General features: G+C 66.0%; 49 protein-coding genes, 1 tRNA gene, 1 other RNA gene, 1 pseudogene and 1 riboswitch (1 of these 53 only partly in view). Of the genes and pseudogenes, 29 read left to right on the top strand and 23 right to left on the bottom strand.

Annotated features, from left to right (window positions below; translation table 11 throughout):
• From DIE13_RS15215 to pepN, 4 genes are all read right to left on the bottom strand, one after another.
• A protein-coding gene (locus DIE13_RS15215) for a helix-turn-helix transcriptional regulator (RefSeq protein ID WP_124827957.1) crosses the window boundary here: on the bottom strand, positions 1-17 show its start. 793 nt of this gene lie to the left of the window's left edge; the window shows 17 of its 810 coding nt (coding positions 1-17); its start codon is at positions 15-17; its stop codon lies beyond the left edge, outside the window.
• A 191-nt stretch (positions 18-208) separates the two neighbouring features.
• Positions 209-284, bottom strand: a tRNA-Thr gene (locus tag DIE13_RS15210).
• Between the two features lie 208 nt (positions 285-492).
• Complete coding sequence (locus tag DIE13_RS15205) at positions 493-1506, bottom strand: class 1 fructose-bisphosphatase (RefSeq protein ID WP_124827956.1); 1014 nt, start codon at positions 1504-1506, stop codon at positions 493-495.
• Between the two features lie 292 nt (positions 1507-1798).
• The gene (gene pepN, locus DIE13_RS15200; RefSeq protein WP_124827955.1) at positions 1799-4492 is read right to left on the bottom strand and encodes an aminopeptidase N; all 2694 of its coding nucleotides are present in this window, start codon (positions 4490-4492) and stop codon (positions 1799-1801) included.
• Positions 4493-4678: 186 nt separating this feature from the next.
• Here pepN and DIE13_RS15190 point away from each other — a divergent pair, with 186 nt between their 5' ends.
• Entirely contained in the window at positions 4679-5383 is a 705-nt protein-coding gene (locus tag DIE13_RS15190) for a DUF4136 domain-containing protein (protein ID WP_124827953.1), read from the top strand.
• A 58-nt stretch (positions 5384-5441) separates the two neighbouring features.
• Here DIE13_RS15190 and DIE13_RS15185 read toward each other — a convergent pair whose 3' ends face one another.
• The 8 genes from DIE13_RS15185 to DIE13_RS15145 all read right to left on the bottom strand — a co-directional run bounded on the left by DIE13_RS15185 (position 5442) and on the right by DIE13_RS15145 (position 13441).
• A complete protein-coding gene (locus tag DIE13_RS15185) occupies positions 5442-6014 on the bottom strand; it encodes a TMEM165/GDT1 family protein (RefSeq protein ID WP_098549432.1) in 573 nt (190 codons plus the stop codon).
• A gap of 78 nt (positions 6015-6092) precedes the next feature.
• Positions 6093-6230: riboswitch (yybP-ykoY riboswitch) on the bottom strand.
• A gap of 89 nt (positions 6231-6319) precedes the next feature.
• Positions 6320-7636, bottom strand: a complete 1317-nt coding sequence (gene guaD / locus DIE13_RS15175) for a guanine deaminase (protein WP_124827952.1) — start codon at positions 7634-7636, stop codon at positions 6320-6322.
• The gene (locus tag DIE13_RS15170; RefSeq protein WP_124827951.1) at positions 7633-8025 is read right to left on the bottom strand and encodes a hypothetical protein; all 393 of its coding nucleotides are present in this window, start codon (positions 8023-8025) and stop codon (positions 7633-7635) included. Before DIE13_RS15170 ends, guaD begins: the two co-directional genes overlap by 4 nt.
• Positions 8026-8053: 28 nt before the next feature.
• Positions 8054-9079 carry an adenosine deaminase gene (locus tag DIE13_RS15165; RefSeq protein ID WP_124827950.1) on the bottom strand — a complete coding sequence of 342 codons (1026 nt, stop codon included), beginning with the start codon at positions 9077-9079 and terminating at the stop codon, positions 8054-8056.
• Between the two features lie 18 nt (positions 9080-9097).
• Positions 9098-10102, bottom strand: a complete 1005-nt coding sequence (xdhC, locus tag DIE13_RS15160) for a xanthine dehydrogenase accessory protein XdhC (protein WP_124827949.1) — start codon at positions 10100-10102, stop codon at positions 9098-9100.
• 612 nt (positions 10103-10714) lie between these two features.
• Positions 10715-11227 carry a disulfide bond formation protein B gene (locus tag DIE13_RS15155; protein WP_124827948.1) on the bottom strand — a complete coding sequence of 171 codons (513 nt, stop codon included), beginning with the start codon at positions 11225-11227 and terminating at the stop codon, positions 10715-10717.
• 149 nt (positions 11228-11376) lie between these two features.
• The gene (locus DIE13_RS15150) at positions 11377-12753 is read right to left on the bottom strand and encodes an amidase (protein WP_124827947.1); all 1377 of its coding nucleotides are present in this window, start codon (positions 12751-12753) and stop codon (positions 11377-11379) included.
• A 7-nt stretch (positions 12754-12760) separates the two neighbouring features.
• Positions 12761-13441 (bottom strand): GntR family transcriptional regulator, encoded by a 681-nt coding sequence (locus DIE13_RS15145; RefSeq protein ID WP_124827946.1) that lies wholly within the window; start codon positions 13439-13441, stop codon positions 12761-12763.
• A 279-nt stretch (positions 13442-13720) separates the two neighbouring features.
• Between DIE13_RS15145 and DIE13_RS15140 the strand changes: the two genes are divergently transcribed.
• The 3 genes from DIE13_RS15140 to DIE13_RS15130 all read left to right on the top strand — a co-directional run bounded on the left by DIE13_RS15140 (position 13721) and on the right by DIE13_RS15130 (position 17366).
• Positions 13721-14899 carry a gamma-glutamyl-gamma-aminobutyrate hydrolase family protein gene (locus DIE13_RS15140; protein ID WP_124827945.1) on the top strand — a complete coding sequence of 393 codons (1179 nt, stop codon included), beginning with the start codon at positions 13721-13723 and terminating at the stop codon, positions 14897-14899.
• A gap of 164 nt (positions 14900-15063) precedes the next feature.
• On the top strand, positions 15064-15708 hold the full coding sequence (locus tag DIE13_RS15135; protein WP_124827944.1) for a DUF2968 domain-containing protein: 645 nt from the start codon (positions 15064-15066) through the stop codon (positions 15706-15708).
• A 362-nt stretch (positions 15709-16070) separates the two neighbouring features.
• On the top strand, positions 16071-17366 hold the full coding sequence (locus DIE13_RS15130) for an MFS transporter (protein ID WP_124827943.1): 1296 nt from the start codon (positions 16071-16073) through the stop codon (positions 17364-17366).
• A gap of 98 nt (positions 17367-17464) precedes the next feature.
• Here the strand turns inward: DIE13_RS15130 and DIE13_RS15125 are convergent, their stop codons facing one another.
• Positions 17465-19303, bottom strand: a complete 1839-nt coding sequence (locus tag DIE13_RS15125) for a tetratricopeptide repeat protein (protein WP_175796307.1) — start codon at positions 19301-19303, stop codon at positions 17465-17467.
• 130 nt (positions 19304-19433) lie between these two features.
• On the opposite strand from DIE13_RS15125, the gene DIE13_RS15120 reads away from it, so the two are divergent.
• Positions 19434-21089 (top strand): FAD-dependent monooxygenase, encoded by a 1656-nt coding sequence (locus DIE13_RS15120; RefSeq protein WP_124827941.1) that lies wholly within the window; start codon positions 19434-19436, stop codon positions 21087-21089.
• 10 nt (positions 21090-21099) lie between these two features.
• Here DIE13_RS15120 and DIE13_RS15115 read toward each other — a convergent pair whose 3' ends face one another.
• From DIE13_RS15115 to DIE13_RS15100, 4 genes are read right to left on the bottom strand one after another with little or no spacing between them, the layout of a single operon-like run.
• Positions 21100-21351, bottom strand: a complete 252-nt coding sequence (locus DIE13_RS15115) for a formate dehydrogenase subunit delta (RefSeq protein WP_124827940.1) — start codon at positions 21349-21351, stop codon at positions 21100-21102.
• Between the two features lie 7 nt (positions 21352-21358).
• Positions 21359-24310 (bottom strand): formate dehydrogenase subunit alpha, encoded by a 2952-nt coding sequence (fdhF, locus tag DIE13_RS15110; RefSeq protein ID WP_124827939.1) that lies wholly within the window; start codon positions 24308-24310, stop codon positions 21359-21361.
• 17 nt (positions 24311-24327) lie between these two features.
• The gene (locus DIE13_RS15105; RefSeq protein WP_124827938.1) at positions 24328-25905 is read right to left on the bottom strand and encodes a formate dehydrogenase beta subunit; all 1578 of its coding nucleotides are present in this window, start codon (positions 25903-25905) and stop codon (positions 24328-24330) included.
• A complete protein-coding gene (locus tag DIE13_RS15100; RefSeq protein ID WP_124827937.1) occupies positions 25902-26402 on the bottom strand; it encodes an NAD(P)H-dependent oxidoreductase subunit E in 501 nt (166 codons plus the stop codon). The genes DIE13_RS15105 and DIE13_RS15100 overlap by 4 nt, the downstream gene beginning before the upstream one ends.
• A 131-nt stretch (positions 26403-26533) precedes the next feature.
• Between DIE13_RS15100 and DIE13_RS15095 the strand changes: the two genes are divergently transcribed.
• The 3 genes from DIE13_RS15095 to DIE13_RS15085 all read left to right on the top strand — a co-directional run bounded on the left by DIE13_RS15095 (position 26534) and on the right by DIE13_RS15085 (position 28659).
• Positions 26534-27640 (top strand): substrate-binding domain-containing protein, encoded by a 1107-nt coding sequence (locus tag DIE13_RS15095; protein ID WP_124827936.1) that lies wholly within the window; start codon positions 26534-26536, stop codon positions 27638-27640.
• A 101-nt stretch (positions 27641-27741) separates the two neighbouring features.
• The gene (locus DIE13_RS15090) at positions 27742-28011 is read left to right on the top strand and encodes a hypothetical protein (protein ID WP_124828086.1); all 270 of its coding nucleotides are present in this window, start codon (positions 27742-27744) and stop codon (positions 28009-28011) included.
• Between the two features lie 300 nt (positions 28012-28311).
• Positions 28312-28659, top strand: coding sequence for a DUF4148 domain-containing protein (locus DIE13_RS15085; RefSeq protein ID WP_124827935.1), 348 nt, complete (start codon positions 28312-28314; stop codon positions 28657-28659).
• Positions 28660-28928: 269 nt separating this feature from the next.
• Here DIE13_RS15085 and ssrA read toward each other — a convergent pair.
• From ssrA to ompA, 4 genes are all read right to left on the bottom strand, one after another.
• Positions 28929-29298, bottom strand: a transfer-messenger RNA (tmRNA) gene (ssrA, locus tag DIE13_RS15080).
• Between the two features lie 17 nt (positions 29299-29315).
• On the bottom strand, positions 29316-30032 hold the full coding sequence (gene gph, locus DIE13_RS15075; RefSeq protein WP_124827934.1) for a phosphoglycolate phosphatase: 717 nt from the start codon (positions 30030-30032) through the stop codon (positions 29316-29318).
• Between the two features lie 13 nt (positions 30033-30045).
• Entirely contained in the window at positions 30046-30744 is a 699-nt protein-coding gene (gene ubiG / locus DIE13_RS15070; RefSeq protein WP_096503730.1) for a bifunctional 2-polyprenyl-6-hydroxyphenol methylase/3-demethylubiquinol 3-O-methyltransferase UbiG, read from the bottom strand.
• Between the two features lie 152 nt (positions 30745-30896).
• Positions 30897-31565, bottom strand: a complete 669-nt coding sequence (gene ompA, locus DIE13_RS15065) for an outer membrane protein OmpA (RefSeq protein WP_096503732.1) — start codon at positions 31563-31565, stop codon at positions 30897-30899.
• Positions 31566-32104: 539 nt separating this feature from the next.
• Between ompA and gyrA the strand changes: the two genes are divergently transcribed.
• The 16 genes from gyrA to cysM all read left to right on the top strand — a co-directional run bounded on the left by gyrA (position 32105) and on the right by cysM (position 49856).
• The gene (gyrA, locus tag DIE13_RS15055; RefSeq protein WP_124827933.1) at positions 32105-34708 is read left to right on the top strand and encodes a DNA gyrase subunit A; all 2604 of its coding nucleotides are present in this window, start codon (positions 32105-32107) and stop codon (positions 34706-34708) included.
• Positions 34709-34790: 82 nt separating this feature from the next.
• A complete protein-coding gene (locus tag DIE13_RS15050) occupies positions 34791-35390 on the top strand; it encodes a DUF2059 domain-containing protein (RefSeq protein WP_040144902.1) in 600 nt (199 codons plus the stop codon).
• A gap of 172 nt (positions 35391-35562) precedes the next feature.
• On the top strand, positions 35563-36645 hold the full coding sequence (serC, locus tag DIE13_RS15045; protein WP_124827932.1) for a 3-phosphoserine/phosphohydroxythreonine transaminase: 1083 nt from the start codon (positions 35563-35565) through the stop codon (positions 36643-36645).
• Between the two features lie 34 nt (positions 36646-36679).
• Positions 36680-37762 (top strand): prephenate dehydratase, encoded by a 1083-nt coding sequence (gene pheA, locus DIE13_RS15040; RefSeq protein ID WP_124827931.1) that lies wholly within the window; start codon positions 36680-36682, stop codon positions 37760-37762.
• Positions 37763-37949: 187 nt separating this feature from the next.
• Positions 37950-38876 carry a prephenate dehydrogenase/arogenate dehydrogenase family protein gene (locus DIE13_RS15035; RefSeq protein ID WP_124827930.1) on the top strand — a complete coding sequence of 309 codons (927 nt, stop codon included), beginning with the start codon at positions 37950-37952 and terminating at the stop codon, positions 38874-38876.
• A 13-nt stretch (positions 38877-38889) separates the two neighbouring features.
• Entirely contained in the window at positions 38890-40194 is a 1305-nt protein-coding gene (aroA, locus tag DIE13_RS15030) for a 3-phosphoshikimate 1-carboxyvinyltransferase (RefSeq protein WP_124827929.1), read from the top strand.
• Positions 40195-40207: 13 nt separating this feature from the next.
• Positions 40208-40894, top strand: a complete 687-nt coding sequence (gene cmk / locus DIE13_RS15025; RefSeq protein ID WP_124827928.1) for a (d)CMP kinase — start codon at positions 40208-40210, stop codon at positions 40892-40894.
• A gap of 141 nt (positions 40895-41035) precedes the next feature.
• Positions 41036-42748: a 30S ribosomal protein S1 gene (gene rpsA / locus DIE13_RS15020; protein ID WP_096503780.1), complete on the top strand. Its 1713-nt coding sequence runs from the start codon at positions 41036-41038 to the stop codon at positions 42746-42748.
• A 22-nt stretch (positions 42749-42770) separates the two neighbouring features.
• Positions 42771-43094: an integration host factor subunit beta gene (locus DIE13_RS15015; RefSeq protein ID WP_124827927.1), complete on the top strand. Its 324-nt coding sequence runs from the start codon at positions 42771-42773 to the stop codon at positions 43092-43094.
• A gap of 210 nt (positions 43095-43304) precedes the next feature.
• Complete coding sequence (locus DIE13_RS15010) at positions 43305-43598, top strand: lipopolysaccharide assembly protein LapA domain-containing protein (RefSeq protein ID WP_124827926.1); 294 nt, start codon at positions 43305-43307, stop codon at positions 43596-43598.
• A 53-nt stretch (positions 43599-43651) separates the two neighbouring features.
• Positions 43652-44824 (top strand): lipopolysaccharide assembly protein LapB, encoded by a 1173-nt coding sequence (lapB, locus tag DIE13_RS15005; RefSeq protein ID WP_124827925.1) that lies wholly within the window; start codon positions 43652-43654, stop codon positions 44822-44824.
• 90 nt (positions 44825-44914) lie between these two features.
• Complete coding sequence (locus DIE13_RS15000; RefSeq protein WP_124827924.1) at positions 44915-46315, top strand: UDP-glucose/GDP-mannose dehydrogenase family protein; 1401 nt, start codon at positions 44915-44917, stop codon at positions 46313-46315.
• A 7-nt stretch (positions 46316-46322) separates the two neighbouring features.
• On the top strand, positions 46323-47273 hold the full coding sequence (gene rfaE1 / locus DIE13_RS14995) for a D-glycero-beta-D-manno-heptose-7-phosphate kinase (protein WP_175787005.1): 951 nt from the start codon (positions 46323-46325) through the stop codon (positions 47271-47273).
• A gap of 63 nt (positions 47274-47336) precedes the next feature.
• The gene (rfaD, locus tag DIE13_RS14990) at positions 47337-48329 is read left to right on the top strand and encodes an ADP-glyceromanno-heptose 6-epimerase (protein WP_124827922.1); all 993 of its coding nucleotides are present in this window, start codon (positions 47337-47339) and stop codon (positions 48327-48329) included.
• Positions 48330-48402: 73 nt separating this feature from the next.
• A complete protein-coding gene (locus DIE13_RS14985) occupies positions 48403-48747 on the top strand; it encodes a helix-hairpin-helix domain-containing protein (RefSeq protein ID WP_124827921.1) in 345 nt (114 codons plus the stop codon).
• A gap of 206 nt (positions 48748-48953) precedes the next feature.
• Entirely contained in the window at positions 48954-49856 is a 903-nt protein-coding gene (cysM, locus tag DIE13_RS14980) for a cysteine synthase CysM (RefSeq protein WP_124827920.1), read from the top strand.
• A gap of 77 nt (positions 49857-49933) precedes the next feature.
• On the opposite strand, the gene mltB is transcribed toward cysM, so the two are convergent.
• Positions 49934-51277: a lytic murein transglycosylase B gene (mltB, locus tag DIE13_RS14975; RefSeq protein ID WP_124827919.1), complete on the bottom strand. Its 1344-nt coding sequence runs from the start codon at positions 51275-51277 to the stop codon at positions 49934-49936.
• 43 nt (positions 51278-51320) lie between these two features.
• Here mltB and DIE13_RS14970 point away from each other — a divergent pair, with 43 nt between their 5' ends.
• Complete coding sequence (locus DIE13_RS14970; protein WP_096503758.1) at positions 51321-52244, top strand: histone deacetylase family protein; 924 nt, start codon at positions 51321-51323, stop codon at positions 52242-52244.
• Between the two features lie 22 nt (positions 52245-52266).
• On the opposite strand, the gene DIE13_RS14965 is transcribed toward DIE13_RS14970, so the two are convergent.
• Positions 52267-53187, bottom strand: a complete 921-nt coding sequence (locus DIE13_RS14965; protein WP_124827918.1) for an alpha/beta hydrolase — start codon at positions 53185-53187, stop codon at positions 52267-52269.
• A gap of 220 nt (positions 53188-53407) precedes the next feature.
• On the opposite strand from DIE13_RS14965, the gene DIE13_RS14960 reads away from it, so the two are divergent.
• From DIE13_RS14960 to DIE13_RS14945, 4 genes and pseudogenes are all read left to right on the top strand, one after another.
• A complete protein-coding gene (locus DIE13_RS14960; RefSeq protein ID WP_124827917.1) occupies positions 53408-54442 on the top strand; it encodes a methionine ABC transporter ATP-binding protein in 1035 nt (344 codons plus the stop codon).
• Positions 54432-55085 carry a methionine ABC transporter permease gene (locus DIE13_RS14955; protein ID WP_014897715.1) on the top strand — a complete coding sequence of 218 codons (654 nt, stop codon included), beginning with the start codon at positions 54432-54434 and terminating at the stop codon, positions 55083-55085. The genes DIE13_RS14960 and DIE13_RS14955 overlap by 11 nt, the downstream gene beginning before the upstream one ends.
• Before the next feature lie 28 nt (positions 55086-55113).
• Positions 55114-55908 carry a MetQ/NlpA family ABC transporter substrate-binding protein gene (locus DIE13_RS14950; RefSeq protein WP_124827916.1) on the top strand — a complete coding sequence of 265 codons (795 nt, stop codon included), beginning with the start codon at positions 55114-55116 and terminating at the stop codon, positions 55906-55908.
• A gap of 229 nt (positions 55909-56137) precedes the next feature.
• A pseudogene (locus DIE13_RS14945) lies at positions 56138-56253 on the top strand (electron transfer flavoprotein subunit beta/FixA family protein); the annotation flags it as partial.

Raw genomic sequence — 56253 nt, 5'->3', positions numbered from 1 at the left:
AGGCGCCAGATGCGCATGATGTACGGGAAGGGCGGGTGATCCGGCGATTGTAATCGGCGGTGCGCGGCGCGTGAGTCGGGAGATGCCCGCAAGCGGTGTCGGCGGGGAGAGGTCGGGCGCGTGATTTCGGGTGACGGAAATCGCAGCCGGAAACGTGATCGGAAAGAGAAAAGGCCTGACAAGCATCACTTGTCAGGCCTTTATATCTTGGTGCCGGAGATAGGAGTCGAACCTACGACCTTCGCATTACGAATGCGCTGCTCTACCAACTGAGCTACACCGGCAGCAGAGAAATGAAATTATATGGTCAAATCCGAGATCTAGGCAATAGGTTTTGCGAAATTTTTTCAGCTTGCTGCCACTGCTTCGCGAAACCATCGATCCGGCAGACTTCCCGCTTTCACTTCACTGCGATGCAACCGGTCAGGGCCACATCGCGAAGGCGCGATTCTACTGATGTCTCGCACCTTCGTCTAGTGCTGCAGTGCAAATTTATTTGCTGTCGGTGTGATAGCCGGTCACACGCTCGACTTCGTTCTTCGAACCGAGGAATACCGGCACGCGCTGATGCAGGCCGGTCGGCTGCACTTCCATGATCCGCTGCGAGCCCGTTGTCGCGGCGCCGCCAGCCTGTTCGACGATGAACGACATCGGATTCGCTTCGTACATCAGGCGCAGCTTGCCCGGACGATCGGGCGTGCGCTTGTCGGCCGGGTACATGAAGATGCCGCCGCGGTTCAGGATCCGGTGCACGTCGGCAACCATCGATGCGATCCAACGCATGTTGAAGTTGTCGCCGCGCGGACCGTCCTTGCCGGCATTCAGTTCGTCGACGTAGCGCTGGACCGGCTCGTACCAGTGGCGTGCGTTCGAGGCGTTGATCGCGTATTCGCGCGTATCGGCCGGGATCTGCATGTTGCTCTGGGTGAGCACCCACGAGCCGACTTCGCGGTCGAGCGTGAAGCAGTTCACGCCGTTGCCGGTCGTCAGCACGAACACGGTTTGCGGGCCGTACACCGCGTAGCCGGCCGCGACCTGCTCCGTGCCGGGCTGCAGGAACGATTCCTCGGTAGCCTGCTTGCCGTCCGGGCAGCGCAGCACCGAGAAGATCGTGCCGATCGACACGTTCACGTCGATGTTCGACGAGCCGTCGAGCGGATCGAACACGAGCAGGTATTCGCCGCGCGGGTAGTTCGCCGGGATTGGGAAGAACGTTTCCATTTCCTCCGAGGCCATCGCGGCGAGGTTGCCGCCCCATTCGTTCGCGTCGAGCAGGATCTCGTTTGACAGGATGTCGAGCTTCTTCTGCACTTCGCCCTGGACGTTTTCGCTGCCGGCGGTGCCCAGCGCATCGCCGAGCGCGCCCTTCGACACGTTGTAGCTGATTGCCTTGCACGCGCGGGCGACGACTTCGATCAAGAGGCGCAGGTCGGCGGGGAGGTTGTTGGTCTCACGTTGCTGTTCGATCAGGAACTTGGACAGCGTGGTGCGGCGGGCAATGGACATGACTGACTCCGAAAGGCCAAAAATCCTTGAATTGCCGCAATTTTACCTGTCGTGCTTCCCGACTCGCCGGCTTTTTTCGTCCCGTTACACCGCCGGGCGGCCGAATCTGTCGGGATTCGGCGGGGATGACGCGGCGGATGCGCGCTGCGGCGGCGGGAAATCCGGGGGGCTGAAGCGGTGTACGGCTCCGACCCCGCCCGCGCTCACGCAATCATTCAAGCAATAAAAAAACCGGCGCCGCAACGGGGCGGCGCCGGCTTCGTCGCGCACAAGCGCGATCCGACAGTGCGCGTTACGCGAGTGCTTTCTCGACGATCTCGCGCACGTCGCGCGATTTCGCACCGGCGGCGACCTGCTCGAGCGCTGCGCGCATCCGGTCGCGCAGCGCCGGCGTGAAGCGGCGCCACAGTTCGAGCGAGCGTGCGAGGCGCGCGGCGACCTGCGGGTTGATCGCGTCGAGCGCGAGCACCTGTTCGGCCCAGAATGCGTAACCGGAGCCGTCTGCCGCGTGGAATTGCGCGGGGTTCGCCGCGCAGAAGCTGAAGATCAGCGAGCGTGCGCGGTTCGGGTTCTTCAGGTTGAACGCGGGATGCGCCATCAGCTTGCGGACCTTCGCGAGCGTCGGCCGGGCGGGCGTGCCGCGCTGGGCGGCCTGCATCGCGAACCACTTGTCGATCACGAGCGCTTCCTTCTCGAAGCGGCGGTAGAAGTCGTCCAGCGCACGTTCGGCCGCATCGTTCGCCCCCGAGGCCGCAGCCGACAGCAGCGCGCCGAGCGCGGCTGCGCGATCGGTCATGTTGTTTGCGTCGTCGTACTGAGCGGTCGCGGTGCGCACGGCGTCGGCCGGATCCTCGAGTTCGGCGAGATACGCCAGCGCGAGGTTCTTCAGCCCGCGGCGGCCGGATGCTTCGGGGGTCGGCTCGTAGGCTCCCGGCGTCTGGTGATTCTCGTACGCGGCGAGCCACTCGGCGCGCAGCGCGGTCGCGAGCTGACGGCGCACGAACTGGCGTGCGCGGTGCACGGCGGCCGGATCGGCCTCGGCCATCTGGTCGGCCAGGTAGGTTTCCGACGGCAGCGTCAGCGCGAGTTCGCGGAACGCGGGCGACAGGCTCGCGTCGGTCAGCACGCGGCGGAACGCTGCGACGAAGTTCTCGCCGAGCCTGAGCGGTTCGTTCGCGGCGGCGCGCGCGGCGAGCGTCAGCAGCGCGCGCGTCGCGAGCCGCTGGCCTGCCTCCCAGCGGTTGAACGGGTCGCTGTCGTGCGCGAGCAGGAACGCGAGGTCGTCGTCGCTGTAGTCGTACTCGACGATCACCGGCGCGGAGAAATTGCGCAGCAGCGACGGCAGCGGCTGCTCCGGCACATCGACGAACGTGAATGTCTGCTCGGCATCGGTGAAGTCGAGCACGCGTGTCGTGCCCGTCGCGGCCGCTTCGCCGTCGAGCTGCAACGGCAGGTCGCGGCCGTCGCGACCGATCAGGCCGATCGCGAACGGAATCAGGAGCGGCCCCTGCTGGGTCTCGCGCGCGGCGGCCGACGCATCGCCGTAGCCTTGCGCGAGCGTGACCGTGTAGCGGCGCGCGGCTGCGTCGTACGCGGTGCGTACCGACACGCGCGGCGTGCCGGCCTGGCTGTACCAGCGCTCGAACTGCGCGAGGTCGCGCCCGTTCGCGTCGGCCATCGCGTGGCGGAAGTCGTCGCAGGTCACCGCATGGCCGTCATGGCGCTGGAAGTACAGGTCCATTCCCTTGCGGAACCCGTCGCGGCCGAACAGCGTCTGGTACATCCGCACGACTTCCGAGCCTTTCTCATAGACGGTCATCGTGTAGAAGTTGTTGATCTCGACGTAGCTTTCCGGGCGCACCGGGTGCGCCATCGGGCCCGCGTCCTCGGCGAACTGCAGTTGGCGCAGCACGCGCACGTCCTCGATGCGCTTGACCGCGCGGGCCGCCGATTCGACGGCGTCGCCCGCGGCCATGTCGGCCGAGAATTCCTGGTCGCGGAATACCGTCAGGCCTTCCTTCAGGCTCAGCTGGAACCAGTCGCGGCAGGTCACGCGATTGCCGGTCCAGTTGTGGAAGTACTCGTGGCCGACCACCGATTCGATGTTCGCGAAGTCGGTGTCGGTCGCGGTCTCGGGGTTCGCCAGCACGTATTTCGTGTTGAAGATGTTGAGCCCCTTGTTCTCCATCGCGCCCATGTTGAAGTCGCCGACCGCGACGATCATGAAGCGGTCGAGATCGAGCTCGAGGCCGAAGCGCTTTTCGTCCCAGCGGATCGAGTGGATCAGCGAATCCATCGCGTGACGGGTCTTGTCGAGATCGGCCGGTTCGACCCAGACCTGCAGCAGCTTTTCCTTGCCGGAGCCGGTCGTGATCCTCTCCTCGATCGCGACGAGCTTGCCTGCGACGAGCGCGAACAGGTAGCTCGGCTTCCTGAACGGGTCTTCCCATTTCGCGAAGTGGCGGCCGTCGGGCAGCTCGCCCGAATCGACGAGGTTGCCGTTCGACAGCAGTACCGGATACGCGGTCTTGTCGGCGCGCAGCGTGACGGTGTACGACGCCATCACGTCGGGGCGGTCGAGGAAATAGGTGATGCGGCGAAAGCCCTCGGCCTCGCACTGCGTGAAGAAGTTGCCGCTCGACACGTAGAGACCGGACAGCGTCGTGTTCTGGTCCGGCGCGCATGCGCTGTCGAGCGTCAGCTCGAACGCATCGGGCACGTTTTCGACCGTCAGCCCGTGTTCGTGCGCACGCACCGCGCCGTACGGCGCGCCGTCGAGATGTGCGCCGAGGAATTCGAGCGCTTCTCCCAGCAGTTCCAGATGCGGGGCGGGCGCCGCGTCCGGATTGCGGCGCACGCGCATCGTATTCCTGACGATCGTACGGGCCGGTGCGAGATCGAATTCGAGTGCGACGGAATCGATGAGGAACGCCGGCGGCGTGTAGTCGGCGCGGCGGATCACGGTGGAGGAGGCGTTGTCGGACATGGTCGTCGAGATCGGTGGAGTGGGGATCGGGCCCGCAACGCGGGCCGGGCGAGTCGGCCCATTGTACAAAGGCTTGCGGCCGCGTGCCGGGCGAACTTTTTACCGGTTCCGGCTGTCCGCGTATTATCGGCATCCCGTGCGCTTCGCACGGTGCGACGAACGGGTGACGGATCGACGAGGATCGACATGAAACGCGAATGGATTCAACGCGGTGCGGGCTGGGCGGCGGTGCTGTGCGTGGCGCTGCTGACGGGCTGCACGAGCTACGTGACGACGCAGGTCACGGCCTTCTCCGACTGGAGCGGCAGCGACGCGACACGCACTTATGCCTTCTCGCGTACCGATGCGCAGAAGCACAGCATCGAGCAGGCGACCTACGAGACGATCGTCGCGAACGAGTTGTCCGCGTATGCGTTCCGGCAGGTGCCGACGGCGCAGGCGCGCTATCTGGTCGGGCTCACGTACGGGGTCGGCAGCGATCTCGTGACGGTGCCGCAACCGGTCTACTACGATCCGTGGTTCGTGGGGCCGGGACCGTACTGGCGAGGCGGGCCGTGGGGCCCGTGGGGGCCTTGGGGGCCGATGCCGGCCGGCTACGTCGCGCAGACGTACCAGGTCTTCGACTACACGCTCGGCATCCGGATCACCGAGCGCGCGACCGGCAAGGAGGTCTATAACGTGACCGCGCGCACCACCGGCGACAACGGCGCGCTGATGTATGCGATGCCGTTCCTCGCGCGCAGTGCGCTTGCCGATTTCCCGCTGGCGAACGGCGCGGTCCGCACGGTGCGGCTGCCGGTCGACAAGCGCGGCGGGCCGGCGGTGCCGCCGGCCGCGAACGAGCGTGCGGTGCCGGCCGTGCCGGCATCGGGCGCGGCGGTCGCGAAGTAACGCGCGACCTCGATATCGACATTGGCGCGGCCGCCCGGCCGCGCCGCTCCCGCGTGCGTCAGATCCCGACGCCGAACAAGGCCAGCGCGCCGAGCACGACGAACAGCACGGCCGCGATGCCGTGCACGAGCTTCGTCGGCAGGCGGTGCGCAAAACGGTCGCCCAGCAGGATCGCGGGCACGTTCGCGAGCATCATCCCGAAAGTCGTGCCGGCCACGACGCCGATGTAATCCTGGAAGCGCGCGGCAAGCGCGACGGTCGCGATCTGTGTCTTGTCGCCCATTTCCGCGAGGAAGAACGCCACGAGCGTCGCGCCGAACACGCCGAGCCGCGAGCGTGTCGCATTGGCTTCGTCTGCATCGAGCTTGTCCGGCACGAGGATCCACAACCCCATCGCGATGAACGAGAACGCGAGTGCCCAGCGCATGATCGACGGCGTGACGAGGACGCCGAGCCATTCGCCGAGCGCACCGGCGAAACCGTGGTTGACGAGCGTCGCGACGAGCACGCCGAGAATGATCGGCACGGGCTTGCGATAGCGCGCGGCCAGCACGAGGGACAGTAGTTGGGTCTTGTCGCCGATTTCAGCGAGGGCGACGGCGCCGGTGGAGATCAGGAAGGCTTGGGACACGTATGGGGTTCCACGGGCCGATGTTGTGCGTGCGAGCGACGATCCGCCGCGCGCCGGGCCCTGAAGCGGCGCGCAGTGAACCATCGGTCTCGCCAGGCCTCGGTGGCTGCGTCCGCCATGGCCGAACGGCCAAGTCTGTTGACGGGCGCCTCCGTCACGATGCGCGCCGGGGGCGCGGGACATCGAGCGGAGCGGCTACTCCCCAATGAGCGGCGAATTCTAGCACGGTGCGCGCCGCACCTTGCGAATCCGGCGGCTCCGGCATGCGCGACAGCGTACGCCGGAGCCGGGTGGGCAAACGGACGTTACGCGGAGGCGCCGCGTGCCGCGCCGCGCTCGTGCACGAGCCGGCCGGCCGCGTACGTGCGGTACACGGCGCGGTCGTCGCCGAGCAGCGCGAACGCGAACAGCAGTTCCTCGAGCGAATCCGCGCGCTTGGTGCGGCGCGCGAGCAACGGCGTCGCCTGCGGGTCGAGCACGACGAAGTCGGCTTCCGTGCGCGGTGCGAGCGTGCCGACGGTGTCGGCGAGATCGAGTGCCTGCGCGGCGCCGGCCGTCGCGAGCCAGAACATCCGCGTCGCGGTCAGGTGGTGGCCCGACAGTCGCGCGACCTTGTGCGCTTCGTTCATCGTCTGCAGCATCGAGAACGACGTGCCGCCGCCGACGTCGGTCGCGAGCGTGACCGGCACGTCGTATTCGCCAGCCTTGTCGAAGTCGAACAGCCCGCTGCCGAGGAAGAAGTTCGACGTCGGGCAGTGTGCGACGACGGTGCGCGTCTCGGCCATCCGGCGGCGGTCCTCGTCGTCGAGGTGGATGCAGTGGCCGTACACCGCGCGCGGACGCAGCAGCCCGTAGCGATCGTAGATGTCGAGATAGCTGCGATGGCCCGGGAACAGCTCGGCGACCCATTTCACTTCATCGACGTTTTCCGCGACGTGACTCTGCACGAACACGTCCGGGTGGCGGCGCGCGAGTTCGCTGCACGCCTCGAGCTGCGCTTCGGTGGAAGTCGGCGCGAAGCGCGGCGTAAGCGCGTACATCTGGCGGCCGTTGCCATGCCAGCGGTCGATCAGCTCGGCGCTGTCGTCATAGCCCGATTGCGCGGTGTCGCGCAGGAACTCGGGGCAGTTGCGGTCCATCAGCACCTTGCCCGCGATCATCCGCAGATCGCGCGCGTCGCTCGCGGCGAACAGCGCGTCGGCCGACTGCTTGTGCACGGTGCAATAGACGAGCGCGCTCGTCGTGCCGCACGCGAGCAGTTCGTCGACGAAGAAATCGGCGACTTCGCGCGCATGTTCCGGATCGCCGAACTGGCGCTCGGTCGGGAACGTGTACTTGTCGAGCCACGGCAGCAGGCCGGGCGCCGGCGACGCGATCATGTCCGTCTGCGGATAGTGGATGTGCGTGTCGATGAAGCCGGGCACGATCAGCTTGCCGCGCAGGTCGTGGACGATCGCGTCGCGCGCGAGCGTCGCGGCGAGCTTCGTATACGGGCCGGTCGCGACGACCTTGCCGTCGTCGACGATCAGGAGGCCGTCGGTCTCGTAGTTCGCGGCCTGGCTCGACTGCGCCGGGTCGTCGTTGAAGGTCAGCAACTGGGAACGGAAAGCGGTTTGCGTCATGACGAATGGTCCTGCATCAAGGTAAGGCGAACAGAAGAAAACGGTCGGCGCCGGGCGCGCGACAGGATGGATGGCGCGGCTGGCGCCCGAACACGGCGACGATGCTCGACTGGCACTGGCGCGAAGCCTGACGTGTTGCGAGCCGCGATTGCACCCACGAGCGCAGCGGCCAGGACAGCCGGCACATGACGGCCGGCCGGCTGCGCCGCGATTGCAGTGGCAATCGTGACCGGCGCGGCAACGGACGGCACGACGCGCCGCAACGGCAGGCGTCCGCGAGCGACGGCGGACAGCCCCGTCGCCATGCCCGTCAGCACGCGCGGTGCCCGGGCGGCGCGGCGAAGTGCCGGGCCGGTCGTCGCGAAGCGGATGTCGTTGCGGGGTTTCATCTGTCTGGTGAACCTCGATGCCGGCGCGTTACGCGGCCTGCCAGTACGTATCGAGACGCGCGATCAGCGCGTCGCGCTGCGAGGCGTCGACGAACGACGCCTCGAAGCCGTTGCGGATCACTGCGTGCACTTCGGCGTCCGTCAGTTGCAGCCCGTCGACGGTGGCGAAGTAGTTGTCGTTGACGTAGCCGCCGAAATAGGCCGGATCGTCGGAATTGATCGTCACCGCGACGCCGCGATCGAGCAGTGCCTTCAGCGTGTGCTTCGCCATGTCGTCGAACACGCATAGCTTCAGGTTCGACAGCGGACACACGGTGAGCGCCGTGCGGGTGCGCGCGAGGCGTTCGACGAGTGCCGCGTCCTCGATGCTGCGCACGCCGTGGTCGATCCGGTCGACCTTCAGCACGTCGAGCGCTTCGTAGATGTAGGCGGGCGGGCCTTCCTCGCCCGCATGCGCGACGAGCTTCAAGCCGAGCGCGCGCGCCTTCTCGAACACGCGCGCGAACTTCGACGGCGGATGGCCGAGTTCGGACGAGTCGAGGCCGACGCCGATCAGACGATGGCGATAGCGCTCGAACAGCGGCAATGCGGATTCGAACGTCGCGAGCGCGTCGTCTTCGGACAGGTGGCGCAGGAAACACAGGATCAGCTTGCTCGACAGCCCGCGCTGCTCGGCATCGGCGAGCGCGCGGTCGATGCCCGCGACGACCGTTTCGATCGGCACGCCGCGTTCGGTGTGCGTCTGCGGATCGAAGAACAATTCGGTGTGGACGACGTTGTCGGCGAGCGCGCGTTCGCAGTACGCGGCCGTCATGTCGTAGAAATCCTGCTCGGTCAGCAGCACGCTCGCGCCGGCGTAGTAGATGTCGAGGAACGACTGCAGGTCGGTGAACGCGTACGCGGCGCGCAGCGCGTCGATCGAGTCGTATGCGAGCTTCACGCCGTTGCGCTGCGCGAGCGCGAAAATCAGTTCGGGCTCGAGCGAGCCTTCGATATGGATGTGCAGCTCCGCCTTCGGTGCACGGGCAATCTTGTCCTTGAATGTCGGGGTCATGGCGTTGTTCTTGGTCGGTCAGAATGTAGGGGAAGCTTGCGCGGGCGCATTCGCTTCGACGGCCTGCAGCAATTGCGCGGCCACCGAGATCGCGATCACTTCTGGCGCCTTGTCGATGATGCCTTCGACGCCGATCGGGCAGCGCATTCGCGCGACCTGGGCCGGGTCGATGCCGATCGCGGCGAGACGATGATCGAACTGCACGCGCTTGGCGTGCGAGCCGGTCATCCCGAAGTACGCATAGTCGCCGCGTCGCAGGATGCGCTCGGCCAGCACGAAATCGAGTGCGTGGTCGTGCGTCATCACGACGAAGTACGCGTGCGGCGGCGCTGCGTCGACGGCATCGGCCGGGGCGGCGAGCGCGTCGATCGCGAGATTGCCGATGCCGGCGAGTGCGTCGGCCGGCGGGAACGCCGCATCGGGCCCGTCGATCCAGCGCACGTGGCACGGCAGCGTCGCCAGCACTTTCACGAGCGCGGTGCCGATGTGCCCGGCGCCGAACAGCACGACGGGGAACGCATACGGCGCGATCGTTTCGGTCATCAGCGACACGCCGCCGGTTTCCCACAGCAGGCAGTCGGCACGCGCCGACTGCGATTCGGGTTCGCTCAGCAGCGGCGCGCCCGGCGAGGGGCCGAATGATACGCTACGCACGGTCGCGGCGCCCGCCGTGACACGCTTCGCGAGCGACATGATCCAGCCGAGATCGCCGACGTCGAGCCGCTCGAACGCGAGCACGACCGCGCCGCCGCAGCACTGGCCGAGGCTCGGGCCGAGTGCGAGCCGTTCGAGCCGGCGTGCGTGGGGGACGTGTGCGCCGTCCTTCAGCAGATGCCGCGCGATCTCGATCGCCTTCCATTCCAGATGACCGCCGCCGATCGTATGGCGGGCCGTGTCGCGCGTGACGAGCATCTTGGTGCCGGCCTCGCGTGGCGCGGAGCCGTCGGTGTGCGCGACCGTCACGAGCACGGCCGCTTCGCCGTGCGCGAGCAGTTGCTGCAGATCGCCGAGCCACGCTTCCATCAGCACGCTCCGTTCGGGACGACGCGGCCCGACACGCGGCGCGGGCTGGCGGACGCGGCGGCAACGAGGATGGACGGGAGCGGGCCGGGCCGGCCACACGGTTGATGCGGAGCGGTGGCAATGCGCCGAGGGCGCGCGCGAACGCCGCCGCGGGACGTGCGGACGCCATGAGGGTGACGGATGCGGATGGTTTGCGTTGTCATGATGAATCCAGTCGACATTGCGGATCGGGCGCGCGTTACGCAGGGGGTGAGACCGCCTGGCCTCGCGCACGTAGATCGCCATCCAGCCACCAAGATAGCACCGCAAAGCGACGGGAACATCGCCGGACGGTGATCCGGGCTATCAGACGGCGATCATGTCGATCATAGGCCCGCCGCGCGGGATCGGGGTGCCGATGCGCGTACATCGGGCGGAAACGTACGTGTGGCGGGGCGCGAGCGCGATGTCGTGCGATGCGCGTTCGCCCGGACATCCGGGCGGCGGCGGGGGGAGGTGTTTACGCGCGGCGCGCAGAATGCGCGCCGCCCGGGACGCTGCCGGCACTGCCGGGCGAGCGGGAGCCGGCTGCGCGCCGCCGACCGGTTGGACGGGGCCGCGCATCGCGGACGGTCAGCCTGCGAGCTTGCGGCGATGGCGCCAGAGGCTCGACACGACGGCGATCAGGATCACTGCGAAGCCGATCAGCGCCCAACCGGGCAGCAGGATGCCGAAAATCGGCGGGTAGACCGTCTCGCACAGGCCGGCGACCTTGAACATCCCGGGGAACCAATGTGCGGGCGGCAGGCTGTCGACGATCGGCTGCAGCGTGTCGAAGCCGCAGCTGAAGCCCGGATTCATCTGGATCGACAGATGTCGTGCGGCCGTGCCGACGCCGGCGGCCGCGGCGATCGCGACCAGCAGCTCGAGCACCCAGATGCCGCGCCAGTTGCGCATCCCGGCGGCCAGGAACGCGAAGATCCCGATCGCCGCGAAGAAGTAACGCTGGATGATGCACAGCGGGCACGGGTCTTCGTTCTTCACGTATTGCAGGTACAGCGCACCGGCCAGCAGGGCGATGCACACCCATCCGAGCAGCATCAGCAAGCGGCGTTCACGGCGGAGGGCGAGCGTGTAGTCGTTCATGTCGGCGGGATTCCTGTCGTTGGTCGGTCCGATGATCAATCGCGCGATTTTAGCGCGAACGATCTGGCACGAAACTGACGGCGCACCTGCGGCACCCCGCCGCACGTGTTGCATGCGCCGCCCGGGCCGCCGTCATTGCGCTTGCGAGGTTACCGGATCGTGTTCAGCACGGCCTCGACCGACTGGCCGATCGCGAGCAGTGCGTCGTCGCGATGCGGCGCGGCGGCGAGCATCAGGCCGACCGGCGCCGTATCGCGCGGATGGCATGGCAGCGACAGCGCGCACGCGTCGAGGAAGTTGAATGCGCTCGGGTTGCGCAGTATCAGCGCGTTGGTGCGCGTGAATTCGGTATCGTCGGCTTCGAGATCGGCGATGCGGGGCGGCACGACTGGCACCGTCGGCGTGACGAGCGCGTCGAAACGCGCCCAGACCGTGTGCGCCGCTTCGTCGAGCATGGCCGCGCGCGCGGCGAGCAGGTCGAGATAGTCGGCCGCGCTAGCGGGTTCGCCCTTCAGGATGCGCGACAGTACGCGCGGGTCGTATTGGTCGCGATGCTGCGCGAGCAGCGGACGATGCCACGCGTATGCCTCGATCGGCGAGAAGCCGAAGCGGTTGATTTCCGGCAAGCGGTCGAGCGCCGAAAAGCGCACTTCCGTGACGATCGCGCCGGCGGCTTCGAGGTGCTTGAGCGACGCGTCGAGCGCGGCGGCGACGTCGGCATCGACGCCATCCGTCACATAGTTCGTCAGCACGCCGAGGCGGACGCCTTCGAGCGGCCGCGCGGCCGGCACATGCGGCTCGAGGCCGGCGAGCATCCGGTCGACGAGCGCGCAGCATGCAACGGTCAGGCCGATCGGTCCGAACGAGTCGAGCGTGGTCGACAGCGGCACGCCGCCTTGCGTCGGAATCCGGCTCGCGGTCGGCTTGAAGCCGGTGAGCCCGCATAGCGCGGCCGGAATGCGGATCGAGCCGCCCGTATCGGTGCCGAGCGCGACGGCGGCCATCCCGTCGGCGACCGATGCGGCCGCGCCGGACGACGAGCCGCCCGAAATGCGCGCATCGCCCGGCACGTCGCGATGGTACGGCGAGCGCGGGGTGCCGAAGTGCGGATTCAGCCCGAGCCCCGAGAACGCGAATTCGCTCATGTTGGTGCGGCCGACCAGCACCGCGCCCGCGCGCTTGAGCCGCGCGACGGCGACCGCATCGGCCTTTGCGGGCGGCGCTCCGTCGAGCACGCGCGAACCGGCGCGGGTCACCTGGCCCGCGACGTCGAACAGGTCCTTGACCGACACGGGGATCCCCGCGAGCGGCGACAGCACGGTGCCGGCGGCGCGCAGGCGATCGTGCGCATCGGCGGCCGCGCGTGCGTTGTCGGCGTCGACTTCGGTGAAGACGGCGGCGCCCTGGCCGGACGGGGCGGCGATCCGGTCGAGGGCAACGTCGACGAGCTCGCGGCTCGTGGTCCGGCCGGCGGCGAGGTCGGCGGCGAGCTGGGCGAGCGGAGGGAAGGGCGTGAAAGTGGTCATGAGCGGCTCAGGGGCGAAGATGTTGGACAAGGGCGGCGCGAAACGAAGCGATATGGCGTTCGACGGCCGTACGCGCACCGGCGGCGTCGCGCGCCGACAGCCGCTCGAACAGTTCCCGGTGTTCGCGCTGGACATCGGATAAATGGTGCGGCTCGGACAGCGTGACGAACCAGAAGCGCAGCGAGCGTTCGTGCAGCGCGCGCAGGACTTCCGCGAGGACCGTGTTGCGGGCCGCCGCGGCGATCGCCTGGTGAAACGCGCGGTCGAGCTCCATCATGCCTTCGACGTCGTGCGTGTCGACGCACGCCTGTCCGTCGTCGAGCAGCGCGGCCATGCGCGCGAGATCGTCGGGCGTCGCGTGGCGCGCCGCGAGTTCGACGCAGTGCGCTTCGTTGATGCGCCGCACGTCGATCACCGACACGATGTCGTCGAGCGACAGCGGCTGGACCATCAGTCCCTTGCGCGGCATCACTGACAGCAGTCCTTCGAGCACCAGCCGGTGCACGGCCTGGTGCACGGGCGTGCGTCCGATGCCGGTGCGCGCGACGAGGTCGGCTTCGTTGAGCGCGGCGCCCGGCTTCAGCCGCATTGTGATGATGTCGCGCTGGATCAGCGCGTAGGCGCGATCGGCGAGGCTGGCCGCCGAGGCGGAGGGGCGGTCGCGGAGCGCGTCGGTCAGGGCGTTCATGCGGACGGCGGCGCGGCGGCCGGGCGGGGCGCGATCATGGCGCGGGAATCGGGAGCGTGGACGATCCGTGAATATTATTGTGATATATCACTGGTGTCCAGTGTGTGCCTCGGAGGGATCAGGCCGCCGCCCTATAAGGGCCGGGATGGTTGTGCTGCCGCATGCGACGACTTGCAACAATATCGACAGGATGTTGCAGGTTTGCCGCGCGATCGTGCACTGAAGCATAATGAATCCTCGTCAATCCAATACGCGCGAGCGACGTACCAGACCATCGTCATGAGCGAAAACACGCCTCCCCCGGCCGGTCTGCCCGGCACCTCTTCCGCTTCTTCCGATTCCCCCCGCTCCGATCCGGCGAAAATGCCCGCCGCGCAGGCTGCTGCTGCGCAGAACGTGGCCGAGGACGGCGCATCGCCGGTCACGGCGGCGTCGGAGCCGGGCGCACCCGGTGCGACGGGCGCCACCGCTGAAGGCAATGCGGCAACGCCGAAACCCGGTGCGCCGCCGCCCGGCTTCGGCGCGCCGCCCGATTTCGATACGCCGCGGCCGCCGCCTGCGAGCGCGCAGAATGCGCCGCCGGCCTATCTGAAGCACAGCGACACGCCATGGTCGGTATTCGGCCGGATCGTCGCGGCGCGTGCGCGCCGGCTGTTCGACCGTGCCGGGCAGCGCATCACGCAGCGCACGTTGCGCATCGGCGTGTCGGCGCGGATCTTCCACCCGGAACCCGGCGCGAAGGGGCTGCGCGGCAAGACGCTGCAGTATCTCGAGGAATCGATCGCACACTGGGTGATGTCGCGCGACGTGCTCGTGTTCATGATTCCGACGGTCGGGCATCAGGGCATGCTGCATCCGAGCAACATCCGCCTGCGCGACTACGCGAAACATCTCGACGGCCTGTTGCTGCAAGGCGGCGCGGACGTGTCGCCGCAAACCTATGCGGCGTCGGATGCGCGTCCCGAATGGCCGGGCGACCGTGTCCGCGACATGTACGAGCTCGAGCTGTTTCACGAATTCGTCGAGTCCGGCAAGCCAGTGCTCGGCGTGTGCCGCGGCTGCCAGTTGATCAACGTCGCGTTCGGCGGCTCGCTGTACCAGGACATCGCGACCGACGTGCCGACCGCGAATCCGCACGTGAGCGAGCATTACGACCAGCATCGCCACGCGATCCGCTTCCCCGACACGTCGTCGCTCGCGAGCATGTTCCCCGGGCGCAGCGAGGCGATCGTCAACTCGATCCACCACCAGGCGATCCGCGATCTCGGCCGCGATCTGAACATCGAGGCCGTGTCGGCCGGCGACGGGATCATCGAGGGCATCCGCTACCGGCGCGCGCCGTTCGTGGTCGGCGTGCAATGGCACCCGGAGTTCCATCGCGCGGGCGGCGCCGAACTGCTCGACTGCACGCCGCTGCTCGATGCATTCCTGCGCGCGGCACGCGAAACCCGTCTGTAGCAGGTGCTGGCGTTGCATCGCCGGAAGGCCGGCCGCATCCCGTCATGTTCGGGATGCGCCGTCTGGTTTTGAACGATAATCGCGAGTTCCGATTCGTTCGCCGGAGTCTGACGTTGGCCTTCCGAAATTTCCCTCCCGCACGATGCGCAACGTGGATCGTGGCGATGGCTGCCTGCGCATACGCGAGCGCCGCGTGGTCCGCCGACGCGTCCGCGCCCGCGGCAGGCACGCGCCCTGCGGTCACGAGCCTGAGCGGCGATGCGGCACCGGCTTCGGCGTCGTCCGCGACGGACGCCAGCACGCAAGGCAACGTCGCCGAACTCGCGCAGATGCTGCACGGCGGGCGCCTCGTCGAGATGCGCACCACGTACAACGGCAGCTATGGCGCGAGCCTGATGTTCGATCCAGACGAGATGACGTATTACGTCGCGCTGTTCCAGGACAAGCATCTGTGGCGCGTGATCAAGTCGCAGGAAAGGAATCGCGCGGAGATGGTGTATGCGAACTTCGTCCAGCAGACGGTCCAGCTCGCGGACGTCGAGATCCGGCGCACCGAATTGCAGGCGCAGAAAGCGTTTCTCGAGCGCGTGATTGCGCTGCAGGCGACGCGCGCGCAGCAACTGCAGGCCGATCTGAGCGTCGCGCGCAGCCAGCAGGCCCAGGTCGCGCAGCGGCAGAAGTCGGCGCAGGAACAGACCCAGGCGCTGCAGGTCGAGAAGCGGGCGGCGCAGATCCAGTTGCGCGATCTGCAGGAGCAGGTGCGAAAACTCGAGCGGCAGGCCGAAACGGGATTGCCTGCGAGCAAGTGACGATACGCCGGTCCGACGGAGCGGCGGAGGGGCGAAACCCGGCGATGCATGCTTCGCCGGGTTTTTTAACGGGCGGTTGCCAGCGGTCGGGTGGCAGGGCAGCCGCGATGTCCGGTCGAAATCTGCGGACGGCGTGCCGGCTGTCGGGGCGACGCATACGAGCTGAAGGAAACCACGGCAACTGCAGGCTGGGTACAAGGCAATTGTCGGCTTCGCGTGGCATCATTTGCGAACGATGCCGGCACGCACCGATGCGCGACGTGCTGCCGGCTGACAGCGATGTCCGTGCCCCCGATCGGCGCGACACGCATCGTCGGATCCACGCGGCGCGGAGCTTGCGCCATCCGAGCTGAGAGAAAAACATGACCACCACCTCACACGCCGTCGAGCAGGAATCGAAAGTCCGTACCGTGTTCCGGGTCGTCAGCGGCAACTTCCTGGAAATGTACGACTTCATGGTCTATGGGTATTACGCGTCGGCCATCGCGAAGACATACTTTCCGAGCGGCAATGCGTTCGCGTCGCTGATGCTGTCGCTGTCGGTATTCGGCGCGGGCTTCCTGATGCGGCCGGTCGGCGCGATCGTGCTCGGTGCGTACATCGACCATCACGGCCGCCGCAAGGGGCTGATCCTGACACTCGGGCTGATGGCGCTCGGCACGCTCGCCGTCGCCGCGGTGCCCGGCTATGCGACGATCGGCGTGCTCGCACCGGTGTTCGTGCTGCTCGGCCGGCTGCTGCAGGGCTTTTCGGCGGGTGTCGAGCTCGGCGGCGTGTCGGTTTACCTGTCCGAGATCGCGACGAAGGGCCACAAGGGGTTCTATACGTCGTGGCAATCGGGCAGCCAGCAGGTCGCCGTCGTGTTCGCCGCGTTCGTCGGCGTGCTGCTGAACCGCGCATTGCCGGCCGAGGACATGAGCGCGTGGGGCTGGCGCATTCCGTTCCTGATCGGCTGCCTGATCGTGCCGTTCCTGTTCCTCATCCGGCGTTCGCTGAAGGAGACCGACGAGTTCCTCGCCAAGCGCCACCGTCCGACGATGGGTGAGATCATGCGTTCGATGCTCGAGAACTGGGGCGTCGTGATCGCCGGTATGGGGATGGTGATCATGACGACGGTGTCGTTCTACATGATCACCGCGTACACGCCGACGTTCGGCAAGGAAGTGCTGCACCTGTCGTCGCTCGATGCGCTCGTCGTGACCGTCTGCGTCGGCCTGTCCAATCTCGTCTGGCTGCCGCTGTCCGGCGGACTCTCGGACCGTATCGGTCGCCGCCCGGTGCTGATCACGTTCACGGTGCTCACGCTGCTGTCGGCTTATCCGGCGGTGCAGTGGCTCGTCGCGGATCCGTCGTTCCTGCGGCTGCTCGCGGTCGAGCTGTGGCTGTCGTTCCTGTACGGCTCTTACAACGGCGCGATGGTCGTCGCGCTGACCGAAGTGATGCCGGTCGACGTGCGCACCGCCGGTTTCTCGCTCGCATACAGTCTTGCGACGACGATCGGCGGCTTCACGCCTGCGATCTCGACGCTGCTGATTCACCAGACCGGGAACAAGGCCGCGCCGGGGCTGTGGCTGAGCGTCGCTGCGATTTGCGGGCTGATCGCGACGCTCGTGCTGTATCGCACGCCCGAGTCGCGCAACCAGTACAAGGCGGCCTGACATCGCAGGCGACGCATCGGCGCATCGTGGTGAATGAAAAAGGGAGCGCAGTTCATTGTGCGCTCCCTTTTTTCGTATGCGATCGGGCGCTCGGGCATTCAGCCGTCGCGCAGCGCGGCGGCGACCGCCGTCGCCACGTCGAACCATTGTCCCGGCGCGGGCTGACGGACGAGCGTGGCCTGCGGGTACCACGGGCAGTCGTGGCCAGTGAACCAACGCCAGTCGGCAGCGAACGGCAGCATGATCCACAGCGGCTTGCCGAGCGCGCCTGCGAGGTGCGCGACGGCCGTATCGATCGTGACGACGCCGTCGAGCCGCTCGATCAGCGCGGCCGTGTCGGCGAAATCGTTCAGGCGGCCGTCGAGACGATGCACGCGCGGGTGCGCATCGACGCGTGCCCGTTCGTCGTCGTCGAGCGCCGGCTGCAGCACGACCCAGTCGATGTCGGGCAGCGCGAGCAGCGGCGCGAGTGCGTCGAACGGCATCGAGCGGTTTTCCTGCGCCTGCCGGCGCCCCGACCACGCGAGGCCGAACTTGCGCTTCGACCGCCCGCCAAGCGAGCCGCGAAAGCGCCGGCGTGCGCTGTCCGGCGCGCCGAGGTAGCGCGTGTCCGCGACGATCTCGGCCGGCTGCAGCCCGAGCAGGAACGGCAGGCTCATCAGCGTGCATGCGACGTCTGCGGCCGGCAGTTTCGCGGCGCCCTGTGCGACGAGCGCCACGCGCCAGCGCGCGGCGGCCGGCGCGAGCAGCGCGACGAGTTCCGGTTGCACCTCGAGCACCACGCGGGCGCTACGCGCGCGCGCCAGCGGCACGAAGCGGACGAACTGCAGCGTGTCGCCGAACCCCTGTTCCGCACGGATCAGCAGCGTGTGCGACGCGATCGGCTCGCCTTGCCAGCGCGGCAGCGTGCCGAGCGTCGGTGCGCCTGGCGTGTCGTGACGCGATTCGTAAGCGGGCAGGCCGCGGGTGAAGTCGCCCAGCGTCAGCAGCGTGACTGCGCGGTGCAGTTGCGCGAGCTTCAGGTCGGGCGCGACGCGCAGCGCCTGGTCGAATGCGCGCAGTGCCATTTCGTGCGCACCGAGCGCGTGATGCGCGTTGCCGAGGTTCAGCCACGCGAGACCGAATGACGGATCGAGTCCGACCGCGCGTTCGTAGTAGGGCAGCGCGTCGCGCTGGCGCGCCTGCGCGCTCAGTGCGTTCGCGAGCCCGAAGAGTGCGAGCGGAAACGGCGGATGCAGTGCAAGCGCGGTTTCGAATGCGGCGGCGGCTTCAGCGTGACGGCCGATCGCCTCGAACGTATTGCCGAGATTGAAATGCGCGGCGACGAAACGCGGTTGCGCGGCAATCGCGGCCTGGAAGTGCGCGATCGCGTCGTCGGCCCGGCCCATTGCGTTCAGCGCCATCGCGAGATTGTTGTGCGCGCCGGCGTGTCCTGGCCGCAGCTCGAGTGCGCGGTGGAATGCGGCGAGCGCGTCGTCGTGACGGCCGAGCGCGTTCAGCGCGTTGCCGAGATTGTTGTGGATCGATGCATCGTCGGGCGTAAGCCGAAGCGCGCGGCTGAATGCGTCGACGGCATCCTCGTGGCGTTGCAGCGCCGCATACGCGTTACCGAGGTTGTAGTGCGCGAGCGGAAATTCGGGCGCGAGCGTCAGCGCGTTGCGAAAGCGGTCGATCGCTTCGTCGAGCCGGCCGAGGGCCTTCAGCGCGTTGCCGAGGTTGAGCTGCAGTGCGGCGTCGCCCGGGCGCAGCGCGACCGCGCGCCCGACGAGATCGGCCGCCTCGGCATGTTGCCCCTGCTGATGCCGCAGCACGCCGAACAGATGGAGTGCGTCGGCGTCGGCGGGGTTGGTGGCGAGCGCGGCACGGTAGCCGTGCTCGGCCTCGGCGAGGTGGCCCGCGCGGTGCGCGGCGTACGCTCGGTCGAATGCGGAATCCATGACGCGAAAACTGACGGAAAGCGCGTATTTTCCCACACTGCGCGGGGCCGCCCCAGATTGGCAGGTCGGCATATGGCCCCGTCACGCGGAGCGGCGTAGACTTGCAGGATCGCGTGTCATCGAGGTTCTCATGGCTGACACACTGCTCGACATTCCGCCCGTGCTGATCGTCGGCGCCGGGCCGACCGGCCTTGCCGCCGCAATGAGCCTCGCGCGGGCTCGCGTGCCGGTGCGCATCATCGACCGGCTCGCCATGCCCGCGCCGTATTCACGAGCGATCGGCATCCAGGCGCGCACGCTCGAATTGCTGGAGCAGCATCGCGCGGTCGAACCGTTCCTCGCGCTGGGCCATCGCGCGCATGCGGCCGCGCTGCACGCGGACGGCCGCGTGATCGCGCGGCTCGATTTCGACCCGCTGCAAACGCGCTATCCATATCTGCTGTTCCTCGACCAGAGCATCACCGAGCGACTGCTCGCCGAGCATCTCGCAGGGCTCGGCGTGACAATCGAGCGTGGCGTCACGCTCACAGCGTGCGACGCGGGCGGCACGTCGCTCGACGTGAAGATCCGCGGCGTCGACGGCCTCGAACAAGCGTTCGCGCCGTCATACCTGATCGCCGCCGACGGCGCGCACAGCACGGTACGCCATCTGCTTGGCCTCGGCTTCGCCGGGCATGCGTTCGAACAGACTTTCCTGCTCGCCGATTTCGCGGCGATACCCGACTGGCCGGAAGAGGAGATCCACCTGTTCACCACGTCCGCCGGCATCGCGGCGCTGTTCCCGATGGGCGGCGGTCGCTTTCGGCTCGTCGCCGACCGGCCGCCCGGCAGCGATGCATCGCCGGAGACGTCGACGCCGTCGCTCGCGGAATGCGAGGCGATCGTCCGCGCTCGTGTGGGCGCGTCGATCTCGCCGAGCGATCTCGCATGGTCGTCGTATTTCCACCTGCACAGCCGGATGGTCGATCGGCTGCGTCAAGGGCGCGTATTTTTCGCGGGCGATGCCGCGCACGTCCACAGCCCGGCGGGCGCGCAGGGCATGAACACGGGCATTCAGGAAGCGTTCAATCTGGGCTGGAAGCTCGCGCGCGTGCTCGGCGCGGGCTCGCCGGAGCGGCTGCTCGACACGTATCACGCGGAGCGTCATCCGATCGAGCGCGACGTGTTGCGGCAGACTGGCCTCGTCACGCAGATCGTCGAAGCCGACCACGGTGCGATGAAGCTGCTGCGCGATCATGTCGTGCCGCTGCTGGCGTCGTTCGGGCCGGTGCGCGATGCTGTGCGTCGCACCGTCAGCGAACTCGGCGTGCAATATCGCAAAAGTGCGCTCACGCTCGAGCGCGTGCTCGATGGCGGCCCGCGGGCCGGCGAGCGTGCGCCCGATGCGCTCGTACACGTCGTCGACGGGCCGCTCGGTCAGGCACCCGGAACCGCGCGGCTATACGACCTGCACGATCCGGCGAGCTTTACGCTGCTGCTGCTCGAGGAGCCCGTGAGCGGAGAAGCAGGCGAGACAGCCGATGTGCCTCCGATGTCCGCGGATGCGCAGGCGCTCGTGCAGGGGCTGGAGCGGATCATGCCGGGCGCCGTGCGTGCGTGGCGCGTCGCTGATGCCGAAAGCGACGGAGCGGACGGGCTCGCACAGGCATACGGTCGCTCGAGGCCGTCGTTCTACCTGCTGCGGCCCGATGGTTACATCGCGGCGCGCGGCCGCACCGCAACCGATGCGAACGCGCTGCTGCGCCATTGCGAAAGCTGGTTCGCGGGCATGTCGCTGCCCGCGTAGCGGGAGACGTTCAGGCAGGTGCAGCGGCCGGCACGAGCGAAGCGCGATGCGCGGCGATCGCGGCGAGCACGATCGGTGCCGCGCGTTGCGCGGCTGCGCCCGACGGATCGTCGAGTGCGGCGAGAAACGCGCGGCGCATCCGCGGCTCCCAGAAGCGCCGGATATGCTCGGCGATCCCGGTCAGCGCTTCTTCGCGATCGGGCATCGATTCGAAGAAAGCGCCGATCTGGTTGGCCATGTCGATCAGGTGTCCGGTGTCCATCGCGTCCTCACTTGCCTGTCGTCACGGCAGCCTGCGCGCCGGCGCGGCGCTCGAGCAGGTCGAGCTGCTCCGAGTTGAAGCGCGCATACGCACGCTGCCAGTCGGACGGTTGCGCAACCGGCATCACCTGCACGGCCGTCACCTTGTATTCCGGGCAATTCGTCGCCCAGTCGGAACTGTCCGTCGTGATCACGTTCGCGCCCGATTCGGGGAAGTGGAACGTCGTGTACACGACCCCCGGCTGCATGCGCTCGGCCACGAGCGCGCGCAACACCGTATGACCGGCACGCGACTCGATGCCGACCCAGTCGCCGGTCCGGATCCCGCGATCCTCCGCGTCGTGCGGATGGATCTCGAGGCGGTCCTCTTCGTGCCACTGGACGTTTTCGGTGCGACGGGTCTGCGCGCCGACGTTGTATTGCGACAGGATGCGGCCCGTCGTCAGGATCAGCGGATAGCGCTGCGTGACCTTTTCCGGCGTCGGAATGAACTGCGTGATCACGAACCGGCCCTTGCCGCGCACGAACTCGTCGACGTGCATCGTCGGCGTGCCTTCCGGCGCCTGTTCGTTGCACGGCCACTGAATGCTGCCCATCGCGTCGAGCTTCTCGTACGACACGCCCGAGAAGGTCGGCGTGAGCCGCGCTATCTCGTCCATGATTTCCGACGGATGCGTGTAATGCATGTCGTAGCCGAGCGCCTGCGACAGCAGCAGCGTCACTTCCCAGTCCGCGTAGCCGGCGAGTGGCGGCATCACCTTGCGCACGCGCGAGATGCGGCGCTCCGCGTTCGTGAACGTGCCGTCCTTCTCGAGGAACGTCGAACCCGGCAGCAGCACGTGTGCGTATTTCGCGGTTTCGTTCAGGAAGATGTCCTGCACGACGATGCATTCCATCGAGGACAGCGCGGCGGCGACATGCTGCGTGTTCGGGTCCGACTGGACGATGTCCTCGCCCTGGCAGTAGAGCCCCTTGAAGCTGCCGTCAAGCGCTGCGTCGAACATGTTCGGAATGCGCAGCCCCGGTTCCGGTTGCAGCGTGGCCGACCATGCCTGCTCGAACTGCGTGCGTACGACTTCGTCGCCGATGTGCCGGTAGCCGGGCAATTCGTGCGGGAACGAACCCATGTCGCACGAACCCTGCACGTTGTTCTGGCCGCGCAGCGGATTGACGCCGACGCCTTCGCGGCCGATGTTGCCGGTCGCCATTGCGAGGTTCGCGATGCCCATCACCGTCGTCGAACCTTGCGCGTGTTCGGTCACGCCGAGACCGTAGTAGATCGCGGCGTTGCCGCCGGTTGCATAGAGGCGCGCGGCTTCGCGCACCAGAGCAGCCGGCACGCCCGTCACGTCCGCGGTCGCTTCCGGCGAGTTCTCGGCACGCGACACGAACTCGCGCCATTGCTCGAACGCACGCGTCTCGCAGCGCTCGGCAACGAATGCGTCGGCGACGAGCCCTTCGGTGACGATCACGTGCGCGAGCGCATTGACCATCGCGACGTTGGTGCCGGGCCGCAGTTGCAGGTGATGCGTGGCCTTCACGTGCGGGCCGTCGACCACATCGATGCGGCGCGGATCGATCACGATCAGCTTCGCGCCTTCGCGGATGCGCCGCTTCAGGCGCGAGCCGAACACCGGGTGGCCGTCGGTCGGGTTCGCGCCCATCACGACGATCACGTCGGCGTGGCCGACAGACGCGAAAGTCTGCGTGCCGGCCGATTCGCCGAGCGTCGTCTTCAGGCCATAGCCGGTCGGCGAATGGCACACGCGGGCGCAGGTATCGACGTTGTTGTTGCCGAACGCGGCGCGCACGAGCTTCTGCACGAGGTAGGTTTCCTCGTTCGTGCAGCGCGACGACGTGATGCCGCCGATCGAATCGCGGCCGTACTTCTGCTGCAGCTTGCGGAACTGCGTTGCCGCGTAGGTGAGCGCTTCTTCCCAGCTGACTTCGCGCCACGGATCGGTGATCTTCTCGCGGATCATCGGCTGCGTGATGCGGTCCTTGTGCGTTGCATAGCCCCACGCGAAGCGTCCCTTTACGCATGCGTGGCCTTCGTTCGCGAGGCCGTTCTTGTGCGGCGTCATGCGCACGACCTGCGTGCCCTTCATCTCCGCCTTGAACGAGCAGCCGACGCCGCAGTACGCGCAGGTGGTGATGACCGAATGCTCGGCCTGGCCGAGCTGGACGACGGACTTTTCCTGCAGCGTGGCGGTCGGGCAGGCGGCGACGCAGGCGCCGCACGATACGCATTCCGAGGCCATGAACGATTCGCTTTCGCCGGCGGCGACGCGCGATTCGAAACCGCGCGCGGCGATCGTCAGTGCGAACGTGCCTTGCGTTTCCTCGCACGCGCGTACGCAGCGGTTGCACACGATGCACTTCGACGGATCGTATGTGAAGTACGGATTCGATTCGTCCTTGGCGTCGCGAAGGTGATTCGCGCCGTCGAAGCCGTAGCGCACTTCGCGCAGCCCGACGACGCCCGCCATGTCCTGCAGCTCGCAGTCGCCGTTGGCCGGGCAGGTGAGGCAGTCGAGTGGGTGATCGGAAATGTACAGCTCCATCACGTTGCGGCGTAGCGACTGCAGCCGATCGGACTGCGTGCGCACCTTCATGCCGGCTTCGGCCGGCGTCGTGCACGACGCCGGATAGCCGCGCCGGCCTTCGATTTCGACGAGGCACAGACGGCAAGAACCGAACGGTTCGAGCGAGTCGGTCGCGCAGAGCTTGGGGACGTTGACGCCTGCTTCGATCGCGGCGCGCATTACCGACGTGCCGGCCGGCACCGTGACCGGCTGGCCGTCGATTTCGAGCGTGACGTCGGTGTCGGCATGGCGTTGCGGCGTGCCGTAGTCGGTATCGTCCAACGGATCGAGCGCGCGCGCCTGTGCGGCGCTCTTGCACGCGCATTGGCCCGAGCCGCAGCTGCCTTGGCGGACGTTGTTCGTGTCGAGTGACATGCAGGGCTCCTTCTGGGTCAGGCCGCAGCCTTGACCGGACCCGACGCGGCTTGCTTGCCGGCGGCGAGCCCGAAATCTTCGGGGAAATGGTCGAGCGCGGACAGCACCGGGTACGGCGTCATCCCGCCCATCGCGCACAGCGAGCCGGCGAGCATCGTGTCGCACAGATCGCGCAGCAGCGTGACCTGACGCTCCGACGTGTCGCCCTGGCGGATGCGGGCGATCGTCTCGACGCCGCGCGTCGATCCGATCCGGCACGGCGTGCACTTGCCGCACGATTCGATCGCGCAGAACTTCATCGCGTATTCGGCGAGTTCGGCGAGATTCGACGTGTCGTCGTGCAGCACGATGCCGCCGTGACCGACGACTGCACCGATCGCCGTGTAGGCCTCGTAGTCGAGCGGCACGTCCCACTGGTGTTCGGGCAGGTAGGTGCCGAGCGGGCCGCCCACTTGAGCGGCACGCGCGGGGCGGCCGCTTGCCGTGCCGCCGCCGTAGTCGAACAGCAACTCGCGCAGCGTGACGCCGAATGCGAGTTCGACGAGCCCGCCGTGACGGATGTTGCCCGCGAGCTGGAACGGCAGCGTGCCGCGCGAGCGGCCCATCCCGTAGTCGCGATAGAACGCGGCACCACGCGCGAAGATCACCGGCGCCGTTGCGAGCGTGATCACGTTGTTGATCACGGTCGGCTGGCCGAACAGGCCGGCGAGCGCGGGCAGCGGCGGCTTCGCGCGCACGACGCCGCGCTTGCCTTCGAGCGATTCGAGCAGTGCCGTTTCCTCGCCGCACACGTACGAGCCCGCGCCTTTCGCGACGTGCAGGTCGAACGCATGCGCGGAGCCGAGCACGTGTTCGCCGAGCCAGCCGGCTGCGCGGGCGCGCTCGATCGCGGTTTCGAGCGCCGCGATCGCGTGCGGGTATTCGCTGCGCACGTAGATGTAGCCGAGCGTCGCGCCCGTCGCGATACCCGCGATGATCATCCCTTCGATCAGGCAGTACGGGTCGCTTTCCATGATCAGGCGGTCGGAAAACGTGCCCGAATCGCCTTCGTCCGCGTTGCAGACGATGTACTTTTGCGCGGCGCTCGCGTGCCGGACGGTACGCCACTTGATGCCTGCCGGAAAGGCCGCGCCGCCGCGGCCGCGCAGCCCCGATTCGATCAGCGTCTCGCATGCGGCAGCGCCGTCGAGCGCGAGGGCGTTCTTCAGGCCGGCGAGGCCGTCGTGCTTCAGGTAGTCGTCGATCGACAGCGGGTCGGTCAGGCCGATGCGCGCGAAGGTCAGGCGCTGCTGGCGGGCGAGATACGGCAAGGCGTCGACGAGGCCGATGCCGCTCGGATGCGCGCCGCCGTCGATCCAGTTCGCGTCGAACAGGCTCGGTACGTCGGCGGCCGACAGGTTCGCATAGCCGACGCGTCCAGCGGCCGTGCCGACCTCGACGAGCGGTTCGAGCCAGAGCAGACCGCGCGAGCCGTTGCGGATCAGCTCGATCTCGATGCCGCGCCGTTCGGCTTCCGCGACGATTGCGCCGGCCAGCGCGTCGGCGCCGAGCGCCAGCGCGGACGAATCGCGCGGAACGTAGATGCGGGTCGTCATGCGGCCTCCGGGGTGTGAGCGGCCGCGTCGGCGAGCAGTGCGTCGAATTTCTCCGGCGTGACCTTTGCGTGCAGCACGCCGTTGACCGTCATCGACGGCGATTGAGCGCACAGTCCGAGGCAGTAGACCGATTCGAGCGCGACTGCATCGGGTGCGTGCGCATTGGCGCCGTTGCCGTGTGCCGCGTCGAACCGGCAACCCGTGCGTGCTTCCGCATGCGCGGCCAGCGCTTCACAGCCCATGCTGCGGCATGCTTCGGCGCGGCACATCTGGATCGTCACGCGTGCGGGCGGCGAGGTGCGGAAGTGATGGTAGTAGGTGAGCACACCGTGGACTTCCGCGCGCGACAGGTTCAGCGTCTTCGCGAGCGGTGCGACGCAGCCCGCCGGCACGTAACCCGCGTCGTCCTGGATCGCGTGCAGGATCGCGACGAGCGAGCGGCCGGCGCGCGCATGGCGCTCGACGAGCGCGTCGGGCGCATGGGAATTCGGGGACATCGGTTATGCTCCTCCAAAGTCTCATATGCGCTCGAAATTCATATAGTACGCATCGGGACTTCGTTCTGATTGATTTACACCAACGATAAGCGGAAGATTTCGCAGTCGCAATAGGAGATTGGAGTGCATAATTGATTCAAATCGAATGCGACGCGTATCTGACCGTACGCGACACCGAGGGCCGCACGGCCAGTCTGTCGGACGTCGCGCCGTTGCTGGAACTGGTGGCCGACACAGGCAGCATCGCGCAGGCCGCGCAGGCGAAAGGGTTGTCGTATCGGCACGCTTGGGGCATGCTGCGCGCGCTGGAGGCGTGCGTCGGCGCGGCGTTGATCGAAACCGCGCGCGGCAAGGGATCGACGCTGTCGGAACTCGGGCAGGCGATCGTCGACGCGCAGCGCCTCGCGCGCAGTCGTCTCGACGGCAACTTGCGCGCGCTGGCGGCCGAAGTGGCGAGCGACCTGAACCGGCGGCTCGCGCAGCGCGACGGCGCCGTGCGCATCCATGCGTCGCACGGCTACGCTGTCGCGACACTCGTTTCCGCGCTCGTCGACGCGCAGGCAGCCGTCGACATCAAGTATCGGGAGAGCGTCGAGGCCGTCCAGGCGCTCGCGCGCGGCGAATGCGAGTTGGCCGGCTTCCATCTGCCACGCGGCGCGTTCCGTGAGCAGTGTGCGCAGATCTACCGGCCATGGCTCGACGATACGCGTCACGTGCTCATTCATCTGACGCGTCGCCAGCAAGGGTTGTTCGTGCCGCGGGGCAATCCCAAGCAGGTCTGCGGGCTTGCCGATCTCGCCCGCAACGACATTCGTTTCGTCAATCGGCAGCCAGGGTCGGGCACCCGGATGCTGCTGGATCTTGCGCTGCGCGCGATCGGCATCGATCCCGAGCGCATCGACGGCTATGCGTCGGCCGAGCTCACGCACTCGGCAATCGCGGCGTTCGTCGCAAGCGGGATGGCCGATCTCGGCTTCGGCGTCGAGCCGGCCGCGCATCACTTCGGGCTCGACTTTATCCCGGTCGTCGACGAGGACTATTACTTCGCGTGCGAGCGCGCGCGGCTTGGCTCGCGGCCGCTCGCCGGGGTGCTGGCATTGCTGCGCGATGCGCGTTTCGTCGAGCGCGTCGCACATCTCGACGGTTACGATCCGGCGGCATGCGGAACGCTGACCGGCATCGCGACGGGGCTGGCCGGCAGCGACGGCGCGGCTGCGCCGGACGGCAATGCACGGTAACGAGGCCCGGATTGGATCGCGCTGCAGCAGCGGGGGATTTGCGCTACGCTTGCCGCTTGATCAACGTTCCAACAAGCACGCCGTTCAGGCGTCATCCCGCCATGAAACTTTCCGTTCACCTCTCCGCGGCAGCGTTGACCGCGGGGCTTCTGGTCGCCGTATCGCCGTTTGCATTTGCGCAGAATTCGCCGGGCGTACCCGGCGGCATCCTGAGCGACCAGTTTCGCCTGAACGAGCATCCGCAGATGCCGTTCGCTGCGTCGGCGCCGTCGCAGAAATATCAGTCCGGCAAGAAGTCGGCGCTGCGTCGCAAGGGTGACATGGGTGACCCGGACGGCTGCAACTTGAAGTGCCCGATGGATAGCCAGTAAAGATCGGCGCAGGCGCGCTGCAAGGTTGCGGGCACGCGCCTGACCGATGGCCACACGGGGTCCGTGCGGTTCTCTTCGAGCCCCGCGAAGCTTGCTGCTTCGCGGGGCTCGTGCTTTATGGCGCATCGACGTGCAATGCGGCAAACGAGGAGGGTGGAATTTAGGGTTAACCCTTGATTCAGGAAGAATGTCTTCCACAAACCTGCCTTATTCTTAAGCACTCACCTACATAAACTTTGGTTTGTCAGCGGTGAACGAGGTGTCCACCGCGAAAACAGACAAATGTGGAGGTAGGTCATCATGAAGTCGCTCGTTCAAGCCGTTGTCGTTGCTGCCGCTCTCGTTGCCCCGGTCGTGTCGTTCGCGCAGTCCGGCTCGGCACTCACCCGTGCACAGGTTCGCGCCGAACTGGTTCAACTGCAGCAAGCGGGTTACAACACTGCCCGCGGCGAAGATCCGCACTATCCGGAAGCCATCCAGGCTGCCACCGCTCGTGTCGCAGAGCAGCAGCGCCTCGCCCAGGCACAAGGCGTCGACGCCAGCGGGTACGGCGCGCAAGCGCAAGGCGCATCGGCATCGGGTTCGCGCGCAATGGGCGTGCGCCCGGCCAGTGCTGAAGAAATGAAGTCGCTGTATCGCGGCAGCTAAGTCGTGCATCGCCCGGTGGGCCGCGTGCCGGTTGCGACGACGCGTCGCGCCCCGGTTGCGGTGCCGGGCAGCACGCCGTTCGGCGGTCGATGACCGCGCGGGCGGCACCGAACACCCGTCACCTCCTGTCGCCGGAATACCGGCGGCATTCCGCCCGGCCCGTCCGTGGCTGGGCGCTTTTTCGGAAGGAGCGGGACGTGTGGTTTCACCGGCAACAAAAAACCCCGCAGACTTGCGTCGTGCGGGGTTCGTGCGTCAAGCGCGGAATTTGGTGGAGGCGGCGGGAATCGAACCCGCGTCCAGAAGCGCTCCACGACTAGTTCTACATGTTTAGTTCAGTCATTTGATTTAACCGCAGCGACGCGGACGAACACGCTGCACTACGGCGATTCGCTAGGTTTTCGACCCTGGCGTCGCGACGCCGACAGGGCTTAACTGACGTAAATGACCTCTGTCGGTATTGCTACCGGTCTTGCGACACTAGCCCGTCAGTGAACTAGGCAGAGGACGGCGGCCGTTAGGCTGCCAGTGCGAACGTATCGTCGTTTGCAGTTACGATTTTCCCATTGATTAACGAGGTGACGGGTCCTCGACATGCCCTAGCCGCTTCACAACCCCTGTCGAAACCAGGTCGCCCCCGCGGATAAGATCAATCATTATATCCCAACATGGCGCAGCAGTTCGCGCAGTTGCTGCGTCGAGCCGACGAGATGCTGTGCTTGCCAGTCGGCTGGCGCGGCGCCGTCGCCGCAATAGCCGTACGCGGCCGCGACCGTCGCCATGCCTGCCGCACTGCCGGCCTGGATGTCGCGAAGATCGTCGCCGACATAGGCAATGCGCTCCGGCGCGAGCGACAAGCGCTTGGCCGCATGCAGCAGCGGGGCCGGATGCGGCTTCGGGTGTGGCGTCGTGTCTCCGCCGACGACGCAGCCCGCGCGCTGCGCGAGGCCGAGCAGCTCGACGAGCGGAGTGGTGAGGCGCATCACCTTGTTCGTGACGATGCCCCAGCGCACGCCGCGCGCATCGAGTTCGTCGAGCACATCGCCGATGCCGGGGAACAGCGACGTGTGCACGCAGATGTCCGTTGCGTAATTGGCCAGGAACTCGTCGCGCATCGCTTCGTAGCCGGGCGTTTGCGGGTTGATGCCGAATGCACCGCCGAGCAGGCCGCGCGCACCGGCGGATGCCAGCGGCCGCAGCACGTCGAGCGGTGTTTCCGGCAGGTCACGCACCCGCTGCATCTTGTGTACGGCCGCCGCGAGATCGGGGGCGGTGTCGGCGAGCGTGCCGTCGAGGTCGAACAGCACCGCATCGCAGTGCAGCAGGCGCGGCTCATCGAGTGCGGCCTGCGCGGTCGAAAGAGGAGTCGTCATGCCAGTCGGAAGGTCACGCGCCGCGGCGGCACGCGACGAGGTAGTTGATGTCGGTGTCGTTCGACAGCGCGAAGCGCTTGCCGATCGGATGATAGGTGATGCCCTTGATGTCGACGATGTGCAGATCCGTCGCGCGCACGAAGCCGGCCAGTTCCGACGGGCGGATGAAGCGCGCGTAGTCGTGGGTGCCCTTGGGCAGCATTTGTGCGATGTATTCCGCGCCGATCACGGCGAACAGGTACGACTTCAGGTTGCGGTTCAGCGTCGAGAAGAACACCCAGCCGCCCGGCTTCACGAGCGTCGCGCACGCGGAAACCACGCCGGCGGGCGACGGCACGTGCTCGAGCATCTCCATGCAGGTGACCACGTCGTAGCTGCCCGGCTCACGTTCGGCGATCGCCTCGGCGGCGATCGCCTCGTAGTCGACCGTGATGCCGCTTTCGAGGCTGTGCAGGTCGGCGACGCCGAGCGCTTCGGTCGACAGGTCGATGCCTTTCACCTGCGCGCCGAGTCCGGCCATCGATTCGGACAGGATGCCGCCGCCACAGCCGATATCGAGTGCGCGCTTGCCGGCCAGGTGGGCATGTGCGTCGATCCAGCCGAGCCGGACCGGGTTCAGGTCATGCAGAGGCTTGAATTCGGCATTCGGATCCCACCACCGATGGGCGAGGTCGCTGAATTTCTGGAGTTCGTGCGGATCGGCGTTGGTCATGTCGGCAAACGGGCTACGGAAGGAGGGCGGTGCGTCGGTACGTCAGCCCCGAGTATATAAGCGGGCGGACGACGAGGCCAGCGAGCGCCTGAGCGGGCGTCAAAGAAAAAGCCCCGCCGGAGCGGGGCTTTGAAGCAGTCGAAAACCGCGGCTTAGTTTGCCGGAACGGTCGTCTTCTGGACTTCTTGCGTACCGACCACTTCGACTTCCACGCGGCGGTCCGGTGCGAGGCAGGCGATCAGCTGCTTGCGGTTCTTCTGGTTGCAGCCAGTCGTAACCGGGTTGCGCTTGCCCTTGCCTTCCGTGTAGATCTTGTTCGACGGAACGCCCTTGCTGACCAGGTACGACTTGACAGCTTGCGCACGGCGCAGCGACAGACGATCGTTGTACTTGTCCGAGCCGATGCGGTCCGTGTAGCCCGTTGCGACGACCACTTCCGTGTTCATGCCTTCGATCTTCGAAGCCAGTTCGTCCAGCTTTTGCTTGCCGGCCGGCTTCAGCGTTGCCTTGTCGAAGTCGAACAGTGCGTCGGCTTGGTACGTGATCTTCTGGCTCGTGATGGCCGGAGCGACCGGAGCGACCGGCGGCTGCGGTGCCTGGGCGACCAGTGCGCCATCGCACTTCGCGTTGGCGGTGGCCGGCGTCCAGAATGCGTCACGCCAGCAGAGCTCGTTCGTGCCGTTCATCCACACCCATTCGCCCGTGCCGTTCACCCAGTTGTCGTTGACGGCTTGACGCGACGCCGGCACCGACTGTGCCGAAGCGGATGCAGCCATAACTGCGGTAGCTGCAATGAACGCGAGCTTTGAAAGTTTATTCATATTTCTCCTCTCGAAATTGAGATTACCGCAGGTTTACTGCGAGCCTGTTGACGGTGACAAGTCATACATTGCTCGAAGTATAACATTGGTGCGGCACAAAAAACGCGGCACCGCTCTGTGTAGACTTCGAGCAGCGTCTAACTTTCAGTGCGTTGGCATTTTGCCATATCGTTCCCTTCCTACGAAAAAAAATCCTCCCCACCCCAAGATCGCCTCAACGTTTGTGGTGCATGCGCAACACCGGCCTGCCGTAACTTTTAGAGATTGTCAAGAGCGGGCGCGCGAAATTGCGGGAAGGCCGGCAAGTGGTTTACTCGCGGGCTTGGCGCGGATCCGGTGCAACCCTGGTCCGTCTTGAAGGGTACGATCGCGGTCGATCCGGCCCGTGTCGCCGTGGCCACGATTTTTGCTGTTTACATATAGTGTGTGGCCGGCGAATTGGCGGCTGATGGGCGCATGTTAGAATCTCGCGTTGCGTTGCGCATGCAGCGCCCACGCGAAAGGCGTTCGCCGTCTTCGCTCCGAAACGATACGGATACATGGATCAATTCGCCAAAGAGACCCTGCCCACCTCCCTAGAGGAGGAAATGCGCCGTTCGTATCTCGATTACGCGATGAGCGTGATCGTCGGACGTGCCCTTCCGGATGTCCGCGATGGCCTGAAGCCCGTGCACCGGCGCGTACTGTTCGCGATGCACGAACTGAACAACGACTGGAACCGCGCGTACAAGAAATCGGCGCGTATCGTCGGTGACGTGATCGGTAAGTATCACCCTCACGGCGATACCGCGGTATACGACACGATCGTGCGGATGGCGCAGGACTTCTCGCTGCGCTACATGCTGATCGACGGGCAGGGCAACTTCGGCTCGATCGACGGCGACAATGCCGCGGCGATGCGCTACACCGAAATTCGCATGGCGAAGATCGGTCATGAGCTGCTTGCCGACATCGATAAGGAAACGGTCGACTTCGAGCCGAACTACGACGGCAACGAGACGCAGCCGTCGGTTCTGCCGTCGCGCATTCCGAACCTGCTGATCAACGGCTCGTCGGGCATCGCGGTCGGCATGGCGACCAACATTCCGCCGCACAACCTGAACGAAGTCGTCGACGCGTGCCAGCATCTGCTGGGCAACCCCGACGCGACGATCGACGAGCTGATCGAGATCATCCCGGCGCCGGACTTTCCGACGGCCGGCATCATCTATGGCGTCGCCGGCGTGCGCGATGGCTACCGCACCGGGCGCGGTCGCGTCGTGATGCGCGCGGCCACGCACTTCGAGGAGATCGACCGCGGCCAGCGGATGGCGATCATCGTCGACGAACTGCCGTACCAGGTCAACAAGCGCTCGCTGCTCGAGCGTATCGCCGAACTCGTCAACGAGAAGAAGCTCGAAGGCATCTCCGACATTCGCGACGAGTCCGACAAGAGCGGCATGCGCGTCGTGATCGAGCTGAAGCGCGGCGAAGTGCCTGAAGTGGTGCTGAACAACCTGTACAAGGCGACGCAGCTGCAGGACACGTTCGGCATGAACATGGTCGCGCTCGTCGACGGCCAGCCGAAGCTGCTGAATCTGAAGGAAATCCTGCAGTGCTTCCTGTCGCATCGACGCGAAGTGCTGACGCGCCGCACGATCTACGAGCTGCGCAAGGCCCGCGAACGCGGCCACGTGCTCGAAGGTCTCGCGGTCGCGCTTGCGAACATCGACGAATTCATCGCGATCATCAAGGCCGCGCCGACGCCGCCGATCGCGAAGCAGGAGTTGATGGCGAAGCCGTGGGATTCGTCGCTCGTGCGCGAGATGCTCACGCGTGCCGAGACGGACAACGCCGCGGCAGGCGGCCGCTCCGCATATCGTCCGGAAGGCCTGAACCCGGCGTTCGGGATGCAGGCCGACGGGCTGTATCGCCTTTCCGACACGCAGGCGCAGGAAATCCTGCAGATGCGTCTGCAACGCCTGACCGGTCTCGAGCAGGACAAGATCATCGGCGAGTATCGCGAAGTGATGGCGCAGATCGCCGACCTGCTGGACATCCTCGCGCGCCCCGAGCGGATCACGACGATGATCGGCGAAGAGCTGACGACGGTGAAGGCCGAATTCGGCGACGCGCGCCGCTCGAAGATCGAGCTGAACGCAACCGAACTGAATACGGAAGACCTGATCACGCCGCAGGACATGGTCGTCACCATGTCGCACGCTGGTTACGTGAAGTCGCAGCCGCTGTCCGAGTATCGCGCGCAGAAGCGCGGCGGTCGCGGCAAGCAAGCGACGCAGATGAAGGAAGACGACTGGATCGAAACGCTGTTCATTGCGAACACGCACGATTACATCCTGTGCTTCTCGAACCGCGGTCGCGTGTACTGGGTCAAGGTCTATGAAGTGCCGCAGGGCTCGCGCAACTCGCGCGGTCGCCCGATCGTCAACATGTTCCCGCTGCAGGACGGTGAGAAGATCAACGTCGTGCTGCCGGTCAAGGAGTTCTCGGCCGACAAGTTCATCTTCATGGCGACGTCGCTCGGCACCGTGAAGAAGACGCCGCTCGAAGCATTCAGCCGCCCGATGAAGAAGGGCATCATCGCGGTCGGCCTCGACGAGGGCGACTACCTGATCGGCGCATCGATCACCGATGGCGCGCACGACGTGATGCTGTTCTCCGACGCCGGCAAGGCCGTGCGCTTCGACGAGAACGACGTGCGCCCGATGGGTCGCGAAGCGCGCGGCGTACGCGGCATGCAGCTCGAGGACGGGCAGCAGGTCATCGCGCTGCTGGTCGCCGGCAGCGAAGAGCAGACCGTGCTCACCGCGACCGAGAACGGCTACGGCAAGCGCACGCCGATTACGGAGTACACGCGTCACGGCCGCGGCACGAAGGGGATGATCGCGATCCAGACGTCCGAGCGCAACGGCAAGGTCGTCGCCGCGACGCTCGTCGACGCCGAGGATCAGATCATGCTGATCACGACCGCGGGCGTTTTGATTCGTACTCGTGTGTCCGAGGTTCGCGAGATGGGGCGCGCTACGCAAGGTGTTACACTCATCAGTCTCGATGAGGGTACCAAGCTCTCCGGCCTGCAGCAGATCGCGGAAGCCGAAGAGGGCGATGGCGAGGCCGACGAGGCGTCGGACGGCGAAGCCTGAGAACGGATGAGACTCGAGCCGCCGCAGGCGTAAGACGCCGCGGTCGGCGAGCAACCATTCATATTTCCAAGAGGGAGTGATGATGCAAAAGCAATTCAAGCAACTGGTTCTGCTGGCTGCACTGGTGCCGACGTTTGCGATGGCGCAAGCGCTGTCGAATTCAGCACCGGCTGCAACCGCAGCAGCTGCGCCGATCGATGCCGACAAGAAGGCGGCGATCAAGGATCTGCTCGACGCGATCGACGCGCCGAAGCTCGTGTCGGCTATCGGCAATAGCGCCGAAATGCAGGCAAAGCAACTCGTTCCGGCGATCCTGTCGGACGCGCTGTCGGAAAACAAGACGCTGAACGACAAGCAGAAGCAGGCTGCCGTGCCGACGCTGCAGAAGAACGCGGTGCCGAAGCTGGTTGACGGCGCAGGCAAGGTGTTCGGTACGCAGCAGTTCCAGAACGACGCGATGTCGGCCCAGTACGACGCATACGCGAAGTACTACAGCACGTCGGAGATCAAGGATCTGACGACGTTCTACAAGAGCCCGACGGGCCGCAAGTTCATCCAGGTTCAGGATCAGGTTGGCCGCGACGTGGTCAACGGCCTGATGCAGAAGTACATGCCGCAAGCGATCCAGGCAACGCGTGCACAGGCTGACAAGGAAGTCGCGGCAGTCAAGCCGGGCAAGTAAGCCGTCCGGGCACGCGCCCGGCCGTTCGGCCGGGTTTGGCGGGAGCCTGATGACAGTGCGATAATGGCCGTTTGCGCGCGAGCGCAAACGGCCATTCCTTTTTTGGCGCGGCTCAATTGCAACTGACATGCGGCGGCAAGCCGCCGGTCGCGTCCCTCCCGAGGTTTTCACGATGCGCGTCTTTAATTTCTCCGCCGGCCCTGCGGCGCTGCCAGAGGAAGTGTTGCGGCAGGCTGCCGACGAAATGCTCGACTGGCATGGCAGCGGCATGAGCGTGATGGAGATGAGCCACCGCGGCAAGGAGTTCATGTCGATCCACGAGGCGGCGCTCGCCGACCTGCGCGAGTTGCTCGGCGTGCCGGCGAGCCACCGGATCCTGTTCCTGCAGGGCGGCGGTATTGCCGAGAACGCGATCGTGCCGATGAACCTGCTCGGCTCGCGCAAGACGGCCGACTTCGTCGTGACGGGCTCGTGGTCGCAGAAGTCGTTCAACGAGGCGAAGAAATACGGCACGCCGCATCTGGCCGCGTCGGGCAAGACGGCCGACGGGTTCACGCGCGCGCCGGGCCGCGCCGAGTGGCAACTGTCGGACGATCCCGCCTACGTGCATCTGTGTACGAACGAAACGATCGACGGCGTCGAGACGTTCGAGATTCCGGATCTCGGCGACGTGCCGCTCGTCGCGGATGTGTCGTCGCACATCCTGTCGCGCCCGATGGACGTCGCGAAATACGGCGTGCTGTTCGGCGGCGCGCAGAAGAACATCGGGATGGCCGGCGTGACGGTGCTGATCGTGCGCGAGGATCTGCTCGATCGCGCGCAGCCGATCTGTCCGTCCGCATTCGAATGGAAGACCGTCGCCGCGAACAACTCGCTGTACAACACGCCGCCCACCTATGCGATCTATATCGCGGGCCTCGTGTTCCAGTGGCTGAAGCGGCAGGGTGGCCTCGAGGCGATGGAGGCACGAAATATAGAGAAGGCCAAGCTGCTCTACGACACGATCGATGGGAGCAGCTTCTATCTGAACAAGGTCGAGCCGGCGGTACGTTCGCGGATGAACGTGCCCTTTTTCCTGGCCGACGAAACGCGCAACGAAGACTTCCTTGCCGGCGCAAAGGCGCGCGGGCTGCTGCAGCTGAAGGGCCACAAGTCCGTCGGCGGCATGCGGGCGTCGATCTACAACGCGGTGCCGCTCGAGGGCGTGAAAGCGCTCGTCGAGTACATGAAGGACTTCGAGCAGCGCGGCGCCTGACGGCGACGCGGCTCAAACAGCACGGCAACTACGCATGGACGACGAACTGAATTCCCGCCTGAAACCGCTGCGTGATCGTATCGACGCGATCGACGCGCAGCTGATCGCGCTCCTGAACCAGCGCGCCGCGGTGGCGCTGGAGGTGGGCGAGGTCAAGAAGCATTTCAACGCGCCGGTGTTCCGGCCGGAGCGCGAGCTGCAGGTGATCGCGCGCCTGCAGGACATGAGCGCGGGGCCGCTCGCGAGCGAGCACATCAGCGCCATCTGGCGCGAGATCATGGCCGCGAGTCGCGCGCTCGAGCAGACGATCCACGTCGCGTTTCTCGGGCCCGTCGGCACATACAGCGAGCGGGCGATGTTCGAGTATTTCGGCCAATCGATCGAAGGGCTCCCGTGTCCGTCGATCGACGAGGTCTTCCGCTCGGTCGAAGCCGGCGCGTCCGCATTCGGCATCGCACCGGTCGAGAATTCGACCGAAGGCGCCGTATCGCGCACGCTCGACCTGCTGCTGCAGACGCAGTTGCTGATCAGTGGCGAGCTCGCATTGCCGATCCATCACAACCTGCTCACGCAGAACGGCACGCTCGAAGGCGTGACGCGCGTATGCGCGCATGCGCAGGCGCTCGCGCAATGCCAGCAGTGGCTGGCCGCGAACGCGCCACAACTCGAGCGGCAGGCCGTGTCGAGCAACGCCGAGGCCGCGCGTCTCGCCGCGGCCGACCCGAGCGTCGCGGCGATCGCCGGCGATCGCGCGGCCGCGCACTACGGGCTGCAGATCGCGTTCTCGCTGATTCAGGATGATCCGCACAATCGCACGCGCTTCGTGATCATCGGCAAGCAGCCGGCGGGGCAGAGCGGTCACGACCAGACGTCGCTGATCGTCTCGGTGAAGAACGAGCCGGGCGCCGTATTCAAGCTGCTCGAACCGCTCGCGCGGCACGGCGTGTCGATGACGCGCTTCGAATCGCGTCCTGCGCGCGTCGGCACGTGGGAGTATTACTTCTACATCGACATCGAAGGGCACCGGGACGAGGCGGCCGTGGCCGCCGCGCTCGCGGAGCTCGGCCAGAAGGCCGCGTTCCTGAAGATACTCGGTTCGTATCCGCGCGCGCGCTGACGCGCAGCGGCCCGTCACCTGCCACGCGCAGGCGGCGCGGCGAAGCGGGCAAGGCAGGCCGGACGGCGCTGCCGAAGGCGGGTTCGGGTGGTATCCGGCGCAGATCGAGTCGGATGCGGGCCCGTTGCCCGGAATCTGGACTTCCGTGCGCGGGGCGTTGTTCCGCGTGCGTCACTTGGCTCTTGTCGTGTCAGGCTTTGCATTCAACAAATTGGTCATCTTCGGCGTCGGCCTGATCGGCGGATCGCTGGCTCGCGCATTGCGCGAGCGCACGCCGGGCAGCGCGGGCGAGGTCGTCGGCGTCGGCCGCTCGCGTGCCTCGGTCGAACGCGCGCTGGCGCTCGGTGTGATCGATCGCGCGGCCGCGCTCGACGACGACGCGCAATTGCGCGACGCGCTGGCTGGTGCGGATCTCGTGCTGCTGGCCGCGCCGGTCGCGCAAACGGGCCCGCTGCTCGCACGTATCGCGCCGTGGCTCGGCGATGCGACGATCGTGACCGATGCGGGCAGCACCAAGTCCGACGTCGTCGCGGCCGCGCGCGCAGCGCTCGGCGAGCGGATCGCGCAGTTCGTGCCGGGGCATCCGATCGCCGGGCGCGAGTCGAGCGGCGTCGAAGCCGCACTGCCGGATCTGTACGTCGGCCGCAACGTCGTGCTGTGTCCGCTGCCGGAGAATGCTCGCGAATCGGTCGCGCGGATCGACGCGATGTGGCGGGCGACCGGCGCCGATGTGCGCATGATGAGCACGGCGCAGCACGATCGCGTGTTTGCGTCGATCAGCCATCTGCCGCACGTGTTGTCGTTCGCGCTCGTCGAGCAGATTCTCGGCGAGGCGGACGCCGAACTGAAATTCTCGTACGCGGCCGGCGGTTTCCGCGATTTCACGCGGATCGCGGCGTCGAGCCCCGAAATGTGGCGCGACGTGTGCGTCGCGAATCGTGCGGCGCTGCTCGACGAACTCGACGGGTATACGCGCGTGCTCGCACGGCTGCGCGATGCGATCGACGCCGGCGACGGCGCGGCGCTCGAAGCCGTGTTCGCGCGCTCGCGCGCCGCACGCAAGGCATGGCAGGAGCGCGGTGCGCAGCCCGCTGCCGAACCGGTCAAGAAATAACAGGACGATTCCCATGGACTATCTCGATCTCGGCCCGTATTCCAGCGCAGCGGGCACCGTGCGCCTGCCCGGCTCGAAGAGCATCTCGAACCGCGTGCTGCTGCTCGCGGCGCTCGCCGAAGGCGACACGACGATCACCAACCTGCTGGATTCAGACGACACGCGCGTGATGCTCGATGCGCTCGGCAAGCTCGGCGTGAAGCTCGATCGCGAAGGCGACACCTGTGTCGTCGCCGGCACGCGCGGCGCATTCACCGCGAAGACGGCCGATCTGTTCCTCGGCAACGCGGGCACGGCCGTGCGGCCGCTGACGGCCGCGCTCGCGGTCAACGGCGGCGACTATCGCGTGCACGGCGTGCCGCGCATGCACGAGCGGCCGATCGGCGATCTCGTCGACGGCCTGCGGCAGATCGGCGCGCAGATCGACTACGAACTGAACGAAGGCTATCCGCCGCTGCGGATCAAGCCCGCGACCGTTACGGTCGACGCGCCGATCAGCGTGCGCGGCGACGTGTCAAGCCAGTTCCTCACCGCGCTGTTGATGACGCTGCCGCTCGTGAAGGCGAAGGACGGAAAGACCGTCGTCGAAGTCGACGGCGAGCTGATCTCGAAGCCGTACATCGACATCACGATCCGGCTGATGGAGCGCTTCGGCGTGAGCGTCGAGCGCGACGGCTGGCAACGCTTCATCGTGCCGGCTGGCGTGCGCTATCGTTCGCCGGGCCGGATCATGGTCGAGGGCGATGCGTCGTCGGCCTCGTACTTCCTCGCGGCCGGCGCGCTCGGCGGCGGCCCGCTGCGCGTCGAGGGCGTAGGGCGCGCGAGCATCCAGGGCGACGTCGGCTTCGCTAACGCGCTGATGCAGATGGGCGCGAACGTGTCGATGGGCGACGACTGGATCGAGGTGCGCGGCATCGGCCACGACCACGGCAAGCTCGAGCCGATCGACATGGACTTCAACCTGATTCCCGACGCGGCGATGACCATCGCGGTCGCGGCGCTGTTCGCGAGCGGCACGAGCACGCTGCGCAACATCGCGAGCTGGCGCGTGAAGGAGACCGACCGCATCGCCGCGATGGCGACCGAACTGCGCAAGGTCGGTGCGATCGTCGAGGAGGGCGCCGACTATCTCGTCGTCACGCCGCCGCAACAGCTCACGCCGAACGCAGCGATCGACACGTACGACGATCACCGGATGGCGATGTGCTTCTCGCTCGTCAGCCTGGGCGGTGTGCCGGTCCGGATCAACGACCCGAAGTGCGTCGGCAAGACGTTCCCCGACTATTTCGACCGCTTCGCCGCGCTCGCCAAAGCCTGACCCGACTGACCCGATGAAATCGACCCGACCCTTTCACCCGACTCCCGTCATCACGATCGACGGCCCGACTGCTTCCGGCAAGGGCACCGTCGCGGCGCTCGTCGCTGCCCATCTGGGCTTCCACTTGCTCGACAGCGGCGCGCTGTACCGTCTCGCGGCGCTCGCGAGCGTACGCTACGGCATCGCGGCGGAGGACATCGACGCGCTTGTAAAACTGATCGACGATCTACACATCACGTTTCGCGAAGGCTGCGCGCAGCTCGACGGCGTCGACGTGTCGAACGACATCCGCGCCGAAGCGGTGGGCAACCGCGCGTCCGCTATTGCCGTGCACGGGCCGGTGCGTACCGCGCTCGTCGCGCGCCAGCGCGCGTTCCGCAAGACGCCGGGCCTCGTTGCCGACGGGCGCGACATGGGCACCGTGATCTTCCCGGATGCGGTGCTGAAGGTGTTCCTGACGGCCAGCGCCGAGGCACGCGCGGCCAGACGGCATAAGCAATTGATGCAAAAAGGTTTTTCTGCTAATATTGATAACTTGCTCCGGGATCTGCGTGAACGTGACGCGCGCGATAGCAATCGCGCGGCCGCGCCGCTGAAGCCCGCGGCAGATGCCAAGCTGCTCGATACGTCAGCGCTGTCGGTCGATGAAGCCGTCGACCATGTGCTGCAGTGGTACCGGGCGCTCGGTCAGCCGGCCTGAGAAGGCAGGCAGCGGTAGGTGCTCCGCGCCGCAAGCGTGGAGCGTGTTTCAAACCCTTAACCCCGTATGGCCTCGATCTGGCCCTTTCAGCCTGCCATTCCGGCCGGCGTGGCACAGCGATCCATGCACAATCAGATTTTTATGTCCGACCTGCAAACCTCCACCCCGAATACCGAATCCTTTGCGGCTCTGTTCGAAGAGTCGCTGACCCGTCAAGACATGCGCGCCGGCGAAGTGATTTCCGCCGAAGTCGTGCGCGTCGACCACAACTTCGTGGTCGTCAATGCAGGCCTGAAGTCCGAGGCTTACATTCCGATCGAGGAATTCCTGAACGATCAGGGCGAGGTTGAGGTGCAGTCGGGCGATTTCGTGTCCGTCGCAATCGACGCGCTCGAAAACGGCTACGGCGACACGATCCTGTCGCGCGACAAGGCGAAGCGCCTTGCATCGTGGCTGTCGCTGGAAAAGGCCCTCGACAACAACGAACTCGTCACCGGCACGATCACCGGCAAGGTGAAGGGCGGCATGACCGTGATGGTCAACGGCATCCGCGCGTTCCTGCCGGGTTCGCTGGTCGACACGCGTCCGGTCAAGGACACGACCCCGTACGAAGGCAAGACGCTCGAGTTCCGCGTGATCAAGCTCGATCGCAAGCGTAACAACGTCGTGCTGTCGCGTCGTGCAGTGATCGAAGCAACGCAAGGCGAAGAGCGCGCGAAGCTGCTCGAAACGCTGAAGGAAGGCGCGATCGTCAACGGCGTGGTCAAGAACATCACCGACTACGGCGCGTTCGTCGACCTCGGCGGCATCGACGGCCTGCTGCACATCACCGATATCGCATGGCGTCGTGTGCGTCACCCGAGCGAAGTCCTGTCGGTTGGCCAGGAAGTCACCGCGAAGATCCTCAAGTTCGACCAGGAGAAGAACCGCGTCTCGCTGGGCATCAAGCAACTGGGCGACGATCCGTGGGAAGGCATCTCGCGCCGTTACCCGTCGGGCACGCGCCTGTTCGGCAAGGTCACGAACATTACCGACTACGGCGCATTCGTCGAAGTGGAATCGGGCATCGAAGGCTTGGTCCACGTGTCGGAAATGGACTGGACCAACAAGAACGTTGCTCCGTCGAAGGTTGTCCAGCTGGGCGACGAAGTCGAAGTCATGGTCCTCGAGATCGACGAAGACCGTCGTCGTATCAGCCTCGGCATGAAGCAATGCAAGCCGAATCCGTGGGATGACTTCAGCCGCAACTTCAAGAAGGGCGACAAGATCACGGGCGCAATCAAGTCGATCACCGACTTCGGCGTGTTCATCGGTCTGCCGGGCGGCATCGACGGCCTGGTCCACCTGTCGGACCTGTCGTGGAGCGAAGCCGGCGAAGAAGCTGTTCGCAAGTACAAGAAGGGCGACGAAGTCGAAGCAATCGTGCTCGGTATCGACGTCGAGAAGGAGCGCATTTCGCTCGGCATCAAGCAACTCGAAGGCGACCCGTTCAGCAACTACGTTGCAATGAACGACAAGGGCTCGATCGTCGACGGCGTTGTGAAGTCGGTCGATGCGAAGGGCGCGGTTATCACGCTGACGGGCGACATCGAAGGCTACCTGCGTGCATCCGAAATCTCGCAGGATCGCGTCGAAGACGCACGCAACGTGCTGAAGGAAGGCGACAAGGTCAACGCGATGGTGATCAACATCGATCGCAAGTCGCGTGGCATCAACCTGTCGATCAAGGCGAAGGATTCGGCTGAACAACAGGAAGCGATCCGCGGCCTGCAGTCGGACACCAGCTCGGCTGCGACCGGTACGACCAACCTCGGCGCGCTGCTGAAGGCGAAGCTCGACGGCCAGAACCAGTAAGCCTTACGAGGTCTGCTGAAGTATGACCAAATCCGAGTTGGTCGCGCAGCTGGCATTGCGATTTCCGCAACTTGTCCTCAAGGATGCGGATTTCGCAGTGAAAACGATGCTCGATGCGATGTCCGACGCCCTGGCGAAAGGGCATCGCATTGAAATTCGGGGTTTCGGCAGCTTCGGCCTCAACCGTCGCCCGGCGCGCGTCGGACGCAACCCGAAATCGGGGGAAAAAGTGCAGGTGCCCGAGAAGTTCGTGCCGCACTTCAAGCCCGGCAAGGAATTGCGTGAACGCGTCGACGGCCGCGCCGGCGAGCCGCTGAAAGCTGATGACCCGGACGACGACCGTTGAGCGTCGTTCGGTGTGCCCGGAACCCATCCGGCGAAGGCTGAAGAAAAAAGCGCCCCCTGCGGGCGCTTTTTTCATTTCCGGCGACCGCGTGGAGGCGCCTGCGCGCAGGATGTGCGGTGACGCGGAAACGCTTCCTTTACAATACGGGGCGATTCGGCGCCGCGAAGGGGAGTCGCGCGCCGCGGCAAACCTCAACAAAGAGAGGGCTACATGAAGTTTATCGTCTGGCTGATCCGGGTATTGGTGTTCGTGTTGCTGCTGGTGCTCGCGCTGGCCAATACGCAAACCGCGACGCTGAATTTCCTTGCCGGCTACACATGGCAGGCGCCGCTGATCCTGATCGGTCTCGCGTTCTTCGCCGTCGGGCTGCTGGCTGGCCTGCTGTCCGCGCTGCCCGCGATCTTCCGTCTGCGTCTCGAGAACGGACGCCTGAAGCGCGATCTGCGCGCGGCGCGCGAAACCCCGACCGTCGTCGACCAGCCGCCGATGCCGCCCGTCATTTAACACGGACGCCGCGCGAGCCTCGCGCGGTTTTCGTCTCTGCTTCGATATTTCGCATGGATCTGGATTTCTGGTGGTTGCTCGCGATTCCGGTGGCGTTTGCGCTCGGCTGGGCGGCGTCCCGCTATGACCTGAAGAATCTCCTGTCGGAGAGCGCCAACCTGCCGCGATCGTATTTTCGCGGCCTGAATTTTCTGTTGAACGAGCAACCCGACAAGGCGATCGACGCGTTCATCGAGGTCGCGAAGCTCGACCCCGAGACGGTCGAACTGCACTTCGCGCTCGGCAACCTGTTTCGCCGCCGCGGTGAAACGGACCGCGCGATCCGCGTGCACCAGAACCTGCTGAGCCGCACCGATCTGCCGGTCAACGAGCGCGATCACGCGCTGTACGAACTCGGCCAGGATTTTCTGAAGGCAGGGCTGCTCGATCGCGCCGAGGAGGCGTTCCATCGGCTCGCCGATGGCGACTACGCGCTGGGCGCGCAGCGGGCGCTGCTGACGATCTACGAGATCGAGAAGGACTGGAACAAGTCGATCGATACCGCGAAGCGCATCGAGTCGATGAGCGAGAAGTCGCTCGGCACTGAAATCGCGCAGTTCCATTGCGAGCTTGCGCAGGACGCGCTGCAGCGCAAGAACGCGGCGGCCGCGGCCGAGCAGTTGAAGCTCGCGCTCGTCGCGAACTCCCAGAACGTCCGCGCGACGATCCTGTCGGGCGATGCGGCCGAAGCGGCGGGCGACCCTGCGGCGGCGATCGAGCACTGGAAGCGCGTGGAAAAGCAGAATCCGGCTTATCTGCCGCTCGTCACCGACAAACTGATGAAGGCCTACGTCGCACTCGGCAAGACGGTCGAGGGCGCCGAGCTGCTGATGGACTACGTCGATCGTTATCCGTCGAACGACCTGCTTGATATTGCGTACCAGCACATCGCAGGGCTGCGCGGCCAGGAAGCGGCGCATATGCTCGCGCGCGCGCAGATGGAAAAGGCGCCGAACCTGTCGGGCATGCTGCATCTGCTCGATGCGCAGATCGCGGCGGCCGACGAGCCGCGCCGCAAGGAACTCGAAATGATGCGCACGCTGATCCGGCAGCGCACCAAAAATCTGCCACGCTATACGTGCCAGAATTGCGGGTTCCGTGCCCGGCTCTTCTACTGGCAGTGCCCGGGATGCAGCGGTTGGGAAACCTATGCGCCGCGCCGCGTCGAACCCGCGATGCCGGGCTGATTCCGGCGTACTGCGCCGACGCGCAGCGGTTGCCGCCGGGCTCGGTCCGGCGGCCAAGTTAGTCAATTACCGGGAAGTACCGGAACATCTATGAAAATCACCATCATCGGCACCGGCTATGTCGGTCTCGTCACGGGTTCCTGTCTCGCCGAGATCGGCCACGACGTCTTCTGTCTGGACGTCGATCCGCGCAAGATCGACATCCTGAACAACGGCGGGATGCCGATTCACGAACCCGGTCTGCAGGACATCATCGCGCGCAACCGCGCGGCGGGGCGCCTGCAGTTCTCGACCGACATCGAAGCGAGCGTCGCGCACGGCGAGATCCAGTTCATCGCGGTCGGCACGCCGCCCGACGAGGACGGCTCGGCCGACCTGCAATATGTGCTCGAGGCCGCGCGCAACATCGGCCGTCACATGACGGGCTTCAAGGTGATCGTCGACAAGTCGACGGTGCCGGTCGGCACCGCGCAACGCGTACGCGCCGTGGTCGATGAGGCACTCGGCGCACGCGGGCTCGCTGGCAGCGTCGCGCATCGCTTCTCGGTCGTGTCGAATCCGGAGTTCCTGAAGGAAGGCGCGGCAGTCGAGGACTTCATGCGTCCGGACCGGATCGTCATCGGCGTCGACGACGACGAGACGGGCACGATCGCGCGCGAGAAGATGAAGAAGCTCTACGCGCCGTTCAACCGCAATCACGAGCGCACGATCTATATGGACGTGCGTTCGGCGGAATTTGCGAAATATGCGGCGAACGCAATGCTGGCAACGCGTATCTCGTTCATGAACGAGATGTCGAATCTTGCCGACAAGGTCGGTGCCGACATCGAAGCCGTGCGCCGCGGGATCGGTTCCGATCCGCGTATCGGCTATCACTTCCTGTACGCGGGCGTCGGTTACGGCGGCTCGTGCTTCCCGAAGGACGTGCAGGCGCTGATCCGCACCGCCGGCGAGAACGGCCAGCCGCTGCGCATCCTGGAGGCTGTCGAAGCGGCCAACTCCGCGCAGAAGGACGTGCTGATCGGCAAGATCGAGCAGCGCTTCGGCGCGGATCTGACCGGCCGCGAATTCGCGGTCTGGGGCCTTGCGTTCAAGCCGAATACGGACGATATGCGCGAGGCGCCGAGCCGCCGCCTGATCGCCGCATTGCTCGGGCGTGGCGCGACCGTCCGTGCGTACGACCCGGTCGCGATCGACGAGGCGCGCCGTGTGTTCGCGCTCGATCTCGGCGAAAAGTCCGATGCGCTCGCCCGCCTGCATTTCGTCGATACGCAAGATGCGGCCGTGACGGCAGCGGACGCGCTCGTGATCGTCACCGAGTGGAAGGAATTCAGGAGCCCGGATTTCACGCGCCTGAAAACGGAATTGAAGGCACCGGTGATCTTCGACGGGCGCAACCTGTACGAGCCGGATGCGATGGCCGAACTCGGCATCGATTACTACGCGATCGGACGCCCGCATGTCGATCCCCAGCCCCTCTCCCGTGGATGACCGCACGATGACTATTCTTCGCGAAGTGGTGCCGGTACCGCGCGAGCAACTTGCGCGTTCGCGTGTGCTCGTCGTGGGCGACGTGATGCTCGACCGCTACTGGTTCGGCAACGTCGACCGTATTTCCCCGGAAGCGCCGGTGCCGGTCGTGCACGTGCAGCGTCAGGAGGAGCGGCTCGGCGGTGCGGCCAACGTCGCGCGCAACGCCGTCACGCTTGGAGCCCAGGCCGGGCTGCTGTGCGTCGTGGGCTGCGACGAGCCCGGGGAGCGGATCGTCGAACTGCTCGCCAGTAGCGGCGTGACGCCCCATCTCGAACGCGATGCCGCGCTGCCGACGACGATCAAGCTGCGCGTGCTCGCACGCCAGCAGCAACTGCTGCGCGTCGACTTCGAGGCGACGCCGACGCACGAGGTGCTGCTTGCCGGGCTCGCGCATTTCGATGCGCTGCTGCCGCAGCATGACGTCGTGCTGATGTCGGATTACGCGAAAGGCGGTCTGACACATGTGACGACGATGATCGAGAAGGCGCGCGGGGCCGGCAAGACGGTGCTCGTCGATCCGAAGGGCGGCGACTGGGCGCGCTATCGCGGCGCGTCGCTGATCACGCCGAACCGCGCCGAGTTGCGCGAAGTCGTCGGTCAGTGGAAATCGGAAGACGACCTGCGCGCGCGCGTCGCAAATCTGCGCGAGGAACTCGACCTCGATGCATTGCTGCTCACGCGTTCGGAAGAGGGGATGACGCTCTTTTCCGCAACGGGCGAACTGCATGCCCCGGCGCTTGCACGCGAGGTGTACGACGTATCCGGCGCGGGCGATACCGTGATCGCGACGGTCGCGACGATGCTCGGTGCAGGTGTGCCGCTCGTCGACGCCGTCGTGCTTGCGAACCGCGCGGCGGGCATCGTGGTCGGCAAGCTCGGCACGGCTACCGTCGACTACGACGAACTGTTTCACTGAGCGCATTCGGCGGCGCCGCCAGTGCGCTGCCCGAATGTCTCGTACTTTTCAGGCAGGACGGTCATGACCATTATCGTTACCGGCGCAGCCGGTTTTATCGGCGCGAACATCGTCAAGGCGCTCAACGAGCGCGGCGAGACGCGCATCGTCGCGGTCGACAATCTGACGCGCGCGGACAAGTTCCGCAACCTCGTCGATTGCGAGATCGACGACTATCTCGACAAGACGGAATTCGTCGAGCGCTTCGCGCGCGGCGATTTCGGCAAAGTACGCGCGGTGTTCCATGAAGGCGCCTGTTCGGACACGATGGAAACCGACGGCCGCTACATGATGGACAACAACTTCCGCTACAGCCGCGCGGTGCTCGACGCATGCCTCGCTCAAGGCGCGCAGTTCCTGTACGCGTCGTCGGCCGCGATCTACGGCGGCTCGACGCGTTTCGTCGAGGAGCGTGAAGTCGAGGCGCCGCTGAACGTCTACGGCTATTCGAAGTTCCTGTTCGACCAGGTGATCCGTCGTGTGCTGCCGAGCGCGAAGAGCCAGATCGCCGGGTTCCGCTATTTCAACGTGTATGGCAAGCGCGAGACGCACAAGGGCCGAATGGCGTCGGTTGCGTTCCACAACTTCAACCAGTTCCGCGCGGAAGGCAAGGTCAAGCTGTTCGGCGAGTACAACGGTTATGCGCCGGGCGAGCAGACGCGCGACTTCGTGTCGGTCGAGGACGTCGCGAAGGTGAACCTGTTCTTCTTCGATCATCCGGAGAAGTCTGGCATCTTCAATCTCGGCACCGGCCGCGCGCAACCGTTCAACGACATCGCGTCGACCGTCGTGAACACGCTGCGCGCGCTCGACAACCTGCAGCCGCTGACGCTCGCGCAGCAGGTCGAGCAGGGCCTGATCGAGTACGTGCCGTTCCCCGATGCACTGCGCGGCAAGTACCAGTGCTTCACGCAGGCCGACCAGACGAAACTGCGTGCGGCTGGCTACGACGCACCGTTCTTCACCGTGCAGGAAGGTGTCGATCGCTACGTACGTTGGCTGTCCGGCCAGGTTTAAACCCGGGCGTTGCATCGATAGACTGGGTCTCACGGTCGGCAGCCGCCGGCCGTTTTCATCGGAGATCCAGCACATGATCAGGAAATGGTTTGCTGCAGTTGCCATGTTCGGCGCGATCGCGTCCGCCTGGGCAGCCGTCGACGTCAACACTGCGAACGAGGATGCGCTCGTGGGCATCAAGGGCATCGGTCCTGCGCGGGCAAAGGCGATTCTCGACGAGCGCAGTGCGCGCGGCCCGTTCAGGAATGCAGACGATCTCGCGTCGCGCGTGAAAGGCATGGGCGGCCATACGGTCGAGCGCCTTCGGCAAGAGGGCTTGACGATCGGCGCGGCCGGTTCGGCTGCGCTGGCGCCTGCCACCGGCAAACCGGCTGCGGCGAAACCTGCCGCGGCGCCGGCTCGCACCGCACAGAAGTAACGCGCATCCGACGAAAGGCTCCTTCAGTCGCCGTCGTTGCGACGGTTTCCCGCGGCGTGCCGCGGGCTTTTTGCGTGTATGCCGCGTGCGTGCCATCGCGGATCGTGCGACGGGGCGATTCCATCGTCGCAATGGGGTTGCCGGCGCGAGCCGCGGCACTGGTTTACAATCAACCGATTGATCGGCCTCGTACTTACGGTATCTCCATGGCTTACAAAACTATCGAAGACACGATCGGCAACACGCCGCTCGTGCAACTGGTCCGTCTGGTGGACGACGAGATTCGCGCACGCAACAACGTGGTGCTCGCGAAGCTGGAAGGCAACAACCCGGCCGGCTCCGTGAAGGATCGTCCGGCGTTGTCGATGATCAGCAAGGCCGAGGCGCGTGGCCGGATCAAGCCGGGCGATACGCTGATCGAGGCGACGAGCGGCAACACGGGCATCGCGCTGGCGATGGCAGCGGCGATCCGCGGCTACAAGATGGTGCTGATCATGCCGGAAGACCTGTCGGTCGAGCGCCGCCAGAGCATGGCCGCTTACGGCGCAGAGATCATCCTTACGCCGGTGAAGGGCGGGATGGAACTGGCACGCGACCTCGCGGAGCAAATGCAGCGCGAAGGCAAGGGCGTGATCCTCGATCAGTTCGGAAATCCCGACAATCCGGTCGCACACTACGAAACGACGGGTCCGGAGATCTGGCGCGACACGGAAGGCCGCGTCACGCATTTCGTGTCGGCGATGGGCACGACGGGCACGATCATGGGCACGTCGCGCTATCTGAAGGAACAGAATTCGACGATCGAGATCGTCGGCGCGCAGCCGGAGGATGGCTCGCGTATCCCGGGTATCCGCAAGTGGCCGGAAGCCTATATGCCGACGATTTTCGATCGCAGTCGCATCGATCGCGTCGAGAACGTTAGCCAGGCCGCGGCCGAAACGATGGCGCGGCGGCTCGCGGCCGTCGAAGGCATTTTCGTCGGCATTTCGTCGGGCGGGGCATGTGAAGTCGCGATGCGCATCGCGCGTCAGGTCGAGAACGCGACGATCGTGTTCATCGTCTGCGATCGCGGCGACCGCTACCTGTCGACCGGCGTGTTCCCTGCTTGAGCCCGGGCGGTATGCACCCGGGCACATAATAAAAAAGCGCCGCATATGCGGCGCTTTTTTCTTTAGGCGGTTTGCGCCTATTGCGCTTGCGTATCCACCGCGGGCAGCGGGAGCGCGCCGCTCGCTTCCATTTGGGCCTTCACGGCTTCGCCGAGTTGATACACGGCGAGTGCATAGAAGAAGCTGCGGTTGTAGCGCGTCAGCACATAGAAATTCTTGAGGCCGAGCATGTATTCAGTCGCGCGTCCCGGCGACGGCAGATCGACTACGGTGACCGGCGTGCCGGCTTCGGTGGTGATGTTGACCATCGGCTCGTTGAGCGTCATGCCTGCGCGCAGCAGTTGCGACAGTGCCCAGTGCGGCTCGGGCTGACCGTCGGCGGCAGCTTGCGCGATGCCGAGGCTGCCCGTGTCGGGCGTGATGCGCCAGACCACCGGACGATCGGTTTCCCAGCCGTGCTGCTTCAGGTAGTTCGCGACGCTGCCGATCGCATCGGCAGGACTGCTGCGCAGGTCGACGTGGCCCGTGCCGTCGAAATCGACCGCATACTCGCGGATGCTGCTCGGCAGGAACTGCGGGATGCCGATCGCGCCCGTGTATGAACCCAGCACGGTGGTCGGGTCGAGCTGGTTGTCGCGCGTCCAGACGAGGAAATCTTCGAGGTTCTTGCGGAAGGTCGCCTGCCGGCTCTCGCGATTTGGCGTGTCCGGATAGTCGAACGTGAGCGTCGTCAGCGCGTCGAGCACGCGGAAGTTGCCCATGTAGCGGCCATAGATCGTTTCGACGCCGATGATGCCGACGATTACCTCCGGCGGCACGCCGAATTCCTCGGACGCGCGCTGCAACGTCGCCTGGTTCGCCCTCCAGAATTTCACGCCCGCATTGATGCGGATCGGCTCGATGAAGCGCGATCGATAGACGCGCCAGTTCTTGATCGACGGCGTCGGCGCGGGCCGCACGAGTTTGACGGCGGTCGCCGAGTAGCTGATGCGCGAGAACAGCGCATGCAGGCTCGCGGAATCGAAGCTGTCGCGACTCACCAACTCGTCGATGAATGCGTCGACCTGCGCGTTGTTCGCGTAACGCTGTGGGACGATTTCCTCTTCGAATGTCTGACCTTGCGGTGCAGGCTGTTGCGGTTGTGCTTGCGCGACCTGAGTGCCGGCGGACGTCGCAGGCTGCGTCTGTGCAACGGCGGGCGTGGCGGCCAGCGTGGCGACGACGGTAGCGGCAACGAGCGGAATGCGAGCACGGAACAGCGCGGAGAGTAGGGCGGCAGGCTTGCTGGAATTCATGTCGAAGCGGGCGGACAATGCGATAGGGTTCGGCGCAGTATACCCGACGCATCCCGCGTGCCGGGGCGAAGCAGCGCCCCGTTGTGGTAAGTTAGCGGCGAATTCGCGGCAGACGATGGACATCATTGACGGAGACGTGCGGCGCACCAGGCGCCGTAGATGACAGCTTATGGCAACCGCCTTCTATACGCACCCCGACTGCATGCTGCACGAGATGGGGGAATGGCATCCGGAATGCCCGGCGCGACTGTCGGCGATCCAGGATCAACTGATCGCGAGTCGCATCGACGATCTGATCGTGCACGAGACCGCACCGTTCGCGAGCGAGGTCGCGCTGGGCCGCGTGCATACGCAGGCCCATATCGATTACATCCGCAGCATGACGCCCGTCGACGGCTACGTCGAGATCGATCCGGACACGCTGATGAACCGCGACACGTGGCGCGCCGCGTTGCGTGCGGCCGGCGCCGCGATCGCGGCGACCGACGCGGTGATCGAGGGCCGCTACGCGAATGCGTTCTGCAGCGTCCGGCCGCCGGGCCATCACGCGGAACCCGCGCGCGCGATGGGTTTCTGCTTCTTCAACAACGTCGCGATCGCCGCGCGGCATGCGCTCGACGTCCACGGCATCGAGCGCGTCGCGATCGTCGATTTCGACGTGCACCACGGTAACGGCACCGAAGCCGCGTTCGCGAACGACGAGCGCGTGCTGATGTGCAGTTTCTTCCAGCATCCGCTATACCCGTTCTCGGGCGTCGATCACCAGGCGCCGAACATGGTCAACCTGCCGATGCCTGCGCGCAGCAACGGGATGGCGATCCGCGAAGCGGTCGACATGTTCTGGCTGCCGCGGCTGGACGCGTTCAAGCCGCAAATGCTGTTCGTATCGGCGGGCTTCGACGCGCACCGCGAGGACGACATCGGCAACCTCGGTCTCGTCGAGGCCGATTTCGAGTGGTTGACCGCACAGATTGTCGACGTTGCGCGCCGACACGCGCAGGGTCGCATCGTGAGCTGCCTAGAAGGCGGCTACAACCTGTCGGCGCTTGGACGCAGCGTTGTCGCGCATCTGCGCGTGCTGGCCGGTATCTGAGGCGAGCGGCGGTCGCGTGTGCTCAACGGGCCAGCGCGCGCGCGTGAATCCATGCGATCAGCGCGTCGATCACGCGGTCGCGCTCGAGATCGTTCATCGTTTCGTGGAAGCCGCTTTCGTATAGCGTCAGCGTGCGATCGGTCGAGCCGACACGGGCGCCGAACGCGCGGCTTCCATCCGGCTCGGTCAGCTTGTCGTCGGTGCCGTGGTAGACGAGCACCGGCGTGCGCAGCGTCCCGCGGCCGCGCTCGATGCGCGCCATCGCGTCGAGGATTTCCGCGCCGGTGCGCGCCGGCACCGCGCCGTGGTGCACGAGCGGGTCGGCGCGATTGGCCGCGACGATGGCCGGATCGCGCGACAGCAGCGCCGCATCGATCCTGATCGCGGGGAAGGTCGGCCAGATACGGCTGATGATGCGGCTCATCGCCAGCATCCAGCGCGGCACGTCGCGTCCCGGCGCCAGCGCCGGGCTTGACAGCACGAGTCCCGCCAGCGCGTACCCGTGCGCCGGCACGCGCTCGATCGCATAGAGCGCCGCGACGGCGCCGCCCATGCTGTGACCCATCAGGAAGAGCGGCGTATTGTCGCGGGCGGCTTCCGCGACGAGCGCGTCCGCATCGTTCAGGTACTCGTCGAAGCGCTCGACCCATGCGCGCTTGCCGGGCGACTGCCCGTGCCCGCGCAGATCGATTGCCAGCACTTCGACACCGGCCGCGTTCAGTCTGGCGGCAAGCGCGGCGTAGCGGCCCGCATGCTCGGCGAGGCCGTGCACGAGCGCGATCGTCGCGCGCGGCGGCGCAGTGCCGTTGCCGGCCGGCCAGCGGTATGACGCCAGTTCGAGTCCGTCCGCGGTACGCAGTCGGCCCATTCGCGGAGCGGGCGCCGCCGTCAGGCCCGGCGCAGCGGTGGCGGATGCGGTGGCCGGCGTGGTGATGACGGTCATCTGGCGTGTCCCCTGTTTCGTTGGCATCGGTGTTTCCGGATCATAGTCGCGGCATTCCCGTCACGGCCCCGCGGCGCCCCTCTAATTTCGTCTGGTTATGAAAAGATCGAAATCGATTATTAAGGGGAATGAGACGTTTGCGGTAAAATCGCCGGTTATTCCAGATGCAGCGGCGGCCGACTGGCGGGCCTCTTCGCCAGCCGGCCGCCGTTTTGTTTACATGATCGAATTACGCAATCTGTCGCAGCGTTTCCCCGGGCCGACCGGCTGGGTTGACGCATTGCACAACGTCAACCTGACGATCCCGCAGGGCGAGGTGTTCGGCATCATCGGCCGAAGCGGCGCCGGCAAGAGTACGCTCGTGCGCACCATCAACCTGCTCACGCGGCCGACGGAAGGCAACGTCGTCGTCGGCGGGCGCGATCTCACGGTGCTGCCGGCCAGTGCGCTGCGCGAAGCGCGCCGCGAAATCGGCATGATCTTCCAGCACTTCAACCTGTTGTCGTCGCGTACGGTGTTCGAGAACGTCGCGCTGCCGCTCGAGCTGGCCGGCGCAAGCCGTGCCGACATCGAGGCGGCCGTGCTGCCGCTGCTCGACCTCGTCGGGCTGTCCGCGCAGAAGGATCGATATCCGGCGCAGATCAGCGGCGGCCAGAAGCAGCGCGTCGGCATTGCCCGCGCGCTCGCGAGCAAGCCGAAGGTGCTGCTGTCGGACGAAGCGACGTCGGCGCTCGATCCCGAAACCACGCGTTCGATTCTCGACCTGCTGAAGCGCATCAACCGCGAGCTCGGCCTGACGATCGTGCTGATCACGCACCAGATGGAAGTGATCAAGCAGGTGTGCGATCGCGTCGCCGTGCTCGATGCGGGTCGTGTGGTCGAGGAGGGGCGCGTGATCGACGTGTTCCTGCAGCCGCATCACGAAGTGACGCGCGCGCTGATCGGCGACGTGATCGCGCAGGAGTTGCCGCCTGCGCTGAAGGCGCGTGTGGCCGAGCGGCTCAAGACAGGCAGCGGGCATTTGCTGCGGCTCGCGTTCACCGGCTCGGGCGTCGACCAGCCGATTCTGTCGGAGACGATTCGCCGGTACGAACTGGATTTCAACATCCTGCACGGCCAGATCGACGAGATCCAGGGGCAGGCGTTCGGATCGCTCGCGGTGCTCGCGGGCGGCGAGCCGGGCAAGGTCGGGGAAGCGCTCGCGTTCCTGCGCGAGCAAGGTGTGGTGGTAGAGGAGCTTTCGTATGTTGAGTGAGATGTTCGATATGTTCGTGCAGTCGTTCTGGGAGACGCTGATCATGGTCGGCATCTCGGGGGCGGTCGGCGCGCTCGTCGGGCTACCGCTCGGCGTGCTGCTCTATCTGACCGACCGCCAGGGCGTGCTGCAGAACCTCGGCGTGAACCGCGTGCTCGGCGGCATCGTGAACGCGGTGCGCTCGACGCCGTTTATCATCCTGCTGGTCGCGGTCATTCCGTTGACGCGGCTCGTCACGGGTTCGTCGATAGGCACGGCCGCGGCGGTCGTGCCATTGACGCTCGCGGCCGCGCCGTTCGTCGCGCGGCTGGTCGAGACCGCGCTGCGCGAAGTCGATCGCGGGCTGATCGAGGCCGCGCAGTCGATGGGCGCGACGACGTCGCAGATCGTCTTCAAGGTGCTGCTGCCCGAATCGCTGCCGGGCATCGTCGCGGGCCTGACGATCACGTTCGTGTCGCTCGTCGGCTATTCGGCGATGGCCGGTGCGATCGGCGGCGGCGGGCTTGGCGATCTCGGGATCCGCTACGGCTATCAGCGCTACCTGCCGGAAGTGATGTGGACGGTCGTCGCGATCCTGATCGTGTTCGTGCAGATCGTGCAATCGTTCGGCGACTGGCTGGTGCGCCGGCTGAGCCACAAGTAAAAGCGACAATCATCCGTTGGGGGAGACGATGCAACGACGCTTCATGCTGAAGTTCGCGGCCGCAGTCGGTGCGGCCATGCTGTTCACGAGCGCGCACGCGCAGGCGGAAACCATCAAGGTGGGCGTGACGGGCGGCCCGCATGCGCAGATCATGGAAGTGGTGAAGAAGGTCGCGGCGAAGAGCGGCCTCGATATCCGCATCGTCGAATTCTCCGACTACGTGCAGCCGAACGCGGCGCTCGCGTCCGGCGATCTCGATGCGAACAGCTACCAGCACGATCCGTATCTGCAGGCGCAGATAAAGGACCGCGGCTACAAGCTGATCAAGGTCGCGGATACCGTTACGTTCCCGATGGGCATCTATTCGAAGCGGGTGAAGTCGCTGGCCGAGTTGAAGCCGGGTGCGCGCATCGCGGTGCCGAACGACCCGACCAACGGCGGCCGCGCGCTGCTGCTTCTGCAGAAACAGGGGCTGCTGAAGCTGCGCGCGGACGCCGGGCTGAAGGCGACGCCACTCGATATCGTCGACAATTCGCGCAAGCTGAAAATCGTCGAGCTCGATGCGGCGCAGATTCCGCGCTCGCTTGGCGACGTTGACGCGGCGGCAATCAATACGAACTACGCGATGGAAGCGGGCCTGAAGCCGAAACAGGACGCGATCGCAATCGAGGGTCCGAACGGTCCGTACGCGAACATTCTCGCGATTCGCGAAGCCGATCGCAGCAAGCCGTGGGTCGCGAAGCTGATCGCTGCCTATCATTCCGTGGAAGTGAAGCAGTTCATCGAGCAGAAGTTTGGCGGCGCGGTCATTGCTGCCTGGTAACACGAAGTACTGGGCGCGCCCGGCGACGATTAGAGTCGATGATCGAAAACCCGGGCTTTGCGTCCGGGTTTTTTCTCTTTTAAAATAGAACGACCGTTCGCTATTGCCGGCGCGCCGAAGCGGAGCGCTATCCTCGATAGTCGCGATGGATTGGTCCGCTTGGCCGCGCAGTCATGAGGCCTCGCTATAAAATGGCCTCTGGTCGTATTCGTAACTTTGGAGCGTGTGCATGAAAATCCTGGTTCCAGTGAAGAGAGTGGTCGATTACAACGTGAAGGTCCGCGTGAAGTCGGACAACACGGGTGTGGATATCGCGAACGTGAAGATGTCGATGAACCCGTTCGA

This window comes from Burkholderia sp. Bp9016 (assembly GCF_003857765.1).
Lineage (GTDB): Bacteria > Pseudomonadota > Gammaproteobacteria > Burkholderiales > Burkholderiaceae > Burkholderia.
This window is presented reverse-complemented; position numbering and strand designations above follow the sequence as displayed.

What these genes read in the sequence shown, in the direction of transcription:
- DIE13_RS15130 (WP_124827943.1), top strand. Translation starts at nt 16,071, where the DNA reads ATGACCACCACCTCACACGCCGTCGAGCAGGAATCGAAAGTCCGTACC.
- pepN (WP_124827955.1), bottom strand. Translation starts at nt 4,492, where the DNA reads ATGTCCGACAACGCCTCCTCCACCGTGATCCGCCGCGCCGACTACACG.
- pheA (WP_124827931.1), top strand. Translation starts at nt 36,680, where the DNA reads ATGGACGACGAACTGAATTCCCGCCTGAAACCGCTGCGTGATCGTATC.
- DIE13_RS15155 (WP_124827948.1), bottom strand. Translation starts at nt 11,227, where the DNA reads ATGAACGACTACACGCTCGCCCTCCGCCGTGAACGCCGCTTGCTGATG.
- DIE13_RS15135 (WP_124827944.1), top strand. Translation starts at nt 15,064, where the DNA reads ATGGCTGCCTGCGCATACGCGAGCGCCGCGTGGTCCGCCGACGCGTCC.
- rfaE1 (WP_175787005.1), top strand. Translation starts at nt 46,323, where the DNA reads ATGACTATTCTTCGCGAAGTGGTGCCGGTACCGCGCGAGCAACTTGCG.
- cysM (WP_124827920.1), top strand. Translation starts at nt 48,954, where the DNA reads ATGGCTTACAAAACTATCGAAGACACGATCGGCAACACGCCGCTCGTG.
- DIE13_RS15100 (WP_124827937.1), bottom strand. Translation starts at nt 26,402, where the DNA reads ATGTCCCCGAATTCCCATGCGCCCGACGCGCTCGTCGAGCGCCATGCG.
- DIE13_RS14955 (WP_014897715.1), top strand. Translation starts at nt 54,432, where the DNA reads ATGTTGAGTGAGATGTTCGATATGTTCGTGCAGTCGTTCTGGGAGACG.
- DIE13_RS15115 (WP_124827940.1), bottom strand. Translation starts at nt 21,351, where the DNA reads ATGGACACCGGACACCTGATCGACATGGCCAACCAGATCGGCGCTTTC.
- aroA (WP_124827929.1), top strand. Translation starts at nt 38,890, where the DNA reads ATGGACTATCTCGATCTCGGCCCGTATTCCAGCGCAGCGGGCACCGTG.
- DIE13_RS14985 (WP_124827921.1), top strand. Translation starts at nt 48,403, where the DNA reads ATGATCAGGAAATGGTTTGCTGCAGTTGCCATGTTCGGCGCGATCGCG.
- DIE13_RS15120 (WP_124827941.1), top strand. Translation starts at nt 19,434, where the DNA reads ATGGCTGACACACTGCTCGACATTCCGCCCGTGCTGATCGTCGGCGCC.
- DIE13_RS15205 (WP_124827956.1), bottom strand. Translation starts at nt 1,506, where the DNA reads ATGTCCATTGCCCGCCGCACCACGCTGTCCAAGTTCCTGATCGAACAG.
- DIE13_RS15015 (WP_124827927.1), top strand. Translation starts at nt 42,771, where the DNA reads ATGACCAAATCCGAGTTGGTCGCGCAGCTGGCATTGCGATTTCCGCAA.
- rpsA (WP_096503780.1), top strand. Translation starts at nt 41,036, where the DNA reads ATGTCCGACCTGCAAACCTCCACCCCGAATACCGAATCCTTTGCGGCT.
- DIE13_RS15140 (WP_124827945.1), top strand. Translation starts at nt 13,721, where the DNA reads ATGAGCGAAAACACGCCTCCCCCGGCCGGTCTGCCCGGCACCTCTTCC.
- DIE13_RS15050 (WP_040144902.1), top strand. Translation starts at nt 34,791, where the DNA reads ATGCAAAAGCAATTCAAGCAACTGGTTCTGCTGGCTGCACTGGTGCCG.
- DIE13_RS14960 (WP_124827917.1), top strand. Translation starts at nt 53,408, where the DNA reads ATGATCGAATTACGCAATCTGTCGCAGCGTTTCCCCGGGCCGACCGGC.
- DIE13_RS15000 (WP_124827924.1), top strand. Translation starts at nt 44,915, where the DNA reads ATGAAAATCACCATCATCGGCACCGGCTATGTCGGTCTCGTCACGGGT.
- DIE13_RS15125 (WP_175796307.1), bottom strand. Translation starts at nt 19,303, where the DNA reads ATGGATTCCGCATTCGACCGAGCGTACGCCGCGCACCGCGCGGGCCAC.
- lapB (WP_124827925.1), top strand. Translation starts at nt 43,652, where the DNA reads ATGGATCTGGATTTCTGGTGGTTGCTCGCGATTCCGGTGGCGTTTGCG.
- gph (WP_124827934.1), bottom strand. Translation starts at nt 30,032, where the DNA reads ATGACGACTCCTCTTTCGACCGCGCAGGCCGCACTCGATGAGCCGCGC.
- DIE13_RS15010 (WP_124827926.1), top strand. Translation starts at nt 43,305, where the DNA reads ATGAAGTTTATCGTCTGGCTGATCCGGGTATTGGTGTTCGTGTTGCTG.
- guaD (WP_124827952.1), bottom strand. Translation starts at nt 7,636, where the DNA reads ATGACGCAAACCGCTTTCCGTTCCCAGTTGCTGACCTTCAACGACGAC.
- DIE13_RS15170 (WP_124827951.1), bottom strand. Translation starts at nt 8,025, where the DNA reads ATGAAACCCCGCAACGACATCCGCTTCGCGACGACCGGCCCGGCACTT.
- mltB (WP_124827919.1), bottom strand. Translation starts at nt 51,277, where the DNA reads ATGATGTCCATCGTCTGCCGCGAATTCGCCGCTAACTTACCACAACGG.
- xdhC (WP_124827949.1), bottom strand. Translation starts at nt 10,102, where the DNA reads ATGGAAGCGTGGCTCGGCGATCTGCAGCAACTGCTCGCGCACGGCGAA.
- DIE13_RS15145 (WP_124827946.1), bottom strand. Translation starts at nt 13,441, where the DNA reads ATGAACGCCCTGACCGACGCGCTCCGCGACCGCCCCTCCGCCTCGGCG.
- DIE13_RS15190 (WP_124827953.1), top strand. Translation starts at nt 4,679, where the DNA reads ATGAAACGCGAATGGATTCAACGCGGTGCGGGCTGGGCGGCGGTGCTG.
- DIE13_RS15105 (WP_124827938.1), bottom strand. Translation starts at nt 25,905, where the DNA reads ATGACGACCCGCATCTACGTTCCGCGCGATTCGTCCGCGCTGGCGCTC.
- serC (WP_124827932.1), top strand. Translation starts at nt 35,563, where the DNA reads ATGCGCGTCTTTAATTTCTCCGCCGGCCCTGCGGCGCTGCCAGAGGAA.
- ubiG (WP_096503730.1), bottom strand. Translation starts at nt 30,744, where the DNA reads ATGACCAACGCCGATCCGCACGAACTCCAGAAATTCAGCGACCTCGCC.
- DIE13_RS15165 (WP_124827950.1), bottom strand. Translation starts at nt 9,079, where the DNA reads ATGACCCCGACATTCAAGGACAAGATTGCCCGTGCACCGAAGGCGGAG.
- rfaD (WP_124827922.1), top strand. Translation starts at nt 47,337, where the DNA reads ATGACCATTATCGTTACCGGCGCAGCCGGTTTTATCGGCGCGAACATC.
- fdhF (WP_124827939.1), bottom strand. Translation starts at nt 24,310, where the DNA reads ATGTCACTCGACACGAACAACGTCCGCCAAGGCAGCTGCGGCTCGGGC.
- DIE13_RS15085 (WP_124827935.1), top strand. Translation starts at nt 28,312, where the DNA reads ATGAAGTCGCTCGTTCAAGCCGTTGTCGTTGCTGCCGCTCTCGTTGCC.
- DIE13_RS14950 (WP_124827916.1), top strand. Translation starts at nt 55,114, where the DNA reads ATGCAACGACGCTTCATGCTGAAGTTCGCGGCCGCAGTCGGTGCGGCC.
- cmk (WP_124827928.1), top strand. Translation starts at nt 40,208, where the DNA reads ATGAAATCGACCCGACCCTTTCACCCGACTCCCGTCATCACGATCGAC.
- ompA (WP_096503732.1), bottom strand. Translation starts at nt 31,565, where the DNA reads ATGAATAAACTTTCAAAGCTCGCGTTCATTGCAGCTACCGCAGTTATG.
- DIE13_RS14965 (WP_124827918.1), bottom strand. Translation starts at nt 53,187, where the DNA reads ATGACCGTCATCACCACGCCGGCCACCGCATCCGCCACCGCTGCGCCG.
- DIE13_RS15090 (WP_124828086.1), top strand. Translation starts at nt 27,742, where the DNA reads ATGAAACTTTCCGTTCACCTCTCCGCGGCAGCGTTGACCGCGGGGCTT.
- DIE13_RS14970 (WP_096503758.1), top strand. Translation starts at nt 51,321, where the DNA reads ATGGCAACCGCCTTCTATACGCACCCCGACTGCATGCTGCACGAGATG.
- DIE13_RS15150 (WP_124827947.1), bottom strand. Translation starts at nt 12,753, where the DNA reads ATGACCACTTTCACGCCCTTCCCTCCGCTCGCCCAGCTCGCCGCCGAC.
- gyrA (WP_124827933.1), top strand. Translation starts at nt 32,105, where the DNA reads ATGGATCAATTCGCCAAAGAGACCCTGCCCACCTCCCTAGAGGAGGAA.